Here is a 57,671-nt window from a genome sequence, read left to right as displayed (position 1 = left end):
TTCCCTATACTACCTCTTGAATCACCAGCAAGTATATAGGTTCCGTCCGATTGCTGTCTTACGCTATTTAGAACGTCATAATTTTCCCAACTAAAGCTTGCACCAATTGTTTTATCCCACTCCTTTGTTCCATTAGCAGAAACTTTCACGACCCATGTGTCATAATCCATTGTTTGTACCTCCTGCTCCTCAGGCAAACTAAAATCAATCGAGCCGGTCATAATGTAGCCGCCATCAAATGTTTGTATTATCGAGGTTAATTGATCATCGGTAGAACTTCCAATTGTTTTGTCCCAAAGTTTTGAACCATTTGAAGCTAGCTTAACAATCCAGTAATCCCTTTTTCCTACTGTATCTTGGCTTTTGTCTGCCCCTATAATTGAATTTGAAGAGCCTCCTAATATAAAGCCACCGTCATTCGTCACTTGCATTGACCCTAACTTATCATTTCCTATGCCACCTATGGTCCTATCCCATTCCTGCGTTCCGGTAGATGAAAGTTTTACAACCCAGTAATCTGTTCCTCCTTTCGAATTCTCTTTTTTCTGCGGACCAGCATCTGAATCCGAAGATCCACCGATGATATAGCCGCCATCGGAAGTTTGCATGATCGTAGCAGCATTTTCGGTTTTGCTTCCACCAAGTGTCCGATCCCACTGCTTCACACCATTCTCATCCAATTTGATGATCCAGTAGTCCACAAAGCCTTTATTGGAATCCGCTTTGTCTGCTCCGGTGCCGGATCTAGAGTTGGCTGCGATTACGTAACCGCCATCGGAAGTTTGAATCATGTCGGCAGCCTGATCCTGGGTCAGACCCTGAATGGTCTTGTCCCATTGCTTTATGCCATCCGCAGAGATTTTGACGATCCAGATGTCGTTCTCACCGTTGCCACCGAGCGTTCCAACCGATTTGTCTGAGCCGGCCCCTCCATCCGAAGAGCCACATAGCATGTACCCTCCGTCTTTCGTCTGAAGCACAGTAGTCAAATCATCAGTGCCGGGTCCTCCTATTGTATTTTCCCACTGTAAAGTTGGCTGCGCGATAATACTCACCTGCACGAAAACAAGCAAGGCAAGCAGGAATTTGAAGAAGTGTTGAGGAAGTAGAGTTCTGGTCATATTATGATAATTAGGTAATCTGTAGTTACAGATACAATTGTAAGTACAATATCCTTCTCTCTGCTTCGCGAACTTATTTAACGGTAAAGATTTGTCAAGAAAGGTTTTAAACCGAGGAAATTAGCCTAAACCATAAACGCGTTTGAGCTTGTATATATGAATTTGCTTGTGTTCACACATGTTCACGATGTTCACGCGTTCATAAGTGTTCATGGTGTTCATGGTGTTCATTTCGTTTATGCTGCCCACACTCTGAACAGTGAACATCGTAACACTCGATATTTTCAAATGGAGCTGAAAATAAAAATGGCCTTCCGTGATTAAACGAAAGGCCATTTTATGTAAAAAAAACGTGGAGAATATCGGATTCGAACCGACGACCTCTTGCATGCCATGCAAGCGCTCTAGCCAACTGAGCTAATCCCCCGGGTTTAATCATGCCGGCAAAAACCGTAATTATGCCGGCCGGATTTTTTTATGGTGTGCAAAGATTAAACAGAGAACTTTTATAAACAAGCATACGTGCTAATTTTCTGTCTGAAAACGGAAAACTTTATCCGCGTCGCCCGCCACCGAATACTCTGGAAAGTGCCCAGATTACAATTGCAATGATGGCAACAACAAGTATAACTCCTGTCCAGACTCCCGTTTTGAATATATCACCAATTGCTGCACAGCTGGTAAACATGACGGATATAAGAAGAATTACAAGGCAATTGATATAAGCTTTCATCGGGAAGAATAATTTAGTTTAGTAATTTTTAACTAAACTTCTAAAAAATCATTCCACGAAAATTTCCGGCCTGCTATACGAAGACTCTACCGGAATCAGCTTTTTACTGTCATTTAAAAGCAATTTTTCAAATAATCGTACAGTTGCCTCTGCATCACCATGCGCCCGGTGCCGGTTTTCAATATGGATCTGAAGGCTTTCACAAAGTTTTCCCAGGCTATAAGATTTCAATCCCGGAAATATTTTTCTGCTAAGCTGAACCGTACATAAAATGTCACGCTGAAAATACTCTTCCAGAGCGCCGTATTCCCTCTTTATAAATCCATAGTCAAACCTTGCATTGTGCGCTACAAACCAGGCATCCTTGGTTATATTCCGCAAAGCATCCTGAACGTCGGAAAATGTGGGTGAATTCCGTACCATTTCATTATCAATTCCGGTCAGGCGTGTGATAAATGGCGGAATGTAAATCTCCGGGTTTATTAATGAATGAAAAGTATCAACAACTTTCAAACCATCATGTCTGAAAACAGCTATTTCCGTTATGCGCGCTGTTCCTCCTCCTCCGGTCGTCTCTATATCAATGATAGCGTACATTAAACTTGCAGAATGAAATAAGTATCAGGAAAAATTGAGCAGTAAAATATTCAGTACAAAAAAAAGAAAAAATCCCCGTTTTAGCGAGGATTTTCTGTTATACAGGACGGTGTTTACGCGATATGCCTTATTTTAATTAAGCTGGAATGCAATCGGCAATGTAAACCGGACACGAACCGGAGCACCTGACTGCTTGCCCGGAATCCAGTTTTGCATGAGTTTCACAACCCGCACCGCTTCTTCATCACACCCGAATCCGATTCCTTTGATCGCAGTAACGTTTTCAATCTTTCCATCCGTCCCCACTGTAAATTCAACGAAAACCCTGCCCTGTATTCCGGCTGTTGCAGCCGGAGACGGATACTTCAGATTTTTCTGCAGAAACGCGCTCATGGCAGCAATTCCGCCTCGGTATTCCGGAGCCTGCTCCACAATCCGGAATATTTCATCGCTCTTCGGCTTTACTTCTGCGGCAATCGCTTTATCATTGGCAACCGGTACTGTCGGCGGCACGATGCCATCCAGATCTTCTATCCCGCTTATGTTTTCCTGTCCCGGCAACGCGGTTTCCAGCTCTTCCTTTGTAGGCGGGATATTTTCAATTTCCACTTGATTGTCAGGCAATACAACCGGCGGCAGCGACCTTACCATTTTTACTGCCGGAGCAGGTTTTTCTGCTGCTGGCGGCACCGGAGGAACTTCTATTTTAATGTCCACCGGTTTGGCTTCTACAATATAGGCGATGTCGGAATCCTTAGGCTCCGGCACCAGACGTGCATACAAATTCGGCAGCATCACCATCAGCAAAAACAACGTAACGCCCATTAACACAGAACGCTGGATGGTTTGTCCGTAACTTTTCCTCAGGTCATAGGCTCCGTAAAGCTTGTTTCTTCCTTCAAAAACGATGTCATTCAGTGACTTTTCCATGGCTAACAGATTTTTATGATCAACACTTAAATTCAGGAGCAGTTGCGCATCGGCAGTTTCTGTAATTTCCTTGTATATCTGCTCAAACGGCTTTCCGTTCCAAAGGCATTCTTCGGCCTCGCAAGCCAGATGGTCCAGTATTTCGGGAAGCAATTCCGGATCCAGTTTGCTCGACTGCAAATATTTATTAATCAAGTCAATGCGATTTTCCTGAAGGCGTTTCATCGGATTATCTGTTTAGATTTCAGCCATGTAAAGAATTTATTCTGAGGTCAGCACTCTTGGTGCCAGCAATAATCTTACTGCTTCTATAAATCTTTCCAGATCAGTGGTTTTATCCCGTGCGGCTTCATTGCCGGGCGTAGTCAGCGAATAATATTTTCTCAGCCTTCCGTCCACTTCTACCGATTCCGTGATCAGCAAGCCTTCCTGTTCCAGCTTGTGCAGTACCGGGTACAATGCCCCGAAAGTAAGGGCAATAGCTCCTCCAGTCCGGTCTTTAACCTCCTGCGTAATCTCGTATCCGTACATCCGACTATGTTCAGCAAGTAAATTCAATACTATTGTTTTCAATGTACCGCGTACATACTCGTTACTGGTTGCGTTGTTATCCATAAGTCATAATTTTCTTTACAAATATATATAAGTTTTTTATATATCCAACAAGAAGCAGAAATTCTTTTTAATATAGTTATAAAGTTTCAGCTTTCAGCAAGCGGAATGGAACGATTGATACGTTCTTCAAGCGAAATAAAGGTTTCGGTCCGCTGGATGCCGTTCACTTTCTGGATCTTATCATGAAGGATTTCTCTTAAATGCCCTGTGTCGCGGCAGACGATTTTGATAAAAATACTGTAGATACCCGTTGTATAATGAATATTGACTACCTCCGGAATGCTTTCCAGCTCGGTTGCCACTTGCTCGTACAAAGAACTTTTTTCAAGGTAAATCCCTAAAAATGCACTGATGTCCCAGCCGAGCTTTGCCGGATCGATAATCAGCTGAGAACCGCGTACAATCCCCATTTGTTCCAGCTTTTTCATGCGCACATGCACGGTGCCCCCGGAAACAAAAACCCGCTTACCGATCTCGGTATAAGGCAGCGCCGCGTTCTCCATCAGCAAAGAAAGAATGCGTAAATCCGTGTTATCAATATCAGAATATTTTTGCATTTAGCCTGATTTGTTTGAATTATTTATAATAATACTTACCAAATTATGGAAAAATTGTAAATTTTGTCAATTTTAAATGAAAAAATTTTATATTTAAGATGAGAAGTTTTAGTTTTGCACAGTCAAATAAAGGGAACAGCTTAAATGTTTTTCTGAATTGATTATCACATTGTAGGGTGATGAAACTGGCAGCCATGCCCTCCTGTCTCGGGGGTGGTGAATAAGGGATAAACGCGGCATAATGCCGACGCAAGTCGACTGGGGTGGACCACCAACAGTATTTGTACCGTAGCTAACCGCACCGTGGGTGGTTCGAATCCCCCTCCTACAGCAAAAAAAACTTGACAAGCGAATTTTTTCGTATTAGTTTTATTTGGTTTTTAGTTTGTTGATGAAGTGTAATTTGACACGCGGGTTCATTTTGAAACCTGCGTGTTTTTTATTTACTCCAATACAAACTTTAAAAAAAGCACTTCTAAAACCTTGCAGATCAATATTTTTTCATCTGTAATATACCCCTAATTATCTGGGAAGCAAATTCTTACAAGATTACCAGACTGCTTTCCACTTGGATTCCGCATTCAGATTTAAATCTTTTATCAATTAGAAGAATCGGCACTTCATTGCAGAACTGGAAAAGCCTGTTATAAATTACTGCCACAAACAGGGTTATACGGTGTAAAAAATCTACAAATATTTTCTTTATTCTTTCCATGGCATATCAGCGGAATTGTCATCATTCGGCTTAGTTTCAGATATACTTTTTTTGTTAAAAATGCTGCTTTCATGTTGTTTGCAGCAAGAAAATATTTTGCACTGTAAACCCATGGAAAATAATCAAAGCATTATGGCTATTTTCGTTTCTCGATATTCTTCATCCTGTTACGAATGCAATACACCAGAGATCAGGTCCTTCAACTGGCACCTGATGATGCTTCTGCCAAAGCCGGACAACAGTTGGCAAACCATGCAAAGTGGGTAACTAAAAGCATGCACAGTAAAGCACTCTGGGGCGATTGCCAGGGAAGCGGAAAAACCCCTTACATAACCATTATTGACCTTCAGAACATTGCTTTCAAATGCTCTTGTCCCAGCAGGAAATTTCCCTGCAAGCATGGCTTGGGACTATTACTGCTTTACAGCCAACAGTCCGATGTGTTTACAAAATCAGAGGAACTGCCGCAGCATGTATCCGAATGGCTTAATAAACGTGAGGGAAAAGAAGCGGCAAAGGAATTGAAAGAAACCGGACCGCCAGATGAAGCAGCTCAGGCAAAACGCATAGCTGCCAGAGAAAAAAAGGTGGACGCAGGCATAGAAGAACTGAGATTATGGATCAAAGATGCGGTCAGAACAGGCATCATGAACGTGCCGCAAAACAGCTATCGGTTTAGCCAGAACATTACAGCCCGTATGGTGGATGCACAGGCAGGCGGACTGGCAAACCAGCTGAGGCAAATCCATAATATCCATTTTTATGAAGAAGGCTGGCACCGCGCTCTGATCAAGAGGCTTTCAGGCATTTACCTTATCACAGAAGCATTCCGGCATATTGATATGCTGCCACAGGAAATGGCAAAGGAAATACAGACGCTCATTGGCTGGATCACTACAAAAGAAGAAGTACTGCAGGGCACGCCTGTTCGGGACACATGGGTTGTACTTTCTGTTTCGGTTACTGAAGATCAAAATTTATCCACAGAAAAAATATGGCTTTACAGCCTGACCGAGAAGCGGTTTGCATTACTGCTCCATTTTTATGCAGCCAGTCAGATACCGCAGCATTTTCTTTTTCCCGGCTTGCATATAGAAGCCGATGTTGTTTTTTTCCCGGGCCTGACACCGTTGCGGGCATTGATAAAAGAACAGCGCACAGTGCCTGCGACAGGTATCCAGATTGAAGCAGATCATTCCGTGCAATCCGTTTATCACAAAATTACGGCACAGCTGGCGCAGAATCCCTTTGCAGAACAAATACCTTTTTTGCTGAACAATGTACAGGTGACTTTCCGGGATAAAACATGGCTGCTGTACGATCACGACAAACAAGGCTTTGCCATTGCCAATCCGGAAGAAGCATGCTGGCGGATACTGGCTTTTACAAGAGGAAAAGCCTTTAGCTGCTTTGGTATTTATGAAAATGAGCAGTTCAGCATTCACACGCTCTGGTCGCCTGATAAAACATATTTTATAAAATGATAGCCAGTGAAATCTTAAAGGCTGCCTTGCTGGGAACCGACAAATACATGCCGCAGCCTTCGCCGTCCTTACAGGAAACCGGGCAAAAGATAGCATTACAGCATCCGGATAAAGAAGATCACTTTCTCAAACTTGCCATTACCACGCTCTTGTACGAAGAAGCTGGAAGAAATCCGCTCTACGTGGAAAATACTTTGCCAGAATGCCCGGTGGAAACATTGCCGCTGATCAGTAAAAAGCTGCACGGAAATATCATGGCTGCATTGATTTCAAAAGAGGAGGTATTGTTTCAGTACTTTATGAATGATGTCAATAAAAGCAACAGTGTGCTGACTCCGGAGCTGGTTCCATTGATTTTAAATAAAGCCCTGGAACATAAAAAGTCAGCATTCCCGCTTGTCAAGGCTTGTGGTGAAACCGGCAAATGGCTTTGTCAGCTTAATGAAAGCTGGCGCATATTACTTGAAAACCGTGAGGAAGAAAATATATGGGAAACCGGAAACTTTGAAAGTCGCAAAGCATTTCTGAAAAATGTACGGAACACGGATCCGCAAAGAGCCATTGAGCTTCTGGAACAAGCCATTTCTGCCGAGAATGCTGCCAATCGTCTGGCATTGATTGAATTGCTGGACCAGAATCTTTCCATTGCGGATGAGCCGTTTTTACAGAGTCTGCTAAAAGACAAAAGCCAGAAAATAAAAGAAGCCGCCATCCGACTTCTGCAGAAAATGCAAGGATCTGCTGTCAATAAAAGGTACCTTGAATATCTGCTCAGCGCCATCAGCATTAAAGAAGAAAGGCATTTGCTTCTTACTAAAAAGAAAGTTTTAATCATCAGGGACGATATTTCTCCGGATGAAAATCTTTTTAAAACTGGCATAGACAAAGTAAGCGCTCACAAGGATGTGCCCGATCCTATTTATGTTACCGGCCAAATACTGCAATATATGGATCCTGCCACACTGGCTCGGCACCTCAACGTAACAGAACCGGAACTGATCCGGTTATTTTTACAGCACAAAGACTCCAAACACCTGCTCGGATATCTGGCCCAATCGGCTTCATTTTTCAAGAATAAAATCTGGGCATTGGCTTTGCTTCATACGCAGGAAATACAGGATATTACTTTGCTGGATGCCTTGACGGAGCACGAACGCATGCCTTTTTACGAACAGTTCATCATTGACAGCTTGCATCAGCTGCTGACTTATCTGCTGACCGATGATTATAGTCTTTTGCCGGAATCTTTATCGGAACGACTGCTGGAACACCTTTCAAAAAACCCGTATATCATTTCACAGCCGGTTTATCAAAGGCTGGCCCTGCACTTGCCTGTGCAAACTCTTTCAGCATTGAAACACTATGCAGAAGATGCAAGTGAGACTTATCAGCACAGATATTTCAAAGCGCAGGCGCTGGAGATGATGCGGATTATAGATCTAAAAAATAATATAATTTAAAAAATTTATGTCAGGAAATATTTTAAGAGCCTCGGCCGAACAGCAATTTGCACAGGAAATAGAAGAACTCAGGAAACAGGACGCAAATACCAGACCTGCCAACTGGCTGCTCTCTCCGCAAGCAGTTGTCACCTACCTGATGGGCGGCACGCTGAACAATGGTTTTGCCATAAGTCCAAAATACATCGGTAACAGGAGATTGATGGAAATAGCTGTGGCTACACTTACCACCGACCGGGCTTTGCTGCTCTACGGACTGCCGGGCACTGCCAAATCCTGGGTTTCCGAACATCTTAGCGCTGCCATTTCCGGCAGCTCCGCACTCGTTATACAGGGAACAGCCGGCACAAGCGAAGAATCCGTCCGGTATGGCTGGAACTATGCACAGTTGCTGTCTGCGGGACCTACGCTGGAAGCTATTGTCGAAACACCGGTTATGCGTGGCATGAAAGAAGGCAAAATCGTAAGAATAGAAGAACTTACCCGCATCGGATCAGACGTGCAGGATACACTGATAACTATTTTATCCGAAAAAATGCTGCCTGTTCCTGAGCTTAACACGCAAATTCAGGCAGTGCAGGGCTTTAATATCATCGCTACAGCCAATAACCGGGACAAAGGCGTCAATGATTTATCCAGCGCGCTGAAAAGAAGATTCAATACAGTTATTCTTCCGGTTCCGGAAACCATGGAAGAAGAAGTAAGAATTGTACAGCAACGTGTAGCCGGTTTCAGCAAGGGCATTGACTTGCCTGTTGAAAAACCGATACACGAGGAAATAAACCGGATTGTAACCATTTTCAGAGAATTAAGGAGCGGAGTATCCGCAGATGGAAAAACAAAGCTCAAATCGCCTTCCGGCACACTGAGTACGGCAGAGGCAATATCCGTAATGAATAACGGCTTGTCACTTGCTTATCATTTTGGCGATGCCAGTCTGAAGGCCGACGACCTCGCCAGCAGTCTTATCGGTGCCATAATCAAGGATCCGGTGCAGGACAGGATTGTATTTCTGGAGTATATGGAAACAGTGTTGAAGCAGCGTGATGGCTGGAAGGATATTTACCGGGCATGCAGGGAAGTTGTTTGATATACGTCCGTTTCCAGCTACGAACCCATTAATTGACAAAATACCATGTCGCTCCATCTCTTAGGCATCCGGCATCACGGGCCGGGCTCTTCCAGGCATGTGCTGGATGCACTTCATACCATTCGTCCGGATATTCTATTAATAGAAGGCCCACCGGAAGGTGAAACGATGCTGCCCTGGGTAACGCATTCCGACATGAAGCCTCCGGTTGCCCTGCTTGCCTATGTTCCTGATCATCCGGATCAGGCGGTTTTTTATCCGTTTGCTGCATTTAGTCCGGAATGGAATGCTATTCAGTATGCCTTGAAAAATGGAATTCCGGTACGCTTCATTGATATGCCGCTTGCACATAGTCTGGTTAAAGTAAATGAACCTGATACGCGGACGGTACCGGCTATGGATCTAGCGGAAGAAAACAAACCATCAACCCATGCAGATATACCGGCAATCCGTCAAAACCCTGTTGCTTATCTGGCAGAAATTGCAGGCTTTGAAGATGCTGAAGAATGGTGGGAACACAAGTTTGAAATTGCAAATCATCCAGCAGAGGTTTTTAGTGCCATAGCCAGTTCTATGGAAGCTTTAAGGAATGAATTGCCACACAAGAAAGATAATGACGAAGCCTTGCGGGAAGCTTTTATGCGCAAAGCCATACGGACTGCGCAAAAGGAGCTATACACAAAGATTGCAGTCATATGCGGAGCCTGGCATGTGCCGGCATTGAGCAACATGCCCAGGCAAAAGGATGATAACGTTCTTTTGAAAAATCTGCCGAAAGTAAAAGTAGAAACCACCTGGATACCGTGGACCAATGACCGTTTGTCGTTGGCAAGCGGGTATGGCGCAGGACTGGAATCGCCGGGTTGGTACAGCCATGCCTGGCATCATCCGGAAGATGGCGGTGCTTTATGGCTGTCGCATGCAGCCCGTATATTCCGTGCGCATCAGGTAGCTATTTCATCGGCTCATATTATAGAATCGGTACGGCTTGCCAATGCTCTGGCAGGATTAAGACATCTGCACAGACCCGGGTTAAAAGAATTCAACGAGTCCATTCTGGCTGTCATGTGCATGGGCGATCCTATTTTCATGAACCTTATTCACCGGGAACTGATCGTGGGGAATGCACTCGGACAGATTCCGGAAGGTACGCCGCAGGTACCGGTCCAAAGAGATCTGGAGCAGCAAATCAGAAGGCTCAGGTTGAAAATCAGCAACGATGAGAAACACATCAAACTGGATTTGCGTAACGAAAACGATCTGGAAAAAAGCATTCTGCTGCACCGGCTTATTGCACTGGAGGTGGATTGGGCCAAGTTGCAGCACAGCAGCAGCAAAGGCACCTTCAAGGAAGAATGGAGTTTGCTTTGGTATCCGGAACTTACCATTAAATTACTGGAAAAAGCTGCCTGGGGAAATACTATAGAAGAAGCTGCCAATAAATACCTGGAACATGAAGCACGTAATTGTACACGTCTGGATGAAATTACTGCCCTGATACAAAAAGCCTTGCCGTCTGACCTGCAAAGTGCCGTTGCATTTGCCATCCAACGGATGGATGAACTCGCCGCCAGCACTGCCGATACAACCGTCCTGATGAATGCATTTATCCCCTTGGTACAGGTTAACCGTTATGGCAATGTGCGCAAAACGGATCTGGAGGCCGTAAATGTGATTTTAAAAGCTGTTTTTTACAGGATTGCGGCCAGCCTGCCGCTAAGCTGCACAGGCATTGATGAAGAACAGGCGGTTACCATTACTGAAAAAATCAGGGATGTAAATCAATCCATACTTTTACTGGAAGAGGAAGAACTGAAAGCTTCCTGGACAGAAACGATCAAGAAAATAGTGGCCTCGGCCCATGCTGCGCCTATGGTGCAGGGTTATTGCTGTAAAACACTGTATGATGCCCGTGTACTGGATCATGAATCCATGAGTAATGAGTTCTCAAAAGTCCTGTCGATAAACAACAGCCCTGATTTTTCAGCGGCCTGGCTGGAAGGTTTTTTAAATGATGCAGCAACCGTGCTGGTACTGGATGATAACATCTGGAACATTGTAAATGACTGGCTGCTCGGTCTGGAAGAAACGGTTTTCCTGCAGGTCATACCATTGCTGCGACGCACTTTTTCCGTATACAGCAATGTAGAAAAGCAAAAGATCGCACAACGCGCCAGACAAGCAAAACCGGTTTCCGCCGGTATGGAAATTCACAGCAAGATTGATGAAGAACGGGCGAAACAAGTATTGCCGGTGCTCGAAAAACTGATGGGCCTTTAAATCAAAAACATGGACAATAAAGATGCGATCAAACGCTGGCGCCTCGTACTGGGCAAAGAAACGCATGAGGAACTGAATACAACATTTACCAAAGAAGAAAGCGGTATTGATAAAACCCTCGAAGCGCTTTACAATAGTGAAAGAAAGGGCGGTCTCGGCGCTTCTTCTCCTAACGTCGCCCGCTGGCTTGGCGACATACGGGAGTATTTTCCGGCTTCTGTTGTAAAGGTGATGCAGCAGGATGCATTGAAGCGGCTTAATCTCACCGCCATGCTGACCGAGCCTGAAATGCTGGAAACAGTAGTGCCGGATATTCATTTGGTAGCCAGCCTGATGACACTTGGAAAACTGATTCCTGAAAAGACAAAAACAACAGCCAGGCAAGTGGTCAAAAAAGTAGTGGATGAATTAACTCAAAAATTGTCGGGCCCTACGCAGCAAGCCATTACGGGCATGCTGAACCGGGCTGCAAGAAATACCCGGCCACAGCACAACGAAATAAACTGGAATGAAACAATTCGTAAGAATCTGAAACATTATCAGCCTGAATACAAAACCATTATTCCTGAAATCAGGGTTGGCTATGGCCGCAAGCGCAAAGCCATGAAAGATGTAGTACTTTGTATTGACCAAAGCGGCTCAATGGGAACGTCCGTAATCTATTCAGGTATTTTTGGCGCTGTAATGGCCTCTATTCCGGCAATACAAACCAGAATGGTCGTTTTTGACACAGCGGTGGCAGATTTGACAGAAGAACTTACTGATCCGGTGGATTTACTGTTTGGCGTACAGCTTGGCGGCGGCACAGACATCCATAAAGCCCTGATTTACTGCCAGCAAATAATAAGCCGGCCTCTGGATACGGTTTTGGTTCTGATCAGTGATTTATATGAAGGCGGGAATCAGGCAGAAATGCGAAAGAAAGCAGTTCAGCTTGTAAGCAGCGGCGTTCAGGTCATTGTGCTGTTGGCACTGAATGACTCCGGTGCTCCCTTTTACGATCATCAGAATGCCGAATTCCTGGCTTCTGCCGGTATTCCAGTATTTGCCTGCACGCCCGACAAATTTCCGGATTTAATGGCAGCTGCGTTAAGCAAACAGGATCTGGCCGGCTGGGCAGGCAGTAACAACATCAAACTGTAATCAAGCGAAATGCTAATGAAGCATTTTCCAATTCATTCCTAAACAGCAAAAGCCCGTAAAATGAATTTACAGGCTTTTACTTAAAACTTGAAGCGGTCTGGACGGGACTCGAACCGGGCGGCGTTCCGCACGCGACCCCATGCGTGACACTCTACGCGGGCCGGGCCATCGTGGCGCGACATGTATTCTAACCAGCTGAACTACCAAACCAATACTTGCAAAGAACTCTCTTAAAACCAGAGTTAACGTAAAATAAAAAAAGCCTGTAAAATGAATTTACAGGCTTTTACTTAAACTTGAAGCGGTCTGGACGGGACTCGAACCGGGCGGCGTTCCGCACGCGACCCCATGCGTGACACTCTACGCAGGCCGGGCCATCATGGCGCGACATGTATTCTAACCGGCTGAACTACCAAACCAATACTTGCAAAGAACTCTCTTAAAACCGGAGGTAACGTAAAATAAAAAAAGCCTGTAAAATGAATTTACAGGCTTTTACTTAAACTTGAAGCGGTCTGGACGGGACTCGAACCCGCGACCCCATGCGTGACAGGCATGTATTCTAACCAACTGAACTACCAAACCAATACTTGTAAAGAACTTTAAACTTTCTGTTGTCTTATTATAGACAAAACTTAAAACTGGCGGTCTGGACGGGACTCGAACCCGCGACCCCATGCGTGACAGGCATGTATTCTAACCAACTGAACTACCAAACCAGTTTATTTCACAGCTTTTCTGTAAAACGTGGTGCAAAACTACTATTATTATTTTCCGTTGCAATACTTACGACACCAATTTAGTTATTTTATTTGTAAATAAAAATAGATAAAGAAAGGAATATTCTGAAAATGAAACAGTTGTAGTAAACAAAAAAATGACATATATAAGTGAAGTAATTCAGGAGCTGGAAAAACTGGCTCCGCTTGCGTATCAGGAAGGTTATGATAATGCAGGTCTTTTGGTAGGTTCCGCGCAAACCGGAATATCAGGCGTGCTTTTTACACTGGACGTGACCGAAAAAGTAGTGGAAGAAGCCATTGAAAAAAAATGCAACCTGATCATAGCGCATCATCCCATTATTTTCAAAGGTTTGAAAAAACTCAACGGGAACAATTATGTGGAAAGAACGATAATCAAAGCTATAAAAAACGATATCGCCATTTATGCGATCCATACCAATCTTGATCATATTGAAAAAGGAGTGAACTGGAAAATAGCCGAACGGCTCGGACTTGGAAATGTCCGCGTACTTGCTCCAAAAAAGAATCTGCTGATGAAACTGGCTTTTTTTGTTCCGGTCAAGGATGCAAAATCTGTTCTCGACGCTCTTTTTGCAGCCGGTGCAGGCAAAATCGGCCAATATGAGAATTGCAGCTTCAGGACTGATGGAACCGGAACTTTTTTGCCCGGCGAGTCGGCCCATCCGGTAATCGGCACGGCAGGAAAGCTGGAAGAAGTGGCGGAACATCGCATTGAAGTCATGTTTCCGGCACACATGCAGTCAAAAGTTCTTTCAACACTGCGTCAAGCGCATCCGTATGAAGAAGTTGCCTATTATCTGACATCTCTTGAAAATGAAAATCAGGAAGTCGGAGCCGGTGCTGTCGGGGAATTGCCGGATGCGGTTGATCCGCATAATTTTCTGAATCTGCTGAAAGAAAAAATGCAGCTTAATGTAATCAAGCATACTGCCGCAGCCGGAAGTACGATCAAACGGGTTGCTGTTTGCGGAGGCGCAGGAAGCTTTCTTTTACCAGACGCAATCCGGGCAAACGCAGATATATTTATAACCTCTGATTATAAATATCATGAATATTTTGACGCAGAAAATAAAATTATGATCTGTGATATAGGCCATTATGAGAGTGAAGTCTTTACTAAAGATTTACTCTATAACTATTTATCAGGAAAATTTAGTAATTTCGCACGCTGTTTGTCAGAAGTCAACACCAATCCGGTACAATATTTTGTTTAGAAAGCAATTTCATCTCAACTTATTTAACTGATATTCTGTTAAAATAAAGGGCTGACTACCTTCACTTATTACGCATTGAAACAAGTCCATTAAAGACATACATGGAAAATACAATCGCACAAAAATTAGACGCACTCCTGAAGCTGCAGGAAATTGATTCAAGCCTTGACGAAATATTAAAAACACGCGGTGATCTTCCTGAGGAAGTCCGGGACCTTGAAGATGAAATCATCGGTTTTGAAACCCGCCTCGGAAAATTCAAAAGTGAAATTGCCACTCTGAATTCTGAAATAGACAACTTCAAAAATGCGCAGAAAGAAGGTGAAAAACTGATCAAAAAATACAAGGATCAGCAAATGAATGTCCGCAATAACCGCGAATATGACGCCATCACCAAAGAAATAGAATTACAAGAACTGGATATGCAGCTGGCCGACAAGAAAATAAATGAAGCCAGAGCACGTATCCGCCTGATTGAAGAAGACGCAAACCGTGCCGAATCTGTTCTGAATGAAAGGAACGAAGATCTGAAGGCGAAAAAAGGCGAACTGTCCGTCATCACAAGCGAAAGCGAAGCCGAAGAAAAAGCACTCATTGCAGAAAGAGAAAAACACGTTAAGAAAATTGAAGAGCGCCTTCTGAAATCCTATCAGAAAATCCGTGACAATTCCATGAACGGCCTTGCAGTGGTGCATGTGTCGCGCGGTGCCTGCGGCGGCTGTTTCAGCATCGTTCCGCCACAGCGTCAGGCTGACATTCGTGAACGCAAAAAACTGATTGTCTGTGAACATTGCGGTCGTATTCTTGCCGATGTGGAAAGCGTTGAACCGGTTCATCAGCGTCGATAAGATTTTTAAATTATAGATTCCAAGGTTGTCTTGCCGGACAACCTTTTTTTGTGCCCGTAAAATGACATTCCGAAAACGGCTTTTTTACGCAAAGTACGCTTATTTGATAACAGGATTGCTGTTACTGATTTTATCAGCAAATCCGTTAATGGCCCAGGAAAACGGTTACAAGGCCGGTTTTACTTCGAAGCTGCAAAAAGCCTATTCCGAAATACAGAAATTGCGCCTGCAGCCTGCACGCGAGTTACTGAACGCAGAACGTAAGACCCAGCCGGATAATGCGTTTGTTCCTTATCTCGACAATTATGCAGACCTGCATTATCTGCTGATTTCGGAAGATAAAAATGCTTACAAACAACTTTCCCGGCTTGAAGAAGAACGTCTGGATAAAATGGCAAAGCTTCCGGACAACTCGCCGTACAAACGGTTTCTTCAGGCGGAAATCCGGATGCACTGGGCATTTGCCAAGCTGAAGTTCGGAAATGAAATCAGCGGATCATGGGAAATTATCAAAGCCTACAAACTGCTGGAAGAAAACCAGAAGAAATTTCCGAAATTCCTCCCTACTCTTAAATCGCTCGGACTTTTGCATGTGCTGATTGGTTCCATACCGGAAAATTATACATGGATTACCCGGATGCTGGGACTGAAAGGCAGTATCCAGACCGGTATTCAGGAACTGCGCAAGGTTGCCGAAGAAGAACCTGTTTTCCGGCAGGAAGCCGAACTGATCGATCTTTTGCTTCATGCCTATACTTTGCACCTGTCGCCGGCGCAGCTTGCCCGAATGCGTCAGTTGCCGGAAGAACAGCCAGATAATCTGCTTTATCATTTTTTTGCCACAACCATTTTTTTAAAAGAAAACAAAGGAGAAGAAGCGGCCGGATTTCTGGCAAAGGCACCTTCCGGCTCTGCTTACATTCCGTTTCCATTTCTGGATTATCTACGCGGAGAAATAAAACTGCAAAGGGGCGATTACGAAAATGCACAGGAGTCGTATCTACTTTTTCAGCGAAAATACAGCGGTTTCAATTACATCAAAGACAGCAACCTGAAACTATTCATGTGTTTTTGGCTGGACAATAAAGATCAGGAAGCCACCAGGTTTATAAATAAAATAAATGCAGGCGGAAGTACGATTGTAGAAGCCGACCAGTCGGCGCAGCGCTTTGCGGAGGATTTTCTTGCAGGAAAAATAAGTCCGTCAAACAAAATTTTGTATAAAGCCAGATATGCCACAGATGGCGGATACCTTTTGCAGGCCATGAAGATCATGGATGCCGTTTCTGAAAATTCATTTCGTTCATGGCCGGAAAAAACAGAATTCAATTACCGTAAAGCAAGGATTTTTCAGAAATCAGGAAAAATAAATCAGTCCATTCCTTATTACGAACGGACTTTAACGTTGTCGCGTAAAGCGGCGCCCGGCTTTGGAGCTTCTGCTGCATTACAGCTCGGGTACATTTGCATGGATAAAAAAGATAAAGTCAAAGCCGCAGGATATTTTAAAACGGCCATGTCGTTCAAAAAACATGAATACAAGAACAGCATCGATAACAAGGCACGCGCAGCATTGACGCTGCTCGGTGAGTAAAAGTGACTTTACCGTTTCCGGAACGTCTAAGCATTAGCAATCCTGAAAATTGGCGGTATGTCGAAGAAAAATGATCACAGTACAAGAAAAATCCGCAGCTGGTTTGAAGAAGACAGACCGCGTGAAAAGTTACTTCTGAAAGGAAGGGCAGCACTATCCGATGCGGAGCTTATTGCAATCCTGATCGGTTCAGGAACAGTCGATCTTTCCGCAGTCGATGTTGGCAAACAGATCATGAACTCGGTTGGAAACAATATCAATGAACTGGCCAAACTGGGTGTTACCGATCTTACCAAAATCAGGGGAATCGGAGAAGCCAAGGCCATTACGATTGTTGCCGCTCTTGAACTCGGGCGGAGAAGAAACGATATAACCAAATCGCAGAAGCGGAAGATAACGGCACCCGCTGATGTTTACGAAGAAATGAAGCAGTATCTGCTGGATAAAGCGCATGAAGAATTCTGGATCATGCTGCTCAACCGCGCCAACGATGTAACACGTACGATTCAGGTCAGCGTCGGAGGCGTTTCAGGTACGGTCGTGGATGTAAAAGTGATTTTCAAACTGGCTATTGATCATCTTGCAAGTTCGGTAATTCTGGTTCACAACCATCCTTCCGGCCAGTTACAGCCCAGCCATGCGGACCGGCAGCTTACGATGCAGGTCAAGGAAGCCGGACGTTTGCTGGACATTCCTATTCTGGACCACATGATTTTTACGGACAATGGCTTTTACAGCTTTCTGGATTCGGGTGAAATCTAGAAAAACACATTTTCATCAATTACGTTTTCCAGTTCGGAATAGGGAATCACAAACTGAATTGCACCGCGTGCATATGCCGCAATTTCGTATGGATTGTAATAGAACAGAATGCCTTCGCGTGTCAAAGCGTGACTTACAGGAATAGAAAATGTATGGTCAAGAAGGAAATAGCCGGCTTTTTCAAGATCCATATCCGGCGCAATATTTTCTGTTTTCCTGAAATGCTTTTCAACCAGTTTTAAAAAGGAAACCGAATCCGTCACACACTTTTTTATATCCGTTTCCTTACCGGTTGTTCGGTCAAAAATATGAAAAGACCGGAAGCTGTTCGGGTGGGCGCCGCCGGTAAATGCATAATGATCAAGCCGGTATTGCAGTACTTTCGGAGTCGTCATAACGGTATCCCCTTTCAGTTCCACTTCCCAGCAGCCGGGCGCATCGGGAAAATCCTTTTTGAAGTCGTTGTAATTCTTCTGGAACAACTTAAAAGCGTCATCAATACTTCCGGAAGCAGAGGGCATGGAAGCCAGCGTGGTCGAATCGAGGTACGAGTTAATCCTCTGCAATGACTTTACCGTCAGCATATTATTTATCGTTTCCGTTACGCTGTTCGAACCTGAAGGTGTCCAAAGACTGATTTTCAAAGAAACGCCAGTACCGCTGACCGTATCGCATTTCCCGTAAGATGATCGAACAATTTTACCATGAACCGCATCCGGCTCAGCCTTTTTATCCGCATTCCCGGAAGTGCCGCATCCTGTAAACCAAACTGCAAACAACAGCAAAGTACAACCCGCAGCAATACGCATTATTTTCATTCAAGTCCTGATTATTGCAAATTCTAAAGGCTCATTAATTCTTTAAACCGGATCGCCTGACGACGAGAGATCTCGATTTTATCTCCACCCTGCAGCGTAACAAGCAATCCTCCGCTAAACCAGGGTTCGATTTTCTCGATCCAGTGAAGATTTATGATATGCTTGCGGTTAGCGCGGAAGTATGTATTCGGGTCCAGTCGTTCTTCCAGATTATTCAGCGATTTCAGGACCAAAGGTTTCTGATCGTCAAAATGAAGCCTTACATAATTGCCCATGGATTCAAAAAGCCTGATTTTGCCCAGTTTTACAAACCAGCACTTTTCTCCGTCCTTTACAAAAACCTGATCATTCTCGCCCAGCACTTTTTCTGCACGTTCCTGCGTATGCGCCGATGTTTCGGGCAGCGCCTGATTTTCTTCAATCCGGTGAATGGTTTCTTTAAGCCGTTCCGTATCAATCGGTTTCAGAAGATAATCCAGAGCATTAAATTCAAATGCTTTAATTGCGTATGCGTCGTATGCGGTTGTAAAAATTACTTCGGGGCTTTTTCCTTCAATGGACGAAAGCAGTTCAAACCCGTTTTTGCCGGGCATCTGAATATCCAGAAACAACAGCTCCGGCTGCATTTCCTCAATCATCACCAACGCTTCTTCCGCGTTGGCGGCCTCGCCGATAATTTCTATTTTGGTATACGGTTCAAGCAGCCTTTTCAATTCATTTCTTGCAAGGCGCTCATCGTCAACAATCAAAGTTCTCATGACCAATAAAATTAGGAATAATTAAGGTTAATGTTTGAACAGCTTTTTACCGGTTGCTTTCCTCTCCTGCCATCATGACATCTTCTGACAACATCGGAATTTTTACTTCAGAGCATACGACATCTTCTTTTTCCTGAAAAATCCGGAAAGCAGCTCCTTTTCCGTACAGAATAGACAATCTTTCAGCGGTATTCTTCAGCCCTACGCCTCCGGAATCGGTATTTCCCAGATTGCCTGAATTCATGATTGTAATTACCAGCAAGTCATTAATGATTTCTGATTTTACTTCCACAAATCCACCTTTGATTTCCTTGGAAACACCGTGCTTGATGCCGTTTTCAACCAGCGTCTGCAGCATCATCGGCGGCACCTGCCAGTAAATGGCCTGCGGATTGGTAACAATGGAGTACCGCAGCCGGTCTTCATAACGGACTTTTTCCAGTTCAAGGTAATCTTCTACAGTTCTGAGTTCTTCCTGCAGATCAACCGTTTTACGCCTGTCGGCAAGCAATGAATTGCGCAGAATGTTGGAAAGCTGCGTGATGCTTAACTGGGCTTTGGTCGGATCTTCAAATACAAGCGCCCGGATGCTGTTCAATGCATTAAAGGTAAAATGAGGATTGAGCTGCGAACGCAAAACTTTCGATTCGGCTTCACGCATGGACATTTTGAGCATGATTCTTTCGTAACCCGCCAGCCTTGTCTGTTCTACATAATGATAAACCGTATAGGATAAAATCCACGCAAGCAGGTTTTTACACCAATTGGAATAATATCCCCAGAAAAGCAACGGCTGATTCAGCAGATTTTCCTGCAGTACCTGCCGGTCCAGCGGCAGATTGACCATGGTCATGATCAGCCCGAGCAGTAAAACTGATCCGATCACCCGGAACGCCAGCCTTGGCAGCGGCAGCGAAGACCAGTTCCATTTTCTGATCACAAGCCTGTAAAAATGCGTGAGGCAAATGCCCAGCAGAATATTGGCAAGAGCGGTGTAAAACACGCCCAACTCAAACCCGAATTCCATGGTATACGGAACAAACTCAAACATCATGATTAATGTCCAGCCCAGGATTTGCAAAGTCCAATAAATATGTCTTTTGGACATGTAGTTTTATGTTCGCTGAGAATATGGATGTCAAAAGACAAATGTATGGACGCGCTTTGATGTCCGGTTTATAAATACACCAAAGGAAACGAATCCACACAAACGGCTTTTATGATATCTGAGGAATTTCGAGGGAAAGCAAATGCGTAATATCGTTTGAAACTTCCAGTTCGAACTTGTTGGTTTCGTATGAGTAGCCGATTTTGTACAAACACAGATTGCTATGCTCATAGTTATCCATGCTTACAAGCGGCTCGTCAAAAATCGTTGTGAGGAAAACGCGCATGGCACGGCCGTGCATGGCAATCAGGATATTTCTTTCATGCGGGCGCGACAAAATGGTTTCGATAACCGGAATCTGGCGTTCTCTTACCTGCACCGGGCTTTCTCCTTCTTCAGCTGCCAGATCCACCTGTCCGTTTTTCCAGGCCGTCACCAGTTCGCGGTAGTAATTGTTGTCGCCGGTGTTTGGCTCTCTTCCTTCCCGTGCTCCCCACGAAATTTCATTCAGTCCCGAATAACTTTCATGCGGTATGCCCAGTTTGATGAACCCGCGAACGGTTTGATGTGTTCGTTTTAAGTCAGAGGTGTAGATTTTATCAAAAGGAACATGTTGATACGCATTGAAAAAAGCGGCTGCCTGCGCTTCACCCCATTCATTAAGCAAGGAATCAACGCCACTTCCCTGTACAACTCCTCTGCGGTTAAAATCCGTTTCACCGTGACGAATGAGGTATATAGACTTTCTTTTCAAAATATAGGATTATTTAAATATAAATTTTGCAAATACCTTGTTTTCAACCAATGAAGCCGTTACAAATTTATACATTTTTTAGATATGTTTATCAAATCCGTTACACTTCAGGCCATTCAGTCTTTAAGCCAGAACACACTTTCGGGTCATCTTGGAATAGAATTCACAGAAATCGGGCCGGATCATATTACGGCGCGCATGCCGGTTGATCAACGCACGCATCAGCCATTCGGAATTCTGCATGGCGGCGCCTCGGTTGTGCTGGCCGAAACGCTGGGAAGTATCGCCTCGTTTCTCTGTCTTCCCGATTCCGAAAAACAACATGCGGTCGGTTTGGAAATTAATGCCAATCATTTACGTTCTGTTAAAGAAGGCTTTGTTTACGGTACGGTAAAACCGGTTCATGTGGGCCGGTCCACGCATGTGTGGGAAATCAGGATCGTGAACGAACAGGACAAGCCGGTTTGTATCAGCCGGCTTACGGTGGCTGTTGTGAATGCAGACCGCTGAGTTTAATTTGCAGGAAAATTAAAATACACGATTATCAGTAAAAAAATAATGCTTTCGGTTCAAACAGATTCCCAACTTTCCATCTTTGAAGGACTGCAGATTGACGAACTGTGGGAAGCATCAGTGAAACTTGGATTTCCATCCGCACTGTGGAGGCTTCCGCATCAAAATGAAATAAAACTCCTGATTTCGATTCAGGACGGCATACGCAAGTGCCAGCCCGATCTTGAAAAACTTTCTCCGGGCTTTATCATCAGTGCCTTTCACTGGCGTGACGATCAGGAAGTGCTTTTTCTGGAAGGTGATATCATACTTACTTTTTCAGAAGAGAGTAAAATCCGGAGCGTGGAAAATACGATCGGTGAAGAACATCCGGAAATTCAGAAGCTGGTAAAACTGGCCGAGGAAATTGCAGAAGAAAAACCGCAAACGTCCAGGGGCATTTCCCTGATGGTTCCCGAACTGCCGAATACGGATGCAAAACGGCGGTTTGAGCGTACGGTCGAACTGGCCATTGCAGCCATCCGGCAGAACCAGTTTAAAAAAGTGGTTTTGTCCCGCACCAAAGAACTGGCCTATTCCGGAAATTTCCAGCCTGCCAAAGCATTTTGCAAGCTTTCGAAAGTTTATCCGCATGCTTTTGTATCGCTCGTGAATCTTCCTGAACAAAATGAACTATGGCTGGGCGCAACGCCGGAAGTGCTTGTTCAGCAAACCGCGGATGGAATTTTCAGAACCATGTCGCTTGCAGGAACGCAGCATGCAAGAAACAAATCCGGCGAACTGATCCCTCGCTATGATATCCGCTGGGGAGAAAAGGAAATTGAGGAACAGGCACTGGTAAGTCGTTACATTGTGGAATGTTTTAAAAAAATCCGTTTGCGAGAATATGCAGAAACCGGCCCGAAAACTTTACTGGCCGGCAATTTATATCACCTGAAAACCGATTTTGAAGTAGATACCGTACAGCTTCATTTTCCTGAACTTGCGTCGGTTATGGTGCGGTTGCTGCATCCCACTTCGGCCGTGTGTGGAGTTCCCAAAGTTCCCAGTCTTGAGTTTCTTACAAACATTGAAGGGTACGACCGATCTTTTTACAGCGGATTTCTCGGCCCCACACAAGTGGATGCCGAAACCAGTCTTTTTGTAAACCTTCGTACAGTTCGTTTCAAGGACGGGAAAGCAACATTTTATGCCGGAGCGGGAATAACAGAAGACTCTGTACCTGAGCGCGAATGGGACGAAACGGAAATGAAGTGCGATACATTGCTGAAAGTCATTGCAGATGAATTCTGAAAAAAAGTTTCTGGCACAGAACTTTTAAAAGTAGAAATCTGGCCAAACGGTTTTAGTTTAGTATATAATTTTGCAGACGCATTCTAAATACAACTTTTGCCAACCTAAATCTTTAAGCCCGGAATATAATCATCTGTATGAATTCTACCCAAAATTCTTTACTTCCTGACCTGCTTCTTTTAAAAAAATCCTTCGCATCAGTTTTAATTACGGGTACGCTCTTCACTGCGTTTTCATGCGGTGAAAAAAAAGATACATTTCAACAAAAAGGGAGCAACGGCCCGACGATTGTTGATGTAATTATTGCCAAATCAGAGAAAGTCAATGACAAGGTTGAAGTAAACGGAACAGTCGTTGCCAATGAATTTGCTGAGCTTCGTCCGGAGGTAAGCGGACTGCTTACTTTTCTGGATGTTCCCGAAGGCAAAACGATCCAGAAGGGAAGTGTGATTGCCAGGATCAACAATGCGGATCTTGTCGCACAGCTTGATAAAATAAAAATTCAGCTGGATCTTGCACAGACTACCGAGCAAAGGCTGAAACAGCTCGTGGCCATAAACGGCATTAATCAGGCCGATTATGATCTGGCTCTCAATCAGGTAAATACATTCAAAGCTGATCTCGTTTATACGCAGGCACTTATTGACAAAACAATTGTACGGGCACCTTTTACGGGTGTTATTGGGCTCAGGAAAGTAAGTGAAGGCACTTATGTGACGCCCAGTACGGTCATTTCCACCATGCAGCAGCTTTCCAACCTGAGGATTGATTTTACCGTACCCGAAACTTATCAGAAATACATTTCCAAAGGCGGCAGTGTGGAAGTGCTGCTGGATCAGAATGGCGGGAAAAGAGTAAATGCAAGAATTATTGCCATTGAACCGCAGGTTAACCAGACAACCCGCAACATTACAGTAAGGGCCGTACTGAATTCAGGATCAACGAGTCCGGGTTCGTTTGCCAAAGTATATCTGAATGCCAATGCCGAGAAAAGCAGCATCCTGATTCCGGCCAACAGTATAATTCCCGAAGCACAAAGTAAAAAAGCAATCGTTGTAAAAGGTGGAAAGTCCGTTTTCGTCACAATAGAAACCGGAGAACGCCAGGAAGCTTATGTCGAGGTTACCAAGGGCCTGAATGTCGGAGACTCCGTTGTTGTCTCAGGGGTTTTGTTTGCCCGTCCTGATGCACCCGTAAAGGTGAGAAGCGTAAGAAGCTTGAAAGTTGCAAGTAAGTAGCATGATGACATCCTGTTTGAGATACAATCTATGAACATTTCAGAATTATCCTTGAAACGACCGGTTCTTGCCATTGTCATGAACCTGCTTATTATACTGTTCGGTGTAGTCGGCTACAACTTTCTGTCTCTGCGCGATTACCCCGCCATTGACCCTCCTATCGTGAATGTGCGTACGAGCTATACGGGCGCCAATGCGGATATTATTGAAAGCCAGATTACCGAGCCGCTGGAAAAAAGCATCAACGGGATTCCGGGCATCAAAAGCATCAGCTCTTCCAGCCAGATCGGTTCCAGCAATATTACAGTGGAATTCAACCTGGAAGCGGATCTGGAAGGCGCTGCCAACGACGTACGGGACAAAGTAAGCCAGGCACAGCGGAACCTTCCGCAGGATATTGATGCGCCGCCGGTTGTAAGCAAAGCGGATGCAAACAGTGATTTTATTTTGCTGCTGGCCGTTCAGAGTCCGTCCAAAGGACTTCTTGAACTCAGCGATTATGCAGAAAACGTTTTGCAGCAAAGCCTTCAGACGATTGACGGCGTGAGTGCCATCAATATATTCGGGCAAAAGAGATATGCCATGCGCATCTGGCTGGACCCGGACCAGATGAGTGCTTACAATGTTTCCTTCAATGATATAACGACAACGCTGAGTGCTGAAAACGTAGAGCTCCCGGCTGGTAAAATCTATGGAAACAATACCGAGCTGACCATTCGGACAATGGGACGGCTCACCAGTGAAAAGGAATTCAGTGATCTTGTAATACGCAATGACAGCTCGGGAATTGTGCGCCTTGCCAACGTCGCCAAAGTAGAACTGGGCCCTGAAAATGAAGAACAGAGCTGGAAATACAATGGCATGTACGCAGTAGGGCTTGCTGTCATTCCGCAGCCCGGTGCCAACTATGTGGAAATTTCAGACGAGTTCAACAAACGTCTGGCCGAAATCCAGAAATCCAATAAATCCGATATTACCTTCAATGTACTGATCGACAACACCCGGCTGGTGCGGCAGTCCATTGAAGAAGTGGAAGAGACGCTGATGATTGCTTTCGCACTCGTTGTGATTGTAATCCTTTTCTTTTTCCGGAACTTTCTCGTTGCAGTGCGTCCGCTTATTGATATTCCCATATCGCTTGTCGCCACGTTCTTTATCATGTACATGTTCGGTTTCTCGATCAATATCCTGACGCTGCTCGGCATTGTGCTTGCCACTGGCCTTGTAGTCGATGACGGTATTGTGGTGACGGAAAATATTTTCCGAAAGCTTGAAAGCGGACTTCCGATCCGGCAGGCCGCACTTGAAGGAAGCCGGGAAATTTTCTTTGCAGTTATTTCAACATCTCTGACGCTTGCCGTTGTGTTCCTGCCCGTAATTTTTCTGGAAGGATTTGTCGGCAGCCTTTTCCGCGAATTCGGTATTGTGGTTGCATCCGCCGTATTGATCTCTGCTTTCGTATCGCTTACAATTACGCCGGTTCTGAACGTTTTGCTTAACCGTAAAAACTCCGGTCATGGCTGGTTCTATAATAAAACAGAGCCTTTCTTCACCGGAATGGAAGATGGCTACAACCGTACGTTGAAAGGATTTATGAAAGTACGCTGGGCAGCGTGGGTGCTTGTAGTAGCCTGCGGCGTGCTGATCTGGTTTACTTACGGGAATCTTCAGAGCGAACTGGCGCCTATGGAAGATAGAAATAGCATCCGTTTCAACCTTTCCGCCCCAGAAGGAACAAGTTACGATCAGATGCAGAGCGTTGCAGACGAACTTGGCAATTTCCTGAACGATTCCATTCCTGAAAAGGCATTTACCTTTTCGGCCACGCCGGGATTTGGCGGCGGCGGTGTGAACAGCGCAACGGGCCGTATCGGGCTTGTGCCGGCGGAACAAAGGGTAAAAAGCCAGAACCAGATTGCGCAGGAAATCAACAAAAAACTGGCCCGGTTTAACGATGCACGGATTTTCGCAACGCAGGAACAGACCATTTCCGTAGGTATCGGATCAAGAGGTTCGCTGCCGGTGCAATTCGTACTTCAGAATCTGGACTTCCGCAAGTTGAGTGAAGTTTTGCCTAAATTCCTGGATGAAGCCCGGCAAGACCCTACATTCCAGAATGTGGATGTAAATCTGAAATTCAACAAACCTGAGGTTCAGCTTACCATTGACCGTTTAAAAGCGCGCGACCTTGGACTTTCCACTGCAGACATAGCCGCTACGATCCAGTCTGCATTCAGTGGCAGGAGGCTTGCCTATTTTATCATGAACGGACAGCAGTATCAGGTTATCGGGCAGGTTGAACGCGCGGAGAGAAACAAACCGGCCGATATTGCAAAATTATATGTCCGTAACAACCGCGGAGAAAGCATTCCGCTAACTTCTGTCGTAAACATGGCTGAAGAAAGCGGACCACCAACCATTTACCACTACAACCGTTATAAAAGTGCAACGATTTCGGCCTCGCTTGTGGAAGGAAAAACAATCGGGGATGGCGTGGCCGCTATGGAAAAAATCGGTTCCAAACTGCTGGACGAAACATTTCAGACATCATTGACAGGGCCTTCACGCGACTTTGAAGAAAGTTCGTCCAATACAAGCTTTGCGTTCGGGCTCGCGCTTTTACTTGTTTACCTTGTTCTGGCCGGGCAGTTCGAGAGCTTTACCGATCCTTTTATCATCATGATTACGGTACCGCTTGCACTTGCGGGCGCATTGCTGAGCCTTTACATTTTCGGGCTTACGATCAATATCTTTTCGCAGATCGGTATGATCATGCTCATCGGGCTAGTAACCAAAAACGGGATCCTGATCGTGGAATTTGCCAATCAGAAAAGGGAACAGGGAATGGGAAGAACTGCAGCAGCCATTGAATCCGCGACACAGCGCCTCCGGCCGATATTAATGACCAGCCTGGCAACTGCATTCGGCGCTCTGCCGATTGCGCTGAGCCTTGGCGCCGCCGCTACTAGCCGTGTTCCGCTGGGTGTTGTTATCGTTGGCGGACTGATGTTTTCGCTGATCCTTACGCTGTTTGTAATTCCTGCGGTTTATACATTCATTTCTCCCAAAAAACACAAGGTAACCGAAGAACAGAAAATGGCAGAAGAACTCGCTGTCTAGCGTTCACTGAAATTTATTGTTCTGAAGAAATTATCAATATAAATTATTATTGTTTTTGCATGAACCTGTTTTCTCTTTTCACAAACAAAAAAAGTACACTTCTGTTTTTTCTGCTTTGCGGAAGTCAGGCGTTTTGCCAGCAAACGGTAGACAGTCTGACCATTTCGCTGGATAATGCCATTGCACTTGCCTTGAAAAACAGTTATGACATAGAAATTGCAAAAAACAATGTAGAGGCCAATACAATCCTGAACAACTACGGCGTTGCCGGCGGATTGCCGCTGGTGACAGCGTCGGCCACCAATACAGAACAAATTACAGAGATTAACCAGAGACTGACAGACGGTACGGTAATCAACCGCAACGCGGCTGCGGGTAACAATACACAGGCAAGCCTCGCAGCGGGAATTCTGCTTTACAACGGCAAACGTGTTGTTTCTACCAAAAAGCGCCTTGCCGAACAGCAATTTCAAAGCGCAGAAGTGCTCAATTCGCTGGTTCAGAATACAATTGCACTGGTTATGACGAGCTATTATGATGTTGTGCGGCAGTTAAGCTACGTGAATACAGTCAGGACTTCCATTCAGGCTTCGGAAAAGCGTCTGGAAATTCTTAAAGTCAGAAAAGAAGCCGGAATGGCGAACAATGCCGATATTTTTCAGGCACAAATCGATCTGAATACGCTGAACCAGACTTTACTGGACCAGCAAATGATTGCGCAGGTTGCCAAAACGGAGCTGCTGAGGATTCTGACGCTTGACCCCAAGTCGGCAGTTACGATCAAAGACACGATTACGGTAGACAACAACCTGAATCTGGATACCATTCTGGAACGCATAACGCTGAATGCCGATGTAAAAGCTGCCGATCACCAGATCCGAATCAATGAACTGATCACGAGGGAAACGGCTGCGCTGAGATATCCTACGGTACGTTTCAATACGGCATACAATTACTCACGAAACCAGAGTGCGGCGGGATTTACGCTGCTGAACAGGACCGTCGGCCCCAATGCAGGAATCAGCCTCATTGTTCCGATCTACAACGGCTCCGCCTATAAAAGGCAGCAGCAGGTGGCGGAAATCAATACGTCCAGTGCAAAACTGCAGAAAAGTTCTCTGGTAAGGGACTACAATGCAGGTGCCGTCAAAATGTACCAGACTTATCTGAGCTCACTGCAGCAGCTGGAAACGCAGAAGCTGAATTACGCACTCAGTAAGCAGTTGCTGGATCTTACATTGCAAAGATTTGAGCTTATTCAGGCCACTATTATCGATGTTCGCGAAGCACAGCGAAGTTTCGAAGATGCCGGCTTCAGAATGATCAATCTTAATTACGCAGCAAAGGCAGCGGAAATTGAACTGAAAAGACTAAGCAATATTCTTCAGTAAATAAAGGAACATGCATCCGGAATGGTTATTACGCAGTTTTGAAAGCCCGGAAAAAGTATAGAAAACTTTGTTTCCAATCCGGCAAAGCTCAAAAAATCCGATTGTAACCCGAAAGCGTTACCTTTACGCCAAACTTCAGAAGAATAACGAATGCTTTTTATAGGAAAATACAATAACCTCACAATCCAGCGCCTGACGAGCGTAGGCATGTTCCTGAGTGATGTGGAAGGCGAAGAAGTGCTGCTGCCCAATCAATATCTCACGGACGAGATGCAGATTGACGATACAATCCGTGTGTTTGTATACCTCGACTCTGAAGACCGGCCGGTAGCTACAACCGAAACCCCGAAAATCATCCGTAATGAATTTGCCTTTCTGGAAGTCAAGGATGTAACGGAACACGGCGCTTTTATGGACTGGGGTTTAATCAAAGACCTTTTTGTTCCATTTCGCGAGCAAAGCACACCGATGCAGCCGGGCGAATGGCATGTCGTTTTTCTGTATCTGGATCAGAAATCATCCCGTTTGATCGCTTCTACCAAAATTGACCGCTTTCTGGAAAATGAAAGACTTACGGTAAAAGAAGGCGACGAAGTGGATCTTCTGATCTGGCAAAAAACGGATCTTGGCTACAATGCAATTGTAAATCAATACCATAAAGGTCTGATTTATGCCAATGAAGTTTTCAGGGAAATCAGAGTTGGCGATTCTCTGAAAGGCTATGTTAAAAAAATCCGGGAAGAAAACAAGCTGGATATCAGTCTGCAGAAAAGCGGTTATGAAGTTGTGGAACCGACTGCACGGCAAATTCTGGATGAACTGAAAAAAAGCGGCGGGTTTCTGAATCTTTCGGATAACAGTTCACCGGAAGAAATTTACAAAAGACTTCAGATCAGCAAAAAAGTTTTCAAAAAGTCCATCGGAGGCTTGTACAGACAAGGACAAATCAAAATTTCCGATGACGGAATACGTCTGATCAGCGAAGATTAAACTTTATAAAAAACGATTAAAAGGAACCATGCCGGAGCTTTCCGGCATGGTTCCTTTATTTACTTCTGGTTGTATTTTACTTTATACTTCTCGTAAAGCCGCTTCTGCTTATCGTCCAGATTAACCTTTCCGCCTTTTACAAAAACCATTTTCACCACGTTGCCGCGCATATCAAGAATATCGCCGTCTGCTACGAGCAAAGATGCATGTTTTCCTTTTTCCAGCGTCCCCACCGTATTTTCCGCACCGATAATTTCCGCTGCATTGCTGGTTATAAACCGCAATGCTTCTTCCGGTGTGACCTCGCCGAACCCGGCCGAAGTTCCGGATAGAAAAGCAAGATTTCGGGTGCGCCACCATTCGTCTGTGTACGTAATAGCCACTTTAACGCCGGCTTTATGCAGCATACCCGGCAATTCGTAAGGCAAGTATACATTTTCATCTACGCGGTTTGGAAGTCGGTGTGTCGGGTTCAGAATGACAGGAACCTGATTTTCTTTCAGGAAAGCCGCCACTTTGTACGATTCGTCACCACCCGCAATCACCACTTTTTTAATGCCAAACTCACGCGCAAACTTTACAGCTTCCACAATATCTTTTGCATATTCGGCCCGGATGTAAAGGTTTGCAGAACCATCAAATAAAGGCTTCATCGCCGCCAGTCTGAGATTTACAACGGCAGGCTGCTGAATTTCCGCATAAGCCTTTGCATCGGAGAAAGTAGTCCGGAACACTTCCAGCGCTTCCTGGCGTTTTTCATTTCTTTTTACCGTAACCCTGAAATCTTCGCTGCTGAAGCTGCTTTCCAGAAACGGCGGCCAGCTCAGCCAGATTCCGTCATCTTTTTTCAGTACGGCATCTTCCCAGTTCCAGCCGTCGGTATAAAAAACGGATGAAGAACCTGAAATAATTCCGCCCTGCGGAACAGCCTGAGAAAGCAGGACTCCGTTTCCGCGCAATGTCGGGATTACTTCCGAATCGGTATTGTAGGCAATCAGTGCGCGTACGTGCGGGTTAATTTGTCCGACTTCATTATAATCCAGCGTAGCGCGTACGGATGCAACTTCCTGCAAGCCAACCGTTGTATTCAGAGAAATAATGCCCGGATAAATATGTTTGCCGCTTACATCAATAGTTTCAGCGCCGGTTATTGAAGATACGGAACCCGCAGCGCCGATTTGCGTGATGATTCCTTTGTCAAAAGCAATGGCGCCGTTTGTCAGCACCTGTCCGTTTCCGATGTGAATGGTTGCGCCGGTCAGGATAACGGGCTTTGCCTGCGCAGTTGCAGGCGCCGGATTTTGCGCATAACCACAATTACTGACGAGCATACAGGAAACCAGCAAACAAAACGCAGAGAAAATAAACTTACTTTTTACCATGATATACCTTGAAGAATTTTACTAAATATTATTTCGATGCTTCCTGTTCTGCATGAATGCCAACAATATCCTCGCAGTGCCACATGCGCGGCTGCGAAGATTGCGGTTTCTGAACCGGTTTGCCTTCCGCCTTGTCACTGATCATTTTCTGGATGAGCCTTTCGCGCTCGGCTGCAATGGATTTTTGTTTTTCCTCATCTTTTTTCCTGTCAAAATAAACAGCGCCTTCAATCATTGTAAATTCAGGGCGTGCATAAATAGACAGCGGATTGGTATTCCAGAGAACAAGATCGGCATCTTTTCCGGACTTGATGCTTCCGGTTCGGTTGTCGATATGCAGTAATTTGGCAGGATTTAACGTAACCATTTTCCACGCTTCGGCTTCGGGAACGCCGCCGTATTCAACCGTTTTGGCCGCTTCCTGATTCAGGCGCCGTGCCATTTCCGCGTCATCCGAATTGATCGCAACTGTAATTCCTTCATGATACATCAAAGCGGCATTATAAGGAATGGCTTCTTTTACCTCCATTTTGTAAGCCCACCAATCCGCAAATGTCGAACCGCCGATTCCTCGTTTGGCCATTTTGTCCGCTACTTTGTACCCTTCCAGAATATGCGTAAACGTGTTGATTTTAAAGTTAAGCGAATCCGCTACGTGCATCAGCATATTTATTTCCGACTGCACATAGGAATGGCAAGTTATAAAACGCTCGCTTGCAAGAATTTCCGCAAGTGCGTCCAGTTCAATATCACGCCTTGGTGCGCCGGAGGCCGATTTTTTCGATGCTGCATTGTAGGTTTTCCAGCGGTTTGCATATTCCTTTGCTCTTAGAAAATGGTCAAAATAAACCTGCTCCACGCCCATTCTTGTTTGCGGAAAACGCGTTCTGACGATATCGCCCCAGTTGGATTGCTTCACATTTTCTCCGAGTGCAAACTTGATCGTTTTTACTTCCGGCAGCAGCATTTCGTTCTGGCTTGCGCCCCATTTCAGCTTGATCAGCGCACTTTGCCCGCCGATGGAATTGGCGGAACCATGCAGCAGATGCGAAGCAGTAACCCCGCCGGCAAGCTGACGGTAAATGTTGATATCGTCGGGATTGATAACATCGCTCATGCGTACTTCCGCTGAACTGGACTGGCCGCCTTCGTTGATGGTAAACAGTGCGATATGCGAATGTTCGTCTATAATTCCGCTTGTGAGGTGCTTGCCGGAACCGTCCACGGTGCGTGCGCCGGAAGGCGCTGACAATGATTTTCCGATTTTTGAAATTTTACCATTCTGAACAATAACGTCCGTATTCTGTAAAATACCGTCGTTTTCATTGGTCCATACCGTTGCATTTCGGATCAGTACCGTTTCGGATTTTGGCAGTTCTTCATTTCCGTAGCCTACAAACGGGTAAAGTATTTTCCCGGTTTGTACCGAATCTGCTTTTAGGGAATCTTTTGCTGCGCTTGCCTGAAACTTTTCTGACAAAACGGCTGTCCACGGAACAACGGAGCCGTCCGGCAGTTTGCCTTCGCCGGTAAGTCCGGTATCCGATTTCCATCCCGTAAGCCGAATGGTTTCCGACTTGCTTTTGTCCGGCTGATAAGTAAGTGTAAGCAGTTCATCCGTAAGAATCGTTTTCGGGGTAATTTTTACTGAATCACGAAGAATTACTTTATAGTCCGGCTTTTCGACAGAACCTGTAATCTGAAGTTTTCCGGTTGATTGGTTATTCAGTGATAAACTATACGTTCCGCGGATATCCGGTGCATCTATCGGCGCCAGGATAAATTTTTTGCCCTGCACCCAGTTTTCATAAATGATGTTGTCCTTGTCAAAAAGGTCTTGGGAAGTAATGATAAAATTCGCCAGCATACCCGTTTTCAGACTGCCGACCTTGTCTTCTGCCTTCATTAATCTGGCCGGCAGAGTAGTCAGTGCTTCCAGTGCTTTTTCTTTTGGCAAGCCGTAGTTTATAGCAGTTTTGATATTTTTCCAGAAGTCCGATCTGTTTTTCATTCCTGCGGAAGTCAGTGCAAACGGTATTCCTGCTTTGGCAATTTCTGCCGGGTTTTTAGGAGCCAGTTCCCAGTGCTTCAACTCCGACATACTCACCAGATCCGCATCCCAGGGATCAGCTACGTCGTAAGCATCGGGAAAATTCAATGGCATAATCAGCGTTGCTTTTGTAGCCTTGATTTCGTTCAAACGCTGATATTCGTCGCCTCCGCCACGGATAACATATTGCACTCCGAACTCATCCCCTACTTTGTCCGCACGCAGCAAACTGTATTTGTCGTTGGTCTCAAAAAACGACGGCAGCGTTTTGATCTGGTTAAATGCTTCAAGAGAAATGTTGGTTTCCTTGGATTTTTCTGCTTTTGCATACCAGTCTGCATCGTAATAATTTTGCCTCAGCAGAGCCACAACGCCCATTGTTGACGACGGATACGTTTGCGAGGAAGAACCTTTGCTGAATGAAAAATGCGCCGATGCCTTTCTGATGAGAATGGCTGTGTTGGCCGGGCCTTCGTTCAGTGTCACAACCGAGCCGTTTCCGCGCACGATCCCGTCATGATCATGCACCAGAACGGTTCCGAAACCCAGCTTACGAAGATCAGCCGCTTTTTTGGTATCGGGCACAAACAGTTCACTCGCATCATTTTCCGCCTGAATCGCCTGGTTCCAGCCAAAAGCGCCTTTTTTATTTGATTCCAGCTGCGGAGTCTGGCGGCTGCCGGCTGATGGCATTCTTCTAACCTCGGGCATTCCGTAATCCGAATCCAGATCGATCAGTGAAGGATAAATGTATTTTCCTTTGAGGTCTGTTATAACTGTTCCGGAAGGGATTTTAACCTGTTTGCCTGCCTCCCGAATGATTCCGTTTTCTATCAGCAATGTGCCGTTGGTAATTACAGTTCTGGAATCCACGACGATGACGGCGTTGGTGAATGCATAGCGCCCCGGCCGTTCGTCGTAAGCACCGTTCTGAGGAAATGTTTCCTGCCCGTAACAAAAAATACTTAGTGAAATGCCGGCAAGTAATGTTGATAACCGTTTAAACATAATTGTCAGTTTGATAGCAAATAGAATGTACAATATACAATGAAAAACTAAAAAGCCGGACTAACGGCACGTAATCAGAAGAAGTTACAATCAGCTTATAAAATCTTTATGTAAATTTCATTTTTTTGCAACAGTTATCCCGTTTACGTTTATTCAAGCACTTAGTATGACATACGATCAATTTAAAGAATCACTTTCCGGAACTACGCCGCCGGCTGGAATTCCGGTGCTGCTGGAAGCACTCTGGCACGATGCAAAGGGAAACTGGGAAGCAGCGCATAACATTGCGCAAAGCAAGGAAGGAACCCGTCCGTACGACCGCCTGCATGCCTATCTGCACCGGGTGGAAGGCGACAACGGGAATGCCGGTTACTGGTACAGAAGAGCTGGCGCGGATGTTTTCAGAGGTTCACTGCAGGAGGAATGGAAAACGCTTGTGGAATCGTTGATCTAAAAATTAAAATACCTTTCGGAAAACGTTAGCTAAATTCAATCGGCTGTTTAAACCTTTTGCCGAAAATCTTCTCTAACCGTTGTAACAAAACCAAAAAACCATGAGGAAAGGACTTTTTGCCCTGATATTGACACTGGCAAGTTTCGCTGCATTTGCACAAGGCCGGAATTCAGACCTGACGCCGGAACAGCGCGCCGAAAACCAGACAAAAACCATGACGGAAAGGCTTGACCTTTCCGACGAACAGCAGAAGCAGGTTTATGCGCTGAATTTGGCAAGAGTTCAGAAAATGCAGGAAATGAGGGAATCACAGACGCAGGACCGTGCGCAAATGCGTGCTTCCATGGAAACTTTCAACACGGAAATTGCAAAAATCCTGACCGTTGAACAGCAGGAAAAATACAAAACCATGCTGGAAGACAGAAGGAATAACGGAGGAAGAGGACCAAGTGACGAGTCGCCGGTAAAGCCTTGAAGTTGGGATTAAGGAAGGAAAGGAAAATGGAGGAAGGGACAAAGGATGAATGGTCAGAAAAATCTTGAATTTTGGATAAATGGGAAAGCGGAGGAAAGGACGAGGGGAGAATTGCCTCTAAAACTTGAAACGATTTTTAATAAAAAAGCCCTATACTATTGCCAAACCATCACTAATAAACAATCTTTTACAAAAAATGACTCATTGATCATAAATGACATTTATCTAAAAACAACCTTTGACTAAAAATGACCTATTGACAAAAAATGACTTTTAACCAAAAACAACCCTTAACTATAAATGATCCGTTGACCACGAATGACATTTAATAAACTGATTTCATTTGTCACAGGCATACAATCCACTTGAATACGGATTATATGCCTGTTCTTTTTCAAACGGCCATTTCCGTTTTAAATTCGGAGGTAAAATGGAAATGAATGGCCGGATTGTTTTCTCGGTTCATCCGGATCATCCATTCGGATTCGGCCAGAAATACCGGATTGCGGTCTTTATCGTAGGCAATCTGATTTCCTTTCAGGCGGACAAACTGATCCATAGCCGGTTTTTCATCTGCAGTAAGCCAGCATGCACGCGAAATGTTCATCGGAACCCAGCGGCATTTAGCACCATATTCATGTTCCAGACGATACTGGATTACATCAAACTGCAGTTCACCCACGGTACCGACTACTTTCCGGTTTCCAAGGTCCAGCGTAAAAAGCTGTGCAACGCCTTCGTCCGTAAGCTGCTGAATACCTTTTTCCAGCTGCTTGGATTTCATCGGGTCCATATTAATGAGTTCCTTGAAAATTTCGGGCGAAAAGCTCGGAATTCCTGAAAACTGAAGATTTTCACCTTCTGTCAGCGTGTCTCCGATTTTAAAACTTCCAGTGTCATACAAGCCAACTACATCGCCGGGAAAGCCCTCGTCCAACACACTTTTGTCCGAAGCCATAAAGGTAAACGGACTTGAAAACCGAACTTCTTTGCCGAGACGCACATGCTTGTAAAACTTGCCACGTTCGAATTTACCAGAACAAATCCTTAAAAAAGCAATCCGGTCGCGGTGACGCGGATCAAGATTTGCGTGTATTTTAAATACAAAACCGGTGAATTTTGGCTCCGTTGGTTCCACTTCGCGTACGTCCGTCGGACGTGGCTGCGGAATCGGGGAAATCTGACAGAAAGTATCAAGCAATTCCTTGATACCAAAGTTATTGATAGCGCTTCCAAAAAACACGGGTGCAAGCTGCCCTTTCTGATAAGCATCTTCTGAAAACGCATCGTACACGCCTTCAACCAGTTCCACATCTTCGATCAGTTGCAAAGCATCGCGCTCGCCGACCAGCGATTCCAGGTTTTCATCGTCCAGCCCTACTTTGGCAACGTCTCGTTCTATTTTGGTTTTGTTGATTTTAAAGAAATACAGCATTTGTTCGTACAGGCTGTACACGCCTTTAAATTCAGCACCCATATTGATCGGCCATGTAAGCGGCCTTACGCGAATGCCAAGCTTGGTTTCAAGTTCATCCAGCAGTTCAAACGGGTTCCGGCCTTCGCGGTCCAGCTTGTTCACAAACACGATCACCGGCGTATTGCGCATGCGGCACACTTCCATGAGCCTTTCGGTTTGCTCTTCAACGCCTTTTACACAATCAATGACGAGAATAACGCTGTCCACGGCGGTAAGCGTACGGTACGTATCTTCTGCAAAATCCTTGTGACCGGGCGTATCCAGAATATTGATCAGCAAATCATGGTATTCAAATGTCATGACGGACGTAGCGACCGAAATACCTCTCTGCTTTTCAATTTCCATGAAATCCGAAGTCGCCGTCTTTTTGATTTTATTGGATTTTACCGCACCTGCCGTCTGGATGGCGCCTCCGAAAAGCAGCAGCTTTTCCGTTAGCGTCGTTTTCCCCGCATCCGGGTGACTGATGATCGCAAAAGTGCGGCGTTTTTTTATTTCTTGTATATTACTCATATCAGACTGATAAACATCTTCCAATATCTTTCCGGCAGGATTTGTAAGCGCTTTTTATTCAGCTTTTTGATTATGCCTGCCAGCGATACCGATTCTATAAAAATTTGCACAAAGATAAGAATAAACAAAAGCCGTCCCTAGCGGGGACGGCTCAAAATTCCGGATCAAACGGTATTAAACCTGAGGTAAATTATATTTTCAGTAATACGAATGTTTGTAATCTTCAACAGACGTCAGAATTACTTCATGCGCCTCTTCTTTTCCGTAAACATTGGTGATTTCAATATGTGCTTTTTCGCCCGGCAGGTTTTTGTAAGTAAGGAAGTAATGCTTCAGACGCTCGATAATTCCTTCAGGCAGTTCGCTCAGGTCTGAAAATGCACCGTATACTTCATCTCCTTTCAGGACGGCAATGATTTTATCATCTGCTTCACCGCCATCAATCAGACGGATTCCGCCGATAGGCTTGGCTTCGCACATAATGTTACCGTGAGAAATGATTTTCTCGCACAATACAATGATATCCAGCGGATCACCGTCTCCTTCGGTCACATCGCGTCCGGAACGCTCTCTGGCCAGCAATGCAATTTTTTCGGCACAATACGTTTTGGGGATGAATCCGTACAGTGCAGGAACAATGTTGGAATATTTTTGAGGACGGTCAATTTTCAGATAACCCGTCGCCTTGTCAATTTCGTATTTTACAGTATCAGTCGGAACGATTTCAATAAATGCAGTTACAAGTTCAGGTGCATTTTCACCCATTGGAATCCCGTGCCAGGGATGTGCTTTGTGTACGTTAGCTATCATTATTTATATAGAATGTAATATCTTTTAATTTTTTAATGTGTTTAAGTGTTCTAACTGCCAACCCGACTGGAAATGTTGTAATCACCGGTTTTCGATATGGACTGCTTTACAAACAGCTCTCCAAGGAAACCGGCTAAAAATAATTGCGAACCCACCATGATTGCCACCAGCGCCAGAAAGAAAAGCGGGTTTTCAGTAACATTCCGGTAAGGCTGCAGATGATAAATATTATATAGCTTTTTACCTAAAAGCCAGAATGCTATAATGCTTCCAAGAAAAAACATGAGCGTTCCAAGACTGCCAAACAAATGCATGGGTCGTCGCCCAAACTTATTCACAAAGGCAATCGAAAGCAAATCCAGAAAGCCAAAAATAAATCTTTCAAGGCCGAACTTGGTATAGCCGTATTTGCGGGCACGGTGCTGAACTACTTTTTCACCTATTTTCCTGAAACCGTTCCACTTGGCGATAACCGGAATATAACGGTGCATTTCGCCGTAAATCGTAATGTTTTTTACCACTTCTTTACGGTATGCCTTTAAGCCGCAGTTGAAATCGTGCAGCGATACGCCGGAAATGCTTCGTGTAGCCGCATTGAAAATTTTGGTGGGAATCGTCTTGGAAATTGGGTCATACCGCTTCTTTTTCCAGCCCGAAACCAGATCGTATCTTTCCTGCGTGATCATGCGGTACAAATCCGGGATTTCGTCGGGACTGTCCTGAAGATCGGCGTCCATTGTAATGACGACTTCGCCTCTTGTCGCCTGAAAGCCGGTCTGCAATGCAGCGGTTTTCCCGTAATTGCGGACAAAGCGAAACCCGTGGATGTGCGGATTGACAGAAGAAAGCCGGGTAATGACAGACCAAGACAAATCGCTGCTGCCATCGTCAATAAACAGGATTTCGTATGAAAAACCATTTTCGTCCATGACCCTTTCAATCCATTCGGCTAGCTCGGGAAGCGACTCTTCTTCATTGTAAAGAGGGACAACTACGGAAATCTGAATTACTGAATCGATCATGAATAAAGTTCAATGGCAAAGCACGAGGCCGGTATTACAGCAAAGTTCGTATTTTTCCTGATCAAAATATTAAATAAAAGTCTTTCATTAAATCCCGGAACGACGGATGATAGGTAACTCCATCATTCTCATAGATATACAATACATTTTCAATTACAGGAGCAGCATATTTTTCAGTCTTTTGAAATTCCATAAGCAGCCGGAAAGGATTTTTACCCGAATGGTGACAAAGCGCGAGCTTACGGTTTAAAACCAAGCCGGCATTTTCTGCTTTTTGCTGAAACCTTGTCCCTTCTTCCACCGGAAAAAGAACCTGAAATTTACCGGAAGGCAAAAGCAGCCGGTTAACCGCAGCAACAAGTTCTTCAAAGTCAAGCGAATGTGCATGATGCGCAAGATTTTTCTTTTTGTCAGGCGATTTCAGATCATCCTGAAAAAATGGCGGGTTACTGATGATCACATCGTACTGAAAACCCGGATCAAAAAGCTGTATGGCAGTATGATACAGTTTTATACGGTTATGAAACGGACTTTTTGCAACATTTTCACCCGCCTGTTCAAAAGCATCGGTGTCAATTTCCACGGCATCGATCCGAGCATGGGTATTTCTCTGCGCGGACATCAGCGAAAGCAAACCCGTTCCGGCGCCGATATCGAGCACACGACCTGCATTTTCCAGGTTTGTCCAGGCTCCGAACACGCAGGCATCCGTACAAACTTTCATCGCACATTTATCCTGCCAGATTGTAAACTGCTTGAAATGAAAAGTGGAATTCCGGGCCATATGCGTCTATTTTCGTCCGAAATCAGCCGGGTTTTCGCCCCAGTATTCCGTTTCCCATTTCAGAATTTTATTGGAAAACGAATTGGTTGCCAGCCAGCGTTCGGCTCTTTGCAGCATTTCGAAAACCGGTTTGTTCCGGGGCGTCAGTTCGAGCTTTGTGTTAGCATGTTTTTTCCTGATCCAGCTGATCGCCGTTCTGGAATCGCTGTAAATGGGCAAGTCACTTTCCTTTTTCTGCAGGTAGGCAAGCGCATGGACAATGGCCAGAAATTCGCCGATGTTGTTCGTTGCATCTTTAAAAGGCCCTTGTAAAAAAAGCCGCTCGCCAGTTGCATAGTAAATGCCCTGATATTCCATGTCGCCGGAAGCTGTGTTCCAGGCGGCATCCACGGCAATGCTGTTTTTGATCGGCCGGCCGATACTGGCCGGCGCTTCCTTGGTTAAAGCCGGTTTGTTATTTTCCTTTTTGGCAACAAATTCCCAGTAATTACGCTGAATGGCTGCCTCTGCTTCCTGAATGGATTCAAATGATTTGTAACGGGCATCGTCAAAACCTTTGATCTGCGCTTCGCATTCTTTCCAGTCTGTAAAAACGCCTGTTTTCCTCCCTTGCCATACTACGTAATATTTGGTCTTCTTTGCCATATCAATTAATTCTTTGCGTATTGGTAACTGTTTATAAGATCCGTTTTCAGGCTTTCTCTTCCCAAATCCGGCATATATTTACAATTACTTCCACGGCTTTTTCCATATCCTGCACCGAAACCCATTCCAGTCGCGAATGAAAAGCATGTTCGCCGGCAAAAATATTCGGGCATGGAAGTCCCATAAACGACAAACGCGAGCCGTCCGTACCGCCACGAATGCTTCTCTGAACAGGGTTCATGCCAAGCCGCTTCATCGCCAGAAATGCATTTTCCGTCACTTCAGGATGCAGGTCCAGCACTTCTTTCATGTTCCGGTATTGCTCCGTAACCTTGAACTCGGCCGTGGAATTGGGAAAGTGCCTCAGAACGTCATCCGTAATTTCTTTCAGCAAAGCTTCTTTTTCATGCAGGCCGCTTTCGGTAAAATCACGTATGATAAAGCTCAGTACGGCTTTTTCCTGAATGCCTTCCATTTGAACGGGATGAATAAACCCTTCCTTGTCTTTGGTGGCTTCCGGTGAAAGTGCTTTGGGCAGTGCAGCAAGAATCTGTCCGGCAATTTTCAGCGCATTTTCCAGCTTGTCCAGCGCATAGCCGGGATGCGTGCTTACGCCGTGAATCGTGATTTTCACACCGTCGGCAGAAAAGGTTTCGTCTTCCAGCGTTCCCACCGCTTCGCCATCCACGGTATACCCGAAATCGGCACCCAGTTTTTCAAGATCCACTTTCTCGGTTCCGCGGCCTACTTCTTCGTCCGGCGTAAAAAGAATCTTGATCGGGCCGTGTTTGATTTCAGGATGCGTCTGCAGGAATTCAACGGCTGCCATGATTTCCGCAACGCCTGCTTTATTATCCGCACCAAGCAACGTAGTGCCGCTTGCCGTTACAATATCATTGCCGATCTGCTGATCGAGATCGTGCAGTTCGCCGATCTGCAAAACCTGTGTCGGGTCGTCGGGCAGAATGATGTCGGCACCGTTCCAGTTTTTGTGTACGATCGGTTTTACATTGGCTCCGGTTACATCAGGCGATGTGTCCACATGCGAGCAGAAGCAGATTACCGGAATGTCCGTTTTTTCCGAATTGGAAGGAACCGTTGCGTAGACATAGCCGTGTTCATCCAGATGCGCATCCTGAATTCCCATTTCAAGCAATTGCGAAACAAGCAGTTTGCTCAGGTCTTTTTGCTTGGACGTACTTGGAAAAGTTTCCGAATCCGGGTCTGACTGCGTATCGATTTTTACGTACTGAAGAAAACGGTCAAGAACTGATGACATAAGCAGAAAGTATTTAAATAAAGTTATCAGCTCAGAATGGAAACCAGATCAGCCGGAGAATAATTGATATTCTTCAGTGTTTTGTCATCGGCAGTTCTGTAAACCAGGTATTTGCCATTGTCTTCCTTATAATAGCAATCCGTTCCTTTTGCCTTGTAATGCGCCACGGTCGCTTCTGCTTCCTCCACGTTCAGACAGGCTTTCGACATATTGGAGCGTTGTACTTCATCAAAAAGCGCCCTGAATTTTTCCCCAAGACCAAATTCCAGCACGGCGCCCGACAATACATACTGCAGATCGCAGAGTGCGTCGGCGACTTCCACAATGTCTTTTTCCAGAATGGCTACTTCCAGTTCTTTCAGTTCTTCGGCAAGCAAGGCCACACGGAGTCGTGAACGTTCTTCGGACGGGATTGTAGGCTTTTCCAGAATCGGATGCCTGAAAGTGGTATGAAATTCTGCGACCTGATTAAGGCTGTCCAGTTGCTGCATTTTATGTTGATTTTAAAATAATTTATCCTGATCGCCTGAAATGTTACCGGCTAAATAATCAGGTTTGTTTTGAATAATTTAATGGAAATGGCCAGAAGTATAATCCCGAAAACCTTTCTGAGAATGTCCGTTCCGCCCGTTCCAAGTTTGTTTTCGATCCAGTTGGACGATTTCAAAACCAGATATACAAAGAACAGATTCAGTAAAATGCCGATCAGTATGTTCTGGATCTGATAGGTGGAGCGCAAGGCAAGCAAGGTCGTCATTGTGGCGGCACCGGCAATGATCGGAAATGCAATGGGTACGATGGAAGCAGTTCCCACATCCAGGTCATCGTGCTTGAAAATATTCCTTCCCAAAATCATTTCCATTCCTAGCAGAAAAAGGATAATGGCGCCTGCAATGGCAAAGGAGGCGACATCAACTCCAAAAAGAGACAGCAGCCTTTCGCCCAGAAACAGAAACACAATCATAATGAATCCTGCTGCCAGCGTTGCTTTTTCGGACTCGATTTTCCCCAGCTTTTTCCTGAAATCAACAATAACCGGCAATGAACCAAGCACATCGATCACAGAAAAAAGAATAAGCGTAACGGAAACGATTTCCTTGAAGTTGAACATGGGATTTTCCTTGCATGTATGTCCCGCAAAGTTGCTCAAAACCGCTTGCTTACACAACTGTTGCCCGTTTCTTTCTGAAAAATTACCGCTTTCAGGACGCATTCCCGGGCAGGAAATTGAGAAACGTATTGAATTGCTTGCGGTATTTTTCTTCGTTGATTTTGTAAAAGTAGGCGCCTTTTTTGGAATAACCTTTTTGCTTTTCGTCCAGCTTTACAAGCAGATTGGTCGAAAGCAGTTTCCGGCTGAAATTGCGTTTATCCAGATCGGTCCCGAAAATGGCTTCATACAATTTTTGAAGCTGCGGGATCGTGAATTTTTCGGGAAGCAGCTCAAACCCAATCGGATGCTGCGAGGCTTTGTACCGTAAATGCTGAATGGCCATTTCCACCATGGAAGCGTGGTCAAAAAGAAGATGAGGCAGTTCCTGCATGGAAAACCACTGCGCTTCGTAGCTTTTGGAAATCTTGTGATCGTAATCTTCCACATTGATCAGCGCAAAGTAGGCGACCGAAACGGTGCGTTCCACGGGATCACGTTCAGGACTCCCGAATGTATGCAGCTGCTCAAGATAAATGTCGGTCAGGTTCGTGAGTTCAAACAGGATTCTGGAAGAAGCACTTTCCAGGCTTTCGTCGGGCTGCATCCAGCCGCCCATTAAGGACCAGGTGTGATGCTCCTGCTCGATACCTCTTTTTACAAGCAGCAATTTCAGCTCTTCACCATCAAAACCGAAAATAATGGAATCCAGCGCAACCAGGTATTTCGTCTGAGCCTGATATTGTTTTAATATATCTAATCGCACAACTTGTAAACTGCAGAAATGAGTTAATTAATGTTTAGTTAATAAATGCAAATAACCATCAATAATACTCATTCGCTACTTATTTGAAGCCGTCCGGATCAGAAATCCCTTCAGAACTGCAATTTCTTCATCACTTATGGCCGGGAAATTGGCGATCCGGAAACTGGTCTCCTTGTCTTTTCCGTAACCGTTGCCCAGCGTGATTCCGTCCTGTTTTGCTGCTTTTTTCAATTCCGCAATCCTTGTCTTTTCTGCATGTACGGCAATAACGGTACCGGAACGCACGGCTTCATTTTTGACAAGCAACTCGTATCCGTTTTCGGCCAGAAATTGATACCAGTTTTTTGCTCTTTGTTGTATAATTTCTGAAATAATCTCAATCTGTTCCACCTGTTCCATGACTTTTCCTATCAGATAAATGCCGAGCGTATTGGGCGTATACGGCGTCTGGAATTTGAGAAAATTGTCTCTGATGAAAAGCAGGCTGTTATAATGTTTATTCTCACCGATTTCTTCTGCCCTGCGAACGGCCCGAGGCGAAACGATCATGACGCCCAGCCCGGCCGGAAGCCCGAAACATTTCTGAACGGATGCATACCAGATGTCGGCATTTTGCCAGGGCAGCGCAACGCCCGCCATGGAAGAAGTAGCGTCCACGGCAATCAGGTTTTCAGTTCGGGAACGGAGTTCAGAGAGAAAGGAAGAAGGGAGAAAAGTGCCGTTGGAAGTTTCACTGTGCGTAACACAGATTACTTCATTTTCCTGAAAATACAGTTTGTTCAGGTCCGGAACCGTTTCGGAATCAAAATAAAAAGCATTGGCGCCGGCTGTGATTTTATGCGTGTACTGCATCCATTTTTCACCAAAAGCGCCGTTGTAAATGTGCGTACTGGAAGCTGAAATAAGCGACTGCGCAATGATTTCCCAGCATTCGGTTGCAGAAGAGACAAAATACACTTCATAATCATCCGGAACGTCCAGCTTTGTTTTTAACGACAAAACCGTATGCTGAAGCATTTGCATAAATGCCTCGCTTCTGTGATTGGCGCTGATCAGTCCGCTTTCGACAGCTTCCTGAAGATACGGCCCGACTTGCGGATAAACCTTGGACGGTCCGGGATAAAACGTGATCATATTCAAAGGAATCCTTCTCTGATCATGGCTTTTTCAAGCTTTTGGCCTAACTCGTCGGATGCTTTCAGCAACGGCAAGCGAACATCGGAGCGGCATATGCCTTTTATTTCCAGACATTTTTTGATCCCGACCGGATTGGATTCTATATAAAGCAGCGTATCGAATTCCAGAAATGCCAGCTGCAAACGGGCTGCTTCCTGAAACCTTCCTTCCAGCGCATGCCATGTAAGATCTCTGAACTGCGAAGGGAACGCATTGGCAATCACTGAAATAACGCCATGCCAGCCCACACTGATCATCGTCGTAACCAGATTGTCGTCGCCGGAAAGCAGCAGGAAATCGTCGGGCACGCGGGATGCCAGTTCCATGCTTTGTTCGATGCTTCCGCCCGCATCTTTAATCCCGATGATGTTCGGATGCGCGGCAAGTTTCACGATTGTATCCGGTTTCATGTTTACGACCGTGCGGCCGGGCACATTGTATAAGATAACCGGAACCGGCGAAGCATCTGCAATGGCTGTAAAATGTGCTGCAATTCCTTCCTGAGTCGGTTTGTTATAATAAGGACAAACGGAAAGAATGGCGTCGACACCGTTAAAATCGGTTTCTTTAATGGAATCCAGTACAGTCTGCGTGTTGTTGCCGCCAAGACCATACACAATGGGCAGCGACTTGGTGTTGTTTTTTATGGTAAATGCCAGGATCTCCGTTTTTTCCTGCCTGGATACTGTCGGAGATTCGCCTGTTGTTCCCTGTACGACGAGGTAATCCGATCCGCCCTCTGTTACGAGGTCGATCAGTCTTTTCAAACCCGGATAATCAATTTTGTTCTGCTCATCAAAAGGTGTAATCAACGCAGCTCCTACCCCTTTAAAACGTTGGTCCAATGGCATTATTCCTGTATAAATGTTAGATTTTAAAACACAAAGTTAGCTTTCTGAGGCATTTTTCTTTATTTATTACGGATCATTGCTAAAAATTCTTCTTCCGCCAAAATCGTGACACCCAGTTTTCTTGCTTTTTCGAGCTTGGCCGGGCCCATATTCGCGCCTGCCAGCAGATAATTCAGTTTTCCGGAAACACCACTCAAAATCCGGCCTCCGTTCGCTTCTATTTTATCCTTCAGATCGTCCCGGTCAAAGTTTTCGAACACACCGGAAATGACAAACGTTTTGCCTTCCAGCACATTGCTTTCCAGCACAACAGGCTTTTCATCACTTTCCATCTGCAGACCGGCCCGTTGCAAACGTTCCACAAGAAGCTGGTTTTCAGGTACGCTGAAATAAGACACGATACTTTGCGCAATCCGGCCGCCGATTTCAGGAACGGCAACAAGCTGATCGTAACTGGCCGTGCGCAATGCATCAATGGATTTGAAATAAACAGCCAGTTTCTCGGCAACTGTTGCGCCCACAAAGCGGATTCCCAATGCAAAGAGCACATTTTTAAACGGAACCGTTTTGGAAAGCGCAATGCCGTTCAGAATATTTTCAACCGTTTTTTCCCTGAAACTGATTTTTTTGATCTTGCCCGTTTCTTCATTGAGAATGTTTTTCTCCAAGCCGAGCAGACTTTCATACTTAAGATCGTACAGATCCGCAGGCGTACGTACCAGATTGATGTCAAACAGCGTTTCTACTTTTCCTTCGCCCAGACTTTCGATGTTCATGGCCTTGCGATGGATGAAATGCTCGATACGGCCTTTCAGCTGCGGCGGGCAATGGCTGTCGTTCGGACAGAAAAAGGCTACTTCGCCTTCGTTACGTTGCAGAGGCGAGCCGCATTCGGGGCAATTTACCGGGAAATCAATCGGTACCGTCAGGAAGTTTTCTCGCTGCGTGATGTCTACACCGGTTATTTTCGGAATAATTTCCCCGCTTTTTTCCACAAACACCGTATCGCCGATTCGTATGCCCAATCGTATGAGTTCATTGGCATTGTGAAGCGTCGCGCGTTTCACATACGTTCCGGAAAGATGCACGCCCCGGACCTGGTTATAAGGAAGCATGCGTTCGCTTTCCGCGCACAGATTTGCCACCGGTGTAATCGTTCCGATTCTGCCTACCTGAAAATTGACCGACCGGAGAACAGCCGGCTTGTTCTCCGCTTTGTACTTGAAGGAAATAGCCCAGCGCGGGCTTTTGGCCGTGAAACCGAGTTCCCGCTGCTGTTCAAAGGAATTGACTTTGATCACAATCCCGTCTGTTGCCAGCGGAAGCGTCATGCGTTTTTCTTCCCATGCATGAATGTATGCGATTACTTCGTCGATTGTCTGCACTTTGCGCCAGCCCGGCGAAACGTTGAAACCCCGGGATTTCAGTTCCAGCAGACTTTCTTCATGGCTTTTGAACACTTCGTTGTCTGTAATAAAGGAATATATGTAGCAGTCGAGCGCACGCCTGGCCGTTTCAGCCGAATCCTGCAGTTTGAAAGAACCCGAAGCGGCATTCCTCGGATTGGCATACAGATTTTCACCCAAAGTTTCCATTTCCTCGTTCAGCTTCTGAAACGATGAAATCGGCATGAAACCCTCGCCGCGTACCTCGAAAAGCTCGGGCAACCCGGCTGCTTTTACACGCAGCGGCAAAGTCCGGATCGTTTTGATGTTGTTGGTGATTTCATCTCCGCGCGTTCCGTCGCCCCTTGTGACGCCTCTCACGAGCACGCCGTTTTCATAAGTGAAACTAAGCGAAATGCCGTCGAATTTCAGTTCGCAGATGTATTCGTAAGCTTCACCATTCAGCCCTTTTCTTACACGGTCATCAAAGTTGCGCAGCTCCTGTTCATTGTAGGTATTGTCCAGCGACAGCATCGGGTAACGATGATAAACGGTATTGAACGACTTCGTTACCGTGCCTCCTACCCTTTGCGTCGGAGAATCGCTCTGCCTGAATTCGGGGTACTGACTTTCCAGCGCCTTCAGCTGATTTAAAAGCTGGTCAAATTCAAAATCGGATATTTCGGATACACTATCCTGATAATAGCGATCATTGTAATAATTAATTTTCTGAATGAGGTCAAGAATCTGCTGTTCCGGCGTCATAATCATTGCGGCTGCTTTTTGTTTCCTTCAAATTTAGGAGCAAAATAAGTGATTTATCCCGATTATGTTTTTTGTCTTTCCAACAATAAAGCATTGCGTTTACAGCTTCCGCCAACCTAACTTATTATATTTCAGGAAGGTAAATACTTACATTTCCTATGCTTGACCGGCATGTACATAAATTCACTAATTTCGCCCTCATTAAACCGTTATACCCGACCGAATCATGGCTGAAATTGCCCCATCCATACTTGCTGCCGACTTTGCGAATCTTCAGCGCGACATTGAAATGCTGAATGCGAGTGAAGCGGATTATATTCATGTTGATATCATGGATGGCATGTTTGTCCCGAATATTTCCTTTGGCATTCCGGTTTGTGAAGCCATTCACAAACATGCCCGAAAACCGCTTGACGTTCATCTCATGATTGAACAGCCGGACCGGTATCTGGAAGCATTCAGCAAGGCAGGCGCATGGGGATTGACAGTCCATTACGAAGCATGTCCGCATCTGCACAGTACTGTTCAGCATATCAGGCAGCTTGGTGTGCAGCCGGGCGTCGCCATTAATCCGCATACGCCTGTGGAGGCGCTTTCGGAAATACTTCCGGATTTATCCCTTGTGCTGGTGATGTCTGTCAATCCGGGATTCGGCGGCCAGAAATTTATTGAAAACACGTATAAAAAAGTAGCCACGCTGAAAGCGCTGAAAGAAAAATTCGGCTACAATTTCAAGATTGAGGTGGATGGCGGCGTTAATCTGGATAATGCTGCTTCGCTGATCCAGAACGGCGCGGATATTCTGGTAGCAGGAAGTTTTGTTTTCGGATCAGCGAATCCGACGGCGACCATTGCGGATTTAAAGAACAAGTAATTTTTCAGGATTTGACTTACACTAAAAATAACTTTAATCATCAAGCTGTTTTTTCCAGAATGGTTAAATGCCTTTTGGGTATTTTAATCCTGTTTATCCTGCCAAACACAACCCTGGCTGCTGAAGATGATTATGCCAAAAATGCATTTCCTTTAAAAGTCAGTCCAAACGGCCGCCATATTACGGATGCGAACGGCACTCCTTTTCTGATGGTTGCGGACGTTGCCTGGCAGCTGCTCCGCAAACTGAGCTATCCCGAAGCACTGCACTATATGAATGTGCGGAAGTCTCAGTCGTTTAATACTATTCTGGTGGAACTTTTGCCGGCTTTGCCCAACCAGAGAAATTATCATAAAATACCGCCATTCCAGAACAACAATCTTTCGAAGCCCAACGCGGCCTATTTTGATTATCTTGAAAAAATGATTGCAGCGGCAAAGGAGCGCAATCTTGTTGTCGGCATTGTGGTATCACGCAAAAGCTGGAACGTCGTTTTTGATGCGCACAATGAAGAAATCTGGAAAGAGTACGGCGCCTTTGCAGGAAAGCGCTACGCGAAATACAGCAATATCATCTGGATTGTAAGTGAAGAGGAATATCAGAGTGCTTCCCAGTTCAAAGCCATTGCTGACGGCATCCGTTCCGGTTTTGACGGACAGATTATTGCATCATTAAGTACTTGTTCGCCAACGAATAACAGCAGTTCGCCAAACCGCTCGGATCTCAAATTTATTATTCCGGATTCTACGGTAACGTATTCGGAATATGCCGCGCTGGCCAACTGGCAGAAAAATTCAGCAGAAGCTGCGCTACGGCCATTTCTGATCGCCAATTCAGAATTCCCGAAAGAAATTGCCGACCAGTCGGGGCTGATCCGAAATCAGGCTTATCAATCTATTATGAGTTCTGCCGCCGGTTTTTGCCATCTGAGCACCATCCGGAATTTTAATCCGACCTGGAAAATGAACATTACCAAAGACGGAGCGGAATACATTCATCAGCTGGTTAAAATCCTGAAAGGAATTCCGTGGGAATACATGCAGCCGGAAGCTTCTCCGCAACTGCTGCCGGATTCTGTTGACCAAAGCGAAATCGGCATTCTTTCCTTATCAAACAAACGCATGGCGATGCTGTACGTGCCTTCTTCCAAACCGGTAACGCTTGATCTCACGCACCTGAACGGCACGGAATTTGAAACGGTCTGGTACAGTCCGCGTACTGGCAGACGGTGGACCGGAGGCAGTTTTCAGACAGCAGCCCATGCCATTGTGCAGCCGCCGGACTCGCAGCCTGGCTGGGACTGGGTTCTGCTGGTCGGAGCAAAGAAATGAATTTTGCCTGAACCCGCATTACTTTGCTCAATTTGGAACCTGCTGCCATTTAAGCTTGATATTCATTTATATTCTTAATAATATTACTTTGTGTTGAATTTACATGAAGTTTTAAACCAGCGTTCTCATCTTCATCTTTCGTTAATAGCCTGGAATTGCCTTTCCGGCAAGCAGAATCACCCATGAACTTAATTGGAAAACGTATTGCAATTTGCCTGTTAGCGGTATTGATATGGAGTAATGGTTATGGTCAGGAAGTTTTTTGGGCAAATAAGGTTCTTGGCTATTCCTCCGAGTTACGGCCTGCTCAGTACGGCTTTGCATTCCGGGCGAAACAGATTCTCGGAGAACCCAATAAATTACCCGATTTCGGAAGCAGTCCATGCGCGTGGTCGCCGGCAGAAGCGGACGGCAGAAATGAAGAATGGATTAAAGTCGGTTTTGAAAAAGCCATTCAGCTTAAACAAATTGCCATTGCAGAAAACTTCAATCCCGGCGCCATTACGCGCGTTTATGCGTATGATGAATCCGGCAAGGAATACCTGATTCCGGAGGCTGTGTCTTCACAGCCGGCCAGACAAGCACAATCCGGCACCAAGGCTGTGGAGACACAGCCCGCCGCCAAAGGAAGAATGCTACTCATTTTTCCAGAGCAGAACATCCTTGCCAATGCCATCAAGATCGTCCTTCAGCCGGGAAAAGTAGCCGGATTTAACCAGATTGATGCCATCGGAATTTCCGGATCAACCGTTCCTGTAGAAGCGGTGATCAACGTCACGGCCAACGTCCAGGCGAACATGCAGAAAGAAAATATCGGCAAGGCAATCAACAGCAAAGGACAGGAAGTAGCACCCATTATATCACCGGATGGCAAAACCCTTTTTTTTACAAGAAGCAATTTTGAAGGCAATACAGGCTCGCCCCAGAAACAGGATGTCTGGTATTCGACATTAAACGATAAAAACCAGTGGGGCCAGGCCGTGAACATCGGGCCGCCGATCAACAATGCCGGAGATAACGCCATCACCAGCATATCGGCAGACGGAAAAACCATTTACCTGATCAATGTATACCGGCCGGACGGCAGCATGTTTTTCGGACTGTCGCGTTCCTTTAAAACAAAAACCGGGTGGAGCTTTCCGAAAGAGTACCGCATCAATAACCTTTCCGGCTACATTGGCAGCATGGAACTTACCGTTTCCCCAATTGGCAATGTGATGATCATCTCCGTGCAGCGCAGCGATACTGAAGGCGGGAAAGATCTGTATGTTTCCTTCTTGCAGGGTGACGACAGCTGGTCGGAGCCGAAGCATCTTGGAAATGTGATCAATACGGCGGATTATGAAGGAACGCCGTTTCTTGCGCTGGACAATAAAACCCTGTACTTTTCTTCACAAGGCCACAGCGGATATGGCGAAGGCGATCTTTTCCTGACACGACGACTGGACGATACATGGGTAAACTGGTCCAAACCTGAAAATCTGGGTCCGGCGATCAATACGCCTCTGTGGGACGCATACATCAACATTCCGGCTACGGGCGACTATGCCTATTTCAGTGCGAGTGAAAAAACGGTGGGCCAGGAAGATATTTACCGGATCAGGATGGTACCGGAAATCAAGCCGGAACCTGTAGCCATTATTACAGGAATTGTTTATGAAGCGGAAACGACCAAGCCGGTCCGGTCCGAAATCGTGGCGGATATCAAAAAGAGCAATGCCGTTTTTACCGATGCAACCTTTGACCCTGAAACCGGAGAATACCGGCTCATTCTGCCCTTAAAGGAAATCTACCGCCTAACAGCTTCCGGCGAAGGTTATTTTCCGTTTACCGAAGAGATCGACCTTACCGAAGAAACCGGTTTCAGAACGATAAAGAAAAACCTGTATCTGCAGCCGATCAAAGCCGGACAGCAGATCAGGCTGAGCAATACCATGTTCTCGCAGAGCAGCGCAGAAGTGATTCCCTCCTCTTTTTCGGAACTGGACCGGATTGTGGCTACAATGAATACGTATCCGACCATGGAAATTCTGCTGGAAGGCCATACCGACAATCAGGGTGAAGTGAAGCAGAATGTAAAACTTTCGGAAGACCGTGTGCAGCAAGTCAAAAAATACCTGCTTTCCAAAGGCATCCGTCCGAACCGAATCCAGACCAAAGCATGGGGTCCGGCCAAACCGATTGCCAGTAATCTGACCGAACAAACCCGTAAAAAGAACCGCAGGGTAGAGTTCACCATCCTTAAAATCTGAAAAACCACCTGTAAAAGGAAATTTGTTTAATTTCGCGCAACTTGATTTGCTGGTGCAGCATTCATTCCGGCACAAATAAATCATTGGCGAACTTTCATTAACTGATGTCCTTGAAACACACAAGCGAAAACCTGCAATCCAGGCTGATACTACTTGTCATCCTGATTGCAGGTTGCGTACTAAGAATTTATCAGCTTGACACGTACAGCATTTTCTTTGATGAGAAAAGCACGATGGTTGTAAGTCAGGGAATCGTACTGGAAGGTGCCAATCAGAAAAAAGTTTTTTCCGAAAGAACATTATCCGTTCCGCCTTTCTGGAAAGCGCCGGCGCTGCCTTATCCGCCTGCAAACGTGGTGAGGTCATTTACCTATCAGGAAACTTTCACGCCGCGGGCATTCACGCCCGCAGAATTCTGGTCGCCGAAAACCATGGCCGATTATTACGAAGCCATGACCAGAAGCGACATCGGCAACAGTCCGTTTTACTATCTGCTGCTGCACATATGGATGGAAATATTCGGCCTTTCAGACTTCTCGGCCCGGTTCCTGTCTGTTGTCTTCAGCGTTATGATAATCGGTCTGACTTATGTATTCGGAAAACGGTTTTTCGGTGTTAAAACGGGACTGATTGCCGCTGCTATCGTTGCCATTGAACCTTTTTTTATTGCCTACAGCCATCAGGCGCGCAATTATTCACTTACCTTTTTACTGACGCTCCTTGCAACCTATTTCTTTCTGCGGATTATTGAAAACCAGAACGGTAAACAAAAAATCTCTTTATACATCGGTTATATCCTTGCTGCGGGGCTGAGCCTTTTATCCCATTTCCTCACCATTTCGGTATTGCTGGCGCATGCAATCTATGCATTATTCTTTTTGAGATCCATAAAAGGCTGGATCAGAATGGCCCTTTCGGCGGTACTTGCCTTAACCGGCGTTACGTGGTGGATGATTTTTGGCGGCGGTCAGTACACGCTTTACTCGCTGAGTTATCAGGCAGATCTGTACAAAAGGATGGCCGACACCATGCCATACAACAATCCGTTCGGGATTATACTGCCGGCTACACCGCTGAATGTGTTCAACAAGTCACTGCCGATCTTTACGGATCTGGTCATTTTTACCAATGGATTAACAGATGCGCTCGCTGGAAAAAGAAATATCCTTTTTTCCATCCTTACAGGTATATTGCTGATCGTTTGGTACCGCTTTAAAGACAGGATTGCAATGCCCGGCCGGCTTAAAATGAGTGTTCCTTTTGTTCTGGTTCTTTCGGGGCTGACTTTATATACAAGCCACCGGCTGCAGTTTTGTATTCTGTCGGTGAGCTTGTTTGCACTTTCGTTCATTCCGGACTTTCATCGTCAATCCGATCTGAAGCAGAGGAAAAAATTATGGATGCTTTACAGCATGGCGCTGATTCCTACTTTGTTCCTGATCCTGATGTCATTCAAAAACGGGCATACGTTCGGGCTTACGCAGCGCTATTCCGGTTTTTCATTCCCCTATGTCATTATTCTTTTATCACTGCTTTTACAGTTTTATACCAGAATGAAGCCGGAATTCAGGATTATTATTTTTGTCTTTCTTGCTGTACAGTTATACTTTGTAAGTACGCGCCTCAAAGAATTTTATGAAGACCGGTCGCTGAAATACGGCTATTTTGCAACGCCGAGAGCGCCGAATCCTTATTATGAAGCAGCACGGAAAATCAGTCGGCTGTACCAGAAAGGAGACACGATTATGTACCCGGCGCCGCGTTTTCAGATCCTGTCGGAAATGGACCGCACTTTTTTACCCTATTCGGTTCAGGATGCGCAGCTTACCAATTTGTATTTCCCAAAAGATGCCCAATACATTCAGGTTATGGACACCACGCAGACTTCCAGTATCCTGCTGAAAAAAGCCGGAAGAAAGAGGCCGGTCGAGATTATAAAACTGAAAGGATTACGTTACGGATCGGAATAAGGCCCACATCCGTGGAAAAAGCCGTCCAATAAGATTTCGTATATTGCGCACCTGAAACCGAAATTGACCGTTATTCTGAATTAACCTTTTACATATATACACATCACACCAGGCATGACTGCAGAAGAAATATTGAATGACCCCAGACAGATCAGCGGCGAGCTCAGGCTGAAAATCCTGAACTTGTACCACAAGGCAAATGCCGGACATATCGGTTGTTCTCTGAGTTGCATTGACCTGATGATTGCCGTTCTTTTTACCCACAAATCGCAGGAAGATACTTTTATACTGTCCAAGGGACATGCCGCTGCGGCATTATACGCCTGCCTTAACATTTCAGGCGAAATAACAGACGAAGAACTCGACTCATTCTACGCGGACGGGACAACGCTTCCGGCGCATCCGGCCCCACAGCAATACAAAGGCATCCCGTTTGCAACAGGTTCGCTGGGCCATGGCCTGCCGATCTCTGCCGGAATTGCGCATGCAGCAAAAATCAGCGGAGAAGACAGCTACGCGTTTGTGCTTTTGTCAGATGGCGAAACCAATGAAGGGACAACCTGGGAAGCAGCCAATTATGCCATTCAGAACAGGCTGGACAATCTGTTTATGATTATTGATAAAAACGGTCTTCAGGGTTTCGGGTTTACAGACCAGGTCATGGGCGAAACGGCATCCGCAGAGAAATGGAATGCAATCGGTTTTGAAACCATTGAGCTGGACGGGCACGATATTACGGCCATCAGCCAGACCATCAGTGAATTGAAATCCCGTAAAAACGGATTACCCAAAGCCATTATTGCCAATACAGTAAAAGGCAAAGGGGTTTCCTACATGGAAAACAAACTGGAATGGCACTATTTACCCATGAATAAAGACCAGTATGAACAGGCCACGCTGGAAATAAAGGAACGCTACTTTAATGAATTGACGAATGCTTGACCATTTACCGGTATACCGTGCTAAAATTGAACAGTTAAAGGGCCCGGTATTTGTTTTTGGCGCCAGCGGTTTTATCGGCGCCAACCTTTTTAACGACATTTTCAAGATCAGGAAAGATTGTTATGCGCTTACGCATGACGCGACCAAGGCATGGCGGCTGAAACTGCTGAATGTGCCTTTTGAAAACATCATTCACTGCGATATACTTTCCAATAATTCGGTTCAGGAAGTTTTTGACAAGTATAAACCGCAGACGATTTTCAATCTGGCGGCATACGGCGCTTACAGCAAGCAAAGCAATGTTAACCTGACTTATGAAACGAATGTGCTGGGTACGGTCAACATTCTGCAGAACTGTACGCGGGAAATGGTTTATATTCATGCAGGCAGCAGCTCGGAATATGGTTTCAACTGTACTTCGCCGAAAGAAACGGACCGCGTGGAACCCAACAGCCATTACGCCGTATCAAAAGTATCCGCCGCTTACTTGCTGGAATATTACGCGAAAGTTGCTGACCTTAAAACTCTTAATTTAAGGTTATACTCCATTTACGGTTACTGGGAAGAACCCGACAGACTCATTCCCAAACTGATTGAAAATGCCCGGAAAAAGCAGCTTCCTTCGCTTGTGTCGCCGGATATAAGCCGTGATTTCGTGTTTATTGAAGACTGTGTGGAAGCTTTTCTGGATGCTGCACTGAACGTCAGCAGCAGCACGGCCGGAAAATCCTACAACATTGCAACCGGCGTAAAAACCACGATGGGAAATCTGGTGGATACTTCGCGAAAAACGTTCGGTATTACGCAGGAACCGCAATGGGGCAGCATGTCGAACCGGAAATGGGACCTGGCGGAATGGTTTGGAGACCCGGGTGCTTTTGAAAAAGACTTTGGCTGGAAAGCGCGTACAACGCTGGATAGCGGACTTTTGAAATACAGCAACTGGCAGGAAGCAATTAACTATGAGGAACGCGTCATTCCGGCTTTTGAAAACCCGAAATTAAATCCGGTCATAACCGCCATTATTGCCTGCTACAAGGATGCACAGGCCATCCCGTTTATGTACGACAGGCTTGTCAAAACCTTCAACGAACTGAAAGTTCGGTACGAAATTATTTTTGTAAACGACAATTCGCCTGATAATCAGGAAGAAGTAATCAATGCGATTTGTGACAAAGATCCGAATGTGGTCGGAATAAGTCACTCACGTAATTTTGGCTCACAGTCTGCTTTTCTGAGCGGAATGGAAATTGCCACGGGTGACTGCGTCGTGCTGATGGACGGTGATCTGCAAGACCCGCCCGAAGTAATCCCGGCTTTTTACGAAAAATGGATGGAAGGCTTTGACGTGGTTTACGGCGTACGCGTCCAGCGCGAAATGAAGCCACATATCCATTTTTTTTACAAAACCTTTTATAAAATTTTCCAAGGACTCAGCTACATTCCGATCCCGCGCGATGCAGGCGATTTTTCAATGATTGACCGCAAGGTTGTGAAAGAACTTGTCGATCTTCCTGAGACGGAACAGTTTCTGCGCGGACTGCGGGCGTGGGTTGGCTTTAAGCAAACGGGCGTTCCTTATATCAGGCCGGAACGGATGTTTGGCGTTTCTACGAACAACTGGACGAAAAATATCTGGTGGGCAAAAAAAGCCATTTTCTCGTTCAGCTTTGCACCGCTGGAACTCATGAGCTACGCCGGTTTTGCGCTGACGGGCTTGTCTATTCTGGGTATCGTCTGGCAGATTCTGGCCAAACTGTTCTTTTTCCCGGATACGCCTCGCGGCATCAGTACGGTTATTGTACTGATCGTATTTTTCGGCGGACTGACGATCCTTGGCATTTCATTTCTGGGCGAATACATTACCAAGATATTTGAAGAGACCAAAAAGCGACCGAAATACATCCGTACCCGGATCCGGCGCGGTTCAAAATCGTACAAGACCGCAGATGAAATCAGAACGCTGGTAAAACAGCTCAGAAAATGATATTATGAGAAAAGAATTTTCAAATGCCATGGAACAGCTGGCGACGGAAGATGATTCCATCGTTTTTATAACAGGTGACCTGGGCTATAATGCGCTTGAAAACCTGCAGGAAAAGCTTGGCAAACGATTTATCAATGCAGGCGTTGCCGAACAGAATATGGTCGGTGTAGCTGCGGGATTTGCGCATAAAGGTTATAAAGTGTTCTGTTACAGCATTGCGCCGTTTATCGTTTATCGTTGCCTCGAACAGTTCCGGAATGATGTATGCTTCAACAATCTACCTGTTTTTCTGGTTGGAAACGGTGGCGGCTACGGATACGGCATTATGGGAAGCAGCCATCATGCGATTGAAGATCTGGCTTGCCTGAGCGGACTGCAGAATGCAAATGTGTGGGTTCCGGCATTTTCGGATGAGGTGGAACCGGTTATCCGG

At 45.4% G+C, this 57,671-nt stretch carries 49 protein-coding genes and 5 tRNA genes (2 of these 54 running past the window's edge); 24 read left to right on the top strand and 30 right to left on the bottom strand.

Annotated elements, in window-relative coordinates:
- From FEM55_RS14340 to FEM55_RS14305, 8 genes are all read right to left on the bottom strand, one after another.
- Nucleotides 1-1,121, bottom strand: partial view of a CBM96 family carbohydrate-binding protein gene (locus FEM55_RS14340; protein ID WP_138282050.1) — the beginning only. It extends 1,525 nt beyond the left edge of the window; the window shows 1,121 of its 2,646 coding nt (coding positions 1-1,121); the start codon lies at nucleotides 1,119-1,121; its stop codon lies off the left edge, out of view.
- Between the two features lie 120 nt (nucleotides 1,122-1,241).
- Nucleotides 1,242-1,457 carry a hypothetical protein gene (locus FEM55_RS14335; protein WP_138282049.1) on the bottom strand — a complete coding sequence of 72 codons (216 nt, stop codon included), beginning with the start codon at nucleotides 1,455-1,457 and terminating at the stop codon, nucleotides 1,242-1,244.
- Nucleotides 1,458-1,474: 17 nt separating this feature from the next.
- A tRNA-Ala gene (locus tag FEM55_RS14330) sits at nucleotides 1,475-1,548 on the bottom strand.
- A gap of 126 nt (nucleotides 1,549-1,674) precedes the next feature.
- Nucleotides 1,675-1,809 (bottom strand): hypothetical protein, encoded by a 135-nt coding sequence (locus FEM55_RS25300; RefSeq protein ID WP_262710591.1) that lies wholly within the window; start codon nucleotides 1,807-1,809, stop codon nucleotides 1,675-1,677.
- Between the two features lie 93 nt (nucleotides 1,810-1,902).
- A complete protein-coding gene (locus FEM55_RS14320) occupies nucleotides 1,903-2,451 on the bottom strand; it encodes a 3'-5' exonuclease (RefSeq protein ID WP_138282047.1) in 549 nt (182 codons plus the stop codon).
- 132 nt (nucleotides 2,452-2,583) lie between these two features.
- Nucleotides 2,584-3,606 (bottom strand): energy transducer TonB, encoded by a 1,023-nt coding sequence (locus tag FEM55_RS14315; RefSeq protein ID WP_138282046.1) that lies wholly within the window; start codon nucleotides 3,604-3,606, stop codon nucleotides 2,584-2,586.
- 36 nt (nucleotides 3,607-3,642) lie between these two features.
- Nucleotides 3,643-3,996, bottom strand: coding sequence for a PadR family transcriptional regulator (locus FEM55_RS14310; RefSeq protein WP_138282045.1), 354 nt, complete (start codon nucleotides 3,994-3,996; stop codon nucleotides 3,643-3,645).
- Nucleotides 3,997-4,082: 86 nt separating this feature from the next.
- Nucleotides 4,083-4,553 (bottom strand): Lrp/AsnC ligand binding domain-containing protein, encoded by a 471-nt coding sequence (locus tag FEM55_RS14305; RefSeq protein ID WP_138282044.1) that lies wholly within the window; start codon nucleotides 4,551-4,553, stop codon nucleotides 4,083-4,085.
- Nucleotides 4,554-5,441: 888 nt separating this feature from the next.
- On the opposite strand from FEM55_RS14305, the gene FEM55_RS14300 reads away from it, so the two are divergent.
- From FEM55_RS14300 to FEM55_RS14280, 5 genes are read left to right on the top strand one after another with little or no spacing between them, the layout of a single operon-like run.
- Nucleotides 5,442-6,752 (top strand): SWIM zinc finger family protein, encoded by a 1,311-nt coding sequence (locus tag FEM55_RS14300; protein WP_138282043.1) that lies wholly within the window; start codon nucleotides 5,442-5,444, stop codon nucleotides 6,750-6,752.
- Nucleotides 6,749-8,212: a DUF5691 domain-containing protein gene (locus tag FEM55_RS14295; RefSeq protein WP_138282042.1), complete on the top strand. Its 1,464-nt coding sequence runs from the start codon at nucleotides 6,749-6,751 to the stop codon at nucleotides 8,210-8,212. Before FEM55_RS14300 ends, FEM55_RS14295 begins: the two co-directional genes overlap by 4 nt.
- Before the next feature lie 7 nt (nucleotides 8,213-8,219).
- Nucleotides 8,220-9,302 carry an ATP-binding protein gene (locus tag FEM55_RS14290; RefSeq protein ID WP_138282041.1) on the top strand — a complete coding sequence of 361 codons (1,083 nt, stop codon included), beginning with the start codon at nucleotides 8,220-8,222 and terminating at the stop codon, nucleotides 9,300-9,302.
- A 45-nt stretch (nucleotides 9,303-9,347) separates the two neighbouring features.
- Nucleotides 9,348-11,582, top strand: a complete 2,235-nt coding sequence (locus FEM55_RS14285) for a DUF5682 family protein (RefSeq protein ID WP_138282040.1) — start codon at nucleotides 9,348-9,350, stop codon at nucleotides 11,580-11,582.
- A 9-nt stretch (nucleotides 11,583-11,591) separates the two neighbouring features.
- Nucleotides 11,592-12,725 (top strand): vWA domain-containing protein, encoded by a 1,134-nt coding sequence (locus FEM55_RS14280; protein WP_138282039.1) that lies wholly within the window; start codon nucleotides 11,592-11,594, stop codon nucleotides 12,723-12,725.
- 93 nt (nucleotides 12,726-12,818) lie between these two features.
- Here FEM55_RS14280 and FEM55_RS24975 read toward each other — a convergent pair.
- From FEM55_RS24975 to FEM55_RS14270, 4 genes are all read right to left on the bottom strand, one after another.
- Nucleotides 12,819-12,935, bottom strand: a tRNA-OTHER gene (locus FEM55_RS24975).
- 92 nt (nucleotides 12,936-13,027) lie between these two features.
- Nucleotides 13,028-13,144, bottom strand: a tRNA-OTHER gene (locus tag FEM55_RS24970).
- 92 nt (nucleotides 13,145-13,236) lie between these two features.
- A tRNA-Asp gene (locus FEM55_RS14275) sits at nucleotides 13,237-13,310 on the bottom strand.
- A 57-nt stretch (nucleotides 13,311-13,367) separates the two neighbouring features.
- Nucleotides 13,368-13,444 (bottom strand) — tRNA-Asp (locus FEM55_RS14270).
- A 158-nt stretch (nucleotides 13,445-13,602) separates the two neighbouring features.
- Between FEM55_RS14270 and FEM55_RS14265 the strand changes: the two genes are divergently transcribed.
- The 4 genes from FEM55_RS14265 to radC all read left to right on the top strand — a co-directional run bounded on the left by FEM55_RS14265 (nucleotide 13,603) and on the right by radC (nucleotide 17,907).
- Nucleotides 13,603-14,703, top strand: coding sequence for a Nif3-like dinuclear metal center hexameric protein (locus FEM55_RS14265; RefSeq protein ID WP_138282038.1), 1,101 nt, complete (start codon nucleotides 13,603-13,605; stop codon nucleotides 14,701-14,703).
- 101 nt (nucleotides 14,704-14,804) lie between these two features.
- The gene (locus FEM55_RS14260) at nucleotides 14,805-15,551 is read left to right on the top strand and encodes a zinc ribbon domain-containing protein (RefSeq protein WP_138282037.1); all 747 of its coding nucleotides are present in this window, start codon (nucleotides 14,805-14,807) and stop codon (nucleotides 15,549-15,551) included.
- A 148-nt stretch (nucleotides 15,552-15,699) separates the two neighbouring features.
- On the top strand, nucleotides 15,700-17,145 hold the full coding sequence (locus tag FEM55_RS14255; RefSeq protein ID WP_138282036.1) for a hypothetical protein: 1,446 nt from the start codon (nucleotides 15,700-15,702) through the stop codon (nucleotides 17,143-17,145).
- 57 nt (nucleotides 17,146-17,202) lie between these two features.
- Nucleotides 17,203-17,907: a RadC family protein gene (gene radC / locus FEM55_RS14250; RefSeq protein WP_138282035.1), complete on the top strand. Its 705-nt coding sequence runs from the start codon at nucleotides 17,203-17,205 to the stop codon at nucleotides 17,905-17,907.
- On the opposite strand, the gene FEM55_RS14245 is transcribed toward radC, so the two are convergent.
- The 4 genes from FEM55_RS14245 to FEM55_RS14230 form a co-directional block, all read right to left on the bottom strand.
- Nucleotides 17,904-18,725 carry a PdaC/RsiV family protein gene (locus FEM55_RS14245; RefSeq protein ID WP_138282034.1) on the bottom strand — a complete coding sequence of 274 codons (822 nt, stop codon included), beginning with the start codon at nucleotides 18,723-18,725 and terminating at the stop codon, nucleotides 17,904-17,906. The genes radC and FEM55_RS14245 overlap by 4 nt on opposite strands.
- Nucleotides 18,726-18,748: 23 nt before the next feature.
- On the bottom strand, nucleotides 18,749-19,483 hold the full coding sequence (locus FEM55_RS14240; RefSeq protein ID WP_138282033.1) for a LytR/AlgR family response regulator transcription factor: 735 nt from the start codon (nucleotides 19,481-19,483) through the stop codon (nucleotides 18,749-18,751).
- A gap of 46 nt (nucleotides 19,484-19,529) precedes the next feature.
- Nucleotides 19,530-20,591 carry a sensor histidine kinase gene (locus FEM55_RS14235; protein WP_138282032.1) on the bottom strand — a complete coding sequence of 354 codons (1,062 nt, stop codon included), beginning with the start codon at nucleotides 20,589-20,591 and terminating at the stop codon, nucleotides 19,530-19,532.
- Between the two features lie 109 nt (nucleotides 20,592-20,700).
- Nucleotides 20,701-21,345 (bottom strand): histidine phosphatase family protein, encoded by a 645-nt coding sequence (locus tag FEM55_RS14230; RefSeq protein ID WP_138282031.1) that lies wholly within the window; start codon nucleotides 21,343-21,345, stop codon nucleotides 20,701-20,703.
- A gap of 84 nt (nucleotides 21,346-21,429) precedes the next feature.
- Here FEM55_RS14230 and FEM55_RS14225 point away from each other — a divergent pair, with 84 nt between their 5' ends.
- The 6 genes from FEM55_RS14225 to FEM55_RS14200 all read left to right on the top strand — a co-directional run bounded on the left by FEM55_RS14225 (nucleotide 21,430) and on the right by FEM55_RS14200 (nucleotide 29,890).
- A complete protein-coding gene (locus FEM55_RS14225; RefSeq protein ID WP_138282030.1) occupies nucleotides 21,430-21,855 on the top strand; it encodes a hotdog fold thioesterase in 426 nt (141 codons plus the stop codon).
- 48 nt (nucleotides 21,856-21,903) lie between these two features.
- The gene (locus FEM55_RS14220; RefSeq protein ID WP_138282029.1) at nucleotides 21,904-23,151 is read left to right on the top strand and encodes a chorismate-binding protein; all 1,248 of its coding nucleotides are present in this window, start codon (nucleotides 21,904-21,906) and stop codon (nucleotides 23,149-23,151) included.
- A gap of 137 nt (nucleotides 23,152-23,288) precedes the next feature.
- The gene (locus FEM55_RS14215) at nucleotides 23,289-24,389 is read left to right on the top strand and encodes an efflux RND transporter periplasmic adaptor subunit (protein ID WP_138282028.1); all 1,101 of its coding nucleotides are present in this window, start codon (nucleotides 23,289-23,291) and stop codon (nucleotides 24,387-24,389) included.
- Nucleotides 24,390-24,419: 30 nt separating this feature from the next.
- A complete protein-coding gene (locus tag FEM55_RS14210) occupies nucleotides 24,420-27,509 on the top strand; it encodes an efflux RND transporter permease subunit (RefSeq protein WP_138282027.1) in 3,090 nt (1,029 codons plus the stop codon).
- A 59-nt stretch (nucleotides 27,510-27,568) separates the two neighbouring features.
- A complete protein-coding gene (locus tag FEM55_RS14205; RefSeq protein ID WP_138282026.1) occupies nucleotides 27,569-28,900 on the top strand; it encodes a TolC family protein in 1,332 nt (443 codons plus the stop codon).
- A gap of 150 nt (nucleotides 28,901-29,050) precedes the next feature.
- Nucleotides 29,051-29,890: a CvfB family protein gene (locus tag FEM55_RS14200; protein WP_138282025.1), complete on the top strand. Its 840-nt coding sequence runs from the start codon at nucleotides 29,051-29,053 to the stop codon at nucleotides 29,888-29,890.
- A 59-nt stretch (nucleotides 29,891-29,949) separates the two neighbouring features.
- Here FEM55_RS14200 and FEM55_RS14195 read toward each other — a convergent pair whose 3' ends face one another.
- Nucleotides 29,950-31,221, bottom strand: a complete 1,272-nt coding sequence (locus tag FEM55_RS14195) for an amidohydrolase family protein (RefSeq protein ID WP_138282576.1) — start codon at nucleotides 31,219-31,221, stop codon at nucleotides 29,950-29,952.
- A 79-nt stretch (nucleotides 31,222-31,300) separates the two neighbouring features.
- Nucleotides 31,301-34,330: an amidohydrolase family protein gene (locus FEM55_RS14190; RefSeq protein ID WP_138282024.1), complete on the bottom strand. Its 3,030-nt coding sequence runs from the start codon at nucleotides 34,328-34,330 to the stop codon at nucleotides 31,301-31,303.
- Between the two features lie 166 nt (nucleotides 34,331-34,496).
- On the opposite strand from FEM55_RS14190, the gene FEM55_RS14185 reads away from it, so the two are divergent.
- Both FEM55_RS14185 and FEM55_RS14180 read left to right on the top strand, forming a co-directional pair.
- Entirely contained in the window at nucleotides 34,497-34,784 is a 288-nt protein-coding gene (locus FEM55_RS14185; protein WP_138282023.1) for a hypothetical protein, read from the top strand.
- 100 nt (nucleotides 34,785-34,884) lie between these two features.
- A complete protein-coding gene (locus FEM55_RS14180) occupies nucleotides 34,885-35,259 on the top strand; it encodes a Spy/CpxP family protein refolding chaperone (RefSeq protein WP_138282022.1) in 375 nt (124 codons plus the stop codon).
- A gap of 394 nt (nucleotides 35,260-35,653) precedes the next feature.
- Here FEM55_RS14180 and FEM55_RS14175 read toward each other — a convergent pair whose 3' ends face one another.
- The 12 genes from FEM55_RS14175 to ligA form a co-directional block, all read right to left on the bottom strand.
- Entirely contained in the window at nucleotides 35,654-37,249 is a 1,596-nt protein-coding gene (locus tag FEM55_RS14175; protein ID WP_138282021.1) for a peptide chain release factor 3, read from the bottom strand.
- A 198-nt stretch (nucleotides 37,250-37,447) separates the two neighbouring features.
- Entirely contained in the window at nucleotides 37,448-38,059 is a 612-nt protein-coding gene (locus tag FEM55_RS14170; RefSeq protein WP_171036549.1) for an inorganic pyrophosphatase, read from the bottom strand.
- A gap of 50 nt (nucleotides 38,060-38,109) precedes the next feature.
- Nucleotides 38,110-39,081, bottom strand: coding sequence for a glycosyltransferase family 2 protein (locus tag FEM55_RS14165; RefSeq protein WP_138282020.1), 972 nt, complete (start codon nucleotides 39,079-39,081; stop codon nucleotides 38,110-38,112).
- Nucleotides 39,082-39,142: 61 nt separating this feature from the next.
- A complete protein-coding gene (locus FEM55_RS14160; RefSeq protein ID WP_138282019.1) occupies nucleotides 39,143-39,865 on the bottom strand; it encodes a tRNA1(Val) (adenine(37)-N6)-methyltransferase in 723 nt (240 codons plus the stop codon).
- Between the two features lie 6 nt (nucleotides 39,866-39,871).
- The gene (locus FEM55_RS14155) at nucleotides 39,872-40,510 is read right to left on the bottom strand and encodes a ribonuclease H1 domain-containing protein (RefSeq protein ID WP_138282018.1); all 639 of its coding nucleotides are present in this window, start codon (nucleotides 40,508-40,510) and stop codon (nucleotides 39,872-39,874) included.
- Nucleotides 40,511-40,556: 46 nt separating this feature from the next.
- Nucleotides 40,557-41,789, bottom strand: coding sequence for a peptidase T (gene pepT, locus FEM55_RS14150; RefSeq protein WP_138282017.1), 1,233 nt, complete (start codon nucleotides 41,787-41,789; stop codon nucleotides 40,557-40,559).
- Between the two features lie 26 nt (nucleotides 41,790-41,815).
- The gene (locus FEM55_RS14145) at nucleotides 41,816-42,280 is read right to left on the bottom strand and encodes a pyrophosphohydrolase domain-containing protein (protein ID WP_138282016.1); all 465 of its coding nucleotides are present in this window, start codon (nucleotides 42,278-42,280) and stop codon (nucleotides 41,816-41,818) included.
- Between the two features lie 50 nt (nucleotides 42,281-42,330).
- Nucleotides 42,331-42,900, bottom strand: coding sequence for a MarC family protein (locus FEM55_RS14140; RefSeq protein ID WP_138282574.1), 570 nt, complete (start codon nucleotides 42,898-42,900; stop codon nucleotides 42,331-42,333).
- 91 nt (nucleotides 42,901-42,991) lie between these two features.
- Complete coding sequence (locus FEM55_RS14135) at nucleotides 42,992-43,705, bottom strand: NUDIX hydrolase (protein WP_138282015.1); 714 nt, start codon at nucleotides 43,703-43,705, stop codon at nucleotides 42,992-42,994.
- Nucleotides 43,706-43,780: 75 nt separating this feature from the next.
- Nucleotides 43,781-44,839, bottom strand: coding sequence for an aminotransferase class V-fold PLP-dependent enzyme (locus FEM55_RS14130; protein WP_138282014.1), 1,059 nt, complete (start codon nucleotides 44,837-44,839; stop codon nucleotides 43,781-43,783).
- A 2-nt stretch (nucleotides 44,840-44,841) separates the two neighbouring features.
- Nucleotides 44,842-45,732 (bottom strand): 4-hydroxy-tetrahydrodipicolinate synthase, encoded by an 891-nt coding sequence (gene dapA / locus FEM55_RS14125; RefSeq protein ID WP_138282013.1) that lies wholly within the window; start codon nucleotides 45,730-45,732, stop codon nucleotides 44,842-44,844.
- A gap of 59 nt (nucleotides 45,733-45,791) precedes the next feature.
- Nucleotides 45,792-47,882: an NAD-dependent DNA ligase LigA gene (gene ligA, locus FEM55_RS14120; RefSeq protein ID WP_138282573.1), complete on the bottom strand. Its 2,091-nt coding sequence runs from the start codon at nucleotides 47,880-47,882 to the stop codon at nucleotides 45,792-45,794.
- Nucleotides 47,883-48,108: 226 nt separating this feature from the next.
- On the opposite strand from ligA, the gene rpe reads away from it, so the two are divergent.
- The 7 genes from rpe to FEM55_RS14085 all read left to right on the top strand — a co-directional run.
- A complete protein-coding gene (gene rpe, locus FEM55_RS14115) occupies nucleotides 48,109-48,756 on the top strand; it encodes a ribulose-phosphate 3-epimerase (RefSeq protein ID WP_138282012.1) in 648 nt (215 codons plus the stop codon).
- Between the two features lie 74 nt (nucleotides 48,757-48,830).
- Entirely contained in the window at nucleotides 48,831-50,087 is a 1,257-nt protein-coding gene (locus FEM55_RS14110) for an apiosidase-like domain-containing protein (protein WP_229209264.1), read from the top strand.
- A 182-nt stretch (nucleotides 50,088-50,269) separates the two neighbouring features.
- Nucleotides 50,270-52,339: an OmpA family protein gene (locus tag FEM55_RS14105; protein ID WP_138282010.1), complete on the top strand. Its 2,070-nt coding sequence runs from the start codon at nucleotides 50,270-50,272 to the stop codon at nucleotides 52,337-52,339.
- Between the two features lie 104 nt (nucleotides 52,340-52,443).
- The gene (locus FEM55_RS14100) at nucleotides 52,444-54,309 is read left to right on the top strand and encodes a glycosyltransferase family 39 protein (RefSeq protein WP_138282009.1); all 1,866 of its coding nucleotides are present in this window, start codon (nucleotides 52,444-52,446) and stop codon (nucleotides 54,307-54,309) included.
- Nucleotides 54,310-54,423: 114 nt separating this feature from the next.
- Nucleotides 54,424-55,251: a transketolase gene (locus FEM55_RS14095; RefSeq protein ID WP_138282008.1), complete on the top strand. Its 828-nt coding sequence runs from the start codon at nucleotides 54,424-54,426 to the stop codon at nucleotides 55,249-55,251.
- Nucleotides 55,244-57,238, top strand: a complete 1,995-nt coding sequence (locus tag FEM55_RS14090; protein WP_138282007.1) for an NAD-dependent epimerase/dehydratase family protein — start codon at nucleotides 55,244-55,246, stop codon at nucleotides 57,236-57,238. Before FEM55_RS14095 ends, FEM55_RS14090 begins: the two co-directional genes overlap by 8 nt.
- A 4-nt stretch (nucleotides 57,239-57,242) precedes the next feature.
- Nucleotides 57,243-57,671, top strand: the 5' end (the start) of a protein-coding gene (locus FEM55_RS14085) for a transketolase family protein (RefSeq protein WP_138282006.1). 492 nt of this gene lie beyond the right edge of the window; 429 of the gene's 921 nt are visible here — the first part of the coding sequence; its start codon is at nucleotides 57,243-57,245; its stop codon lies beyond the right edge, outside the window.

It is taken from the genome of Dyadobacter sediminis (genome assembly GCF_005860765.1).
Lineage (GTDB): Bacteria > Bacteroidota > Bacteroidia > Cytophagales > Spirosomataceae > Dyadobacter > Dyadobacter sediminis.
The sequence above is the reverse complement of the archived record's forward strand: the minus strand, read 5'-3'. Positions and strand labels throughout refer to the sequence as shown.

Bases quoted from the DNA above. Each gene is read 5' to 3' on its own strand.
- FEM55_RS14335 (WP_138282049.1), bottom strand. From the start codon at position 1,457: ATGGCCTTTCGTTTAATCACGGAAGGCCATTTTTATTTTCAGCTCCAT.
- FEM55_RS25300 (WP_262710591.1), bottom strand. From the start codon at position 1,809: ATGTTTACCAGCTGTGCAGCAATTGGTGATATATTCAAAACGGGAGTC.
- FEM55_RS14320 (WP_138282047.1), bottom strand. From the start codon at position 2,451: ATGTACGCTATCATTGATATAGAGACGACCGGAGGAGGAGGAACAGCG.
- FEM55_RS14315 (WP_138282046.1), bottom strand. From the start codon at position 3,606: ATGAAACGCCTTCAGGAAAATCGCATTGACTTGATTAATAAATATTTG.
- FEM55_RS14310 (WP_138282045.1), bottom strand. From the start codon at position 3,996: ATGGATAACAACGCAACCAGTAACGAGTATGTACGCGGTACATTGAAA.
- FEM55_RS14305 (WP_138282044.1), bottom strand. From the start codon at position 4,553: ATGCAAAAATATTCTGATATTGATAACACGGATTTACGCATTCTTTCT.
- FEM55_RS14300 (WP_138282043.1), top strand. From the start codon at position 5,442: ATGCAATACACCAGAGATCAGGTCCTTCAACTGGCACCTGATGATGCT.
- FEM55_RS14295 (WP_138282042.1), top strand. From the start codon at position 6,749: ATGATAGCCAGTGAAATCTTAAAGGCTGCCTTGCTGGGAACCGACAAA.
- FEM55_RS14290 (WP_138282041.1), top strand. From the start codon at position 8,220: ATGTCAGGAAATATTTTAAGAGCCTCGGCCGAACAGCAATTTGCACAG.
- FEM55_RS14285 (WP_138282040.1), top strand. From the start codon at position 9,348: ATGTCGCTCCATCTCTTAGGCATCCGGCATCACGGGCCGGGCTCTTCC.
- FEM55_RS14280 (WP_138282039.1), top strand. From the start codon at position 11,592: ATGGACAATAAAGATGCGATCAAACGCTGGCGCCTCGTACTGGGCAAA.
- FEM55_RS14265 (WP_138282038.1), top strand. From the start codon at position 13,603: ATGACATATATAAGTGAAGTAATTCAGGAGCTGGAAAAACTGGCTCCG.
- FEM55_RS14260 (WP_138282037.1), top strand. From the start codon at position 14,805: ATGGAAAATACAATCGCACAAAAATTAGACGCACTCCTGAAGCTGCAG.
- FEM55_RS14255 (WP_138282036.1), top strand. From the start codon at position 15,700: ATGGCCCAGGAAAACGGTTACAAGGCCGGTTTTACTTCGAAGCTGCAA.
- radC (WP_138282035.1), top strand. From the start codon at position 17,203: ATGTCGAAGAAAAATGATCACAGTACAAGAAAAATCCGCAGCTGGTTT.
- FEM55_RS14245 (WP_138282034.1), bottom strand. From the start codon at position 18,725: ATGAAAATAATGCGTATTGCTGCGGGTTGTACTTTGCTGTTGTTTGCA.
- FEM55_RS14240 (WP_138282033.1), bottom strand. From the start codon at position 19,483: ATGAGAACTTTGATTGTTGACGATGAGCGCCTTGCAAGAAATGAATTG.
- FEM55_RS14235 (WP_138282032.1), bottom strand. From the start codon at position 20,591: ATGTCCAAAAGACATATTTATTGGACTTTGCAAATCCTGGGCTGGACA.
- FEM55_RS14225 (WP_138282030.1), top strand. From the start codon at position 21,430: ATGTTTATCAAATCCGTTACACTTCAGGCCATTCAGTCTTTAAGCCAG.
- FEM55_RS14220 (WP_138282029.1), top strand. From the start codon at position 21,904: ATGCTTTCGGTTCAAACAGATTCCCAACTTTCCATCTTTGAAGGACTG.
- FEM55_RS14215 (WP_138282028.1), top strand. From the start codon at position 23,289: ATGAATTCTACCCAAAATTCTTTACTTCCTGACCTGCTTCTTTTAAAA.
- FEM55_RS14210 (WP_138282027.1), top strand. From the start codon at position 24,420: ATGAACATTTCAGAATTATCCTTGAAACGACCGGTTCTTGCCATTGTC.
- FEM55_RS14205 (WP_138282026.1), top strand. From the start codon at position 27,569: ATGAACCTGTTTTCTCTTTTCACAAACAAAAAAAGTACACTTCTGTTT.
- FEM55_RS14200 (WP_138282025.1), top strand. From the start codon at position 29,051: ATGCTTTTTATAGGAAAATACAATAACCTCACAATCCAGCGCCTGACG.
- FEM55_RS14195 (WP_138282576.1), bottom strand. From the start codon at position 31,221: ATGCTCGTCAGTAATTGTGGTTATGCGCAAAATCCGGCGCCTGCAACT.
- FEM55_RS14190 (WP_138282024.1), bottom strand. From the start codon at position 34,330: ATGTTTAAACGGTTATCAACATTACTTGCCGGCATTTCACTAAGTATT.
- FEM55_RS14185 (WP_138282023.1), top strand. From the start codon at position 34,497: ATGACATACGATCAATTTAAAGAATCACTTTCCGGAACTACGCCGCCG.
- FEM55_RS14180 (WP_138282022.1), top strand. From the start codon at position 34,885: ATGAGGAAAGGACTTTTTGCCCTGATATTGACACTGGCAAGTTTCGCT.
- FEM55_RS14175 (WP_138282021.1), bottom strand. From the start codon at position 37,249: ATGAGTAATATACAAGAAATAAAAAAACGCCGCACTTTTGCGATCATC.
- FEM55_RS14170 (WP_171036549.1), bottom strand. From the start codon at position 38,059: ATGATAGCTAACGTACACAAAGCACATCCCTGGCACGGGATTCCAATG.
- FEM55_RS14165 (WP_138282020.1), bottom strand. From the start codon at position 39,081: ATGATCGATTCAGTAATTCAGATTTCCGTAGTTGTCCCTCTTTACAAT.
- FEM55_RS14160 (WP_138282019.1), bottom strand. From the start codon at position 39,865: ATGGCCCGGAATTCCACTTTTCATTTCAAGCAGTTTACAATCTGGCAG.
- FEM55_RS14155 (WP_138282018.1), bottom strand. From the start codon at position 40,510: ATGGCAAAGAAGACCAAATATTACGTAGTATGGCAAGGGAGGAAAACA.
- pepT (WP_138282017.1), bottom strand. From the start codon at position 41,789: ATGTCATCAGTTCTTGACCGTTTTCTTCAGTACGTAAAAATCGATACG.
- FEM55_RS14145 (WP_138282016.1), bottom strand. From the start codon at position 42,280: ATGCAGCAACTGGACAGCCTTAATCAGGTCGCAGAATTTCATACCACT.
- FEM55_RS14140 (WP_138282574.1), bottom strand. From the start codon at position 42,900: ATGTTCAACTTCAAGGAAATCGTTTCCGTTACGCTTATTCTTTTTTCT.
- FEM55_RS14130 (WP_138282014.1), bottom strand. From the start codon at position 44,839: ATGATCACGTTTTATCCCGGACCGTCCAAGGTTTATCCGCAAGTCGGG.
- dapA (WP_138282013.1), bottom strand. From the start codon at position 45,732: ATGCCATTGGACCAACGTTTTAAAGGGGTAGGAGCTGCGTTGATTACA.
- ligA (WP_138282573.1), bottom strand. From the start codon at position 47,882: ATGACGCCGGAACAGCAGATTCTTGACCTCATTCAGAAAATTAATTAT.
- rpe (WP_138282012.1), top strand. From the start codon at position 48,109: ATGGCTGAAATTGCCCCATCCATACTTGCTGCCGACTTTGCGAATCTT.
- FEM55_RS14105 (WP_138282010.1), top strand. From the start codon at position 50,270: ATGAACTTAATTGGAAAACGTATTGCAATTTGCCTGTTAGCGGTATTG.
- FEM55_RS14100 (WP_138282009.1), top strand. From the start codon at position 52,444: ATGTCCTTGAAACACACAAGCGAAAACCTGCAATCCAGGCTGATACTA.
- FEM55_RS14095 (WP_138282008.1), top strand. From the start codon at position 54,424: ATGACTGCAGAAGAAATATTGAATGACCCCAGACAGATCAGCGGCGAG.
- FEM55_RS14090 (WP_138282007.1), top strand. From the start codon at position 55,244: ATGCTTGACCATTTACCGGTATACCGTGCTAAAATTGAACAGTTAAAG.